Source organism: Vibrio sp. HA2012, assembly GCF_002812955.1.
In the GTDB taxonomy this organism is placed as follows: domain Bacteria; phylum Pseudomonadota; class Gammaproteobacteria; order Enterobacterales; family Vibrionaceae; genus Vibrio.
On the sequence record NZ_PFXK01000001.1, the window covers coordinates 57672 to 115342 of the forward strand.

At 47.4% G+C, this 57671-nt stretch carries 51 protein-coding genes (2 of these 51 cut by a window edge); 36 read left to right on the forward strand and 15 right to left on the reverse strand.

Annotated features, from left to right (window positions below; genetic code table 11):
- From CSW98_RS17475 to CSW98_RS00265, 5 genes are all read right to left on the reverse strand, one after another.
- Positions 1 to 141 carry the 5' portion of a hypothetical protein gene (locus CSW98_RS17475; protein ID WP_157810300.1) on the reverse strand. It extends 3 nt beyond the left edge of the window, so only the first 141 of its 144 coding nucleotides appear in the window; its start codon is at positions 139 to 141; its stop codon lies off the left edge, out of view.
- A 137-nt stretch (positions 142 to 278) separates the two neighbouring features.
- Positions 279 to 809, reverse strand: coding sequence for an MltR family transcriptional regulator (locus CSW98_RS00250; protein ID WP_100799126.1), 531 nt, complete (start codon positions 807 to 809; stop codon positions 279 to 281).
- Positions 810 to 874: 65 nt separating this feature from the next.
- The gene (locus CSW98_RS00255; protein ID WP_100798446.1) at positions 875 to 2023 is read right to left on the reverse strand and encodes a mannitol-1-phosphate 5-dehydrogenase; all 1149 of its coding nucleotides are present in this window, start codon (positions 2021 to 2023) and stop codon (positions 875 to 877) included.
- Between the two features lie 97 nt (positions 2024 to 2120).
- On the reverse strand, positions 2121 to 4004 hold the full coding sequence (locus tag CSW98_RS00260; protein WP_100798447.1) for a PTS mannitol transporter subunit IICBA: 1884 nt from the start codon (positions 4002 to 4004) through the stop codon (positions 2121 to 2123).
- 509 nt (positions 4005 to 4513) lie between these two features.
- Entirely contained in the window at positions 4514 to 4933 is a 420-nt protein-coding gene (locus CSW98_RS00265; protein ID WP_100798448.1) for a universal stress protein, read from the reverse strand.
- A gap of 311 nt (positions 4934 to 5244) precedes the next feature.
- Between CSW98_RS00265 and CSW98_RS00270 the strand changes: the two genes are divergently transcribed.
- From CSW98_RS00270 to CSW98_RS00280, 3 genes are all read left to right on the forward strand, one after another.
- Positions 5245 to 5538, forward strand: a complete 294-nt coding sequence (locus CSW98_RS00270; RefSeq protein WP_157810301.1) for a hypothetical protein — start codon at positions 5245 to 5247, stop codon at positions 5536 to 5538.
- A gap of 42 nt (positions 5539 to 5580) precedes the next feature.
- On the forward strand, positions 5581 to 7278 hold the full coding sequence (locus CSW98_RS00275; protein WP_100799127.1) for an RluA family pseudouridine synthase: 1698 nt from the start codon (positions 5581 to 5583) through the stop codon (positions 7276 to 7278).
- A 482-nt stretch (positions 7279 to 7760) separates the two neighbouring features.
- A complete protein-coding gene (locus tag CSW98_RS00280; protein WP_100798450.1) occupies positions 7761 to 9347 on the forward strand; it encodes a diguanylate cyclase domain-containing protein in 1587 nt (528 codons plus the stop codon).
- Positions 9348 to 9376: 29 nt separating this feature from the next.
- Here CSW98_RS00280 and CSW98_RS00285 read toward each other — a convergent pair whose 3' ends face one another.
- Entirely contained in the window at positions 9377 to 10705 is a 1329-nt protein-coding gene (locus CSW98_RS00285) for an anaerobic C4-dicarboxylate transporter (protein WP_100798451.1), read from the reverse strand.
- Between the two features lie 211 nt (positions 10706 to 10916).
- Positions 10917 to 12833 carry a methyl-accepting chemotaxis protein gene (locus tag CSW98_RS00290; RefSeq protein WP_100798452.1) on the reverse strand — a complete coding sequence of 639 codons (1917 nt, stop codon included), beginning with the start codon at positions 12831 to 12833 and terminating at the stop codon, positions 10917 to 10919.
- A 320-nt stretch (positions 12834 to 13153) separates the two neighbouring features.
- On the opposite strand from CSW98_RS00290, the gene nifH reads away from it, so the two are divergent.
- The 16 genes from nifH (at position 13154) to CSW98_RS00370 (ending at position 27698) form a co-directional block, all read left to right on the forward strand.
- On the forward strand, positions 13154 to 14029 hold the full coding sequence (gene nifH / locus CSW98_RS00295; protein ID WP_100798453.1) for a nitrogenase iron protein: 876 nt from the start codon (positions 13154 to 13156) through the stop codon (positions 14027 to 14029).
- Between the two features lie 66 nt (positions 14030 to 14095).
- A complete protein-coding gene (gene nifD, locus CSW98_RS00300; protein ID WP_232733453.1) occupies positions 14096 to 15562 on the forward strand; it encodes a nitrogenase molybdenum-iron protein alpha chain in 1467 nt (488 codons plus the stop codon).
- A gap of 93 nt (positions 15563 to 15655) precedes the next feature.
- The gene (gene nifK, locus CSW98_RS00305) at positions 15656 to 17227 is read left to right on the forward strand and encodes a nitrogenase molybdenum-iron protein subunit beta (protein ID WP_100798455.1); all 1572 of its coding nucleotides are present in this window, start codon (positions 15656 to 15658) and stop codon (positions 17225 to 17227) included.
- 89 nt (positions 17228 to 17316) lie between these two features.
- Positions 17317 to 17535: a putative nitrogen fixation protein NifT gene (nifT, locus tag CSW98_RS00310; RefSeq protein WP_100798456.1), complete on the forward strand. Its 219-nt coding sequence runs from the start codon at positions 17317 to 17319 to the stop codon at positions 17533 to 17535.
- Positions 17536 to 17549: 14 nt separating this feature from the next.
- Positions 17550 to 18218, forward strand: coding sequence for a NifB/NifX family molybdenum-iron cluster-binding protein (locus tag CSW98_RS00315; RefSeq protein ID WP_100798457.1), 669 nt, complete (start codon positions 17550 to 17552; stop codon positions 18216 to 18218).
- A 10-nt stretch (positions 18219 to 18228) separates the two neighbouring features.
- On the forward strand, positions 18229 to 18519 hold the full coding sequence (locus CSW98_RS00320; protein WP_100798458.1) for a DUF6129 family protein: 291 nt from the start codon (positions 18229 to 18231) through the stop codon (positions 18517 to 18519).
- A 195-nt stretch (positions 18520 to 18714) separates the two neighbouring features.
- Positions 18715 to 20142, forward strand: coding sequence for a nitrogenase iron-molybdenum cofactor biosynthesis protein NifE (nifE, locus tag CSW98_RS00325; protein WP_100798459.1), 1428 nt, complete (start codon positions 18715 to 18717; stop codon positions 20140 to 20142).
- A gap of 9 nt (positions 20143 to 20151) precedes the next feature.
- A complete protein-coding gene (gene nifN / locus CSW98_RS00330; protein WP_100798460.1) occupies positions 20152 to 21519 on the forward strand; it encodes a nitrogenase iron-molybdenum cofactor biosynthesis protein NifN in 1368 nt (455 codons plus the stop codon).
- On the forward strand, positions 21516 to 22004 hold the full coding sequence (locus CSW98_RS00335; protein WP_100798461.1) for a NifB/NifX family molybdenum-iron cluster-binding protein: 489 nt from the start codon (positions 21516 to 21518) through the stop codon (positions 22002 to 22004). The genes nifN and CSW98_RS00335 overlap by 4 nt, the downstream gene beginning before the upstream one ends.
- Before the next feature lie 15 nt (positions 22005 to 22019).
- A complete protein-coding gene (gene fdxB, locus CSW98_RS00340) occupies positions 22020 to 22316 on the forward strand; it encodes a ferredoxin III, nif-specific (RefSeq protein ID WP_198517240.1) in 297 nt (98 codons plus the stop codon).
- Between the two features lie 339 nt (positions 22317 to 22655).
- Positions 22656 to 23567, forward strand: coding sequence for a Fe-S cluster assembly protein NifU (nifU, locus tag CSW98_RS00345; RefSeq protein ID WP_100798463.1), 912 nt, complete (start codon positions 22656 to 22658; stop codon positions 23565 to 23567).
- Complete coding sequence (nifS, locus tag CSW98_RS00350; RefSeq protein ID WP_198517241.1) at positions 23557 to 24783, forward strand: cysteine desulfurase NifS; 1227 nt, start codon at positions 23557 to 23559, stop codon at positions 24781 to 24783. The genes nifU and nifS overlap by 11 nt, the downstream gene beginning before the upstream one ends.
- A gap of 21 nt (positions 24784 to 24804) precedes the next feature.
- Positions 24805 to 25947 carry a homocitrate synthase gene (gene nifV / locus CSW98_RS00355; RefSeq protein WP_100798464.1) on the forward strand — a complete coding sequence of 381 codons (1143 nt, stop codon included), beginning with the start codon at positions 24805 to 24807 and terminating at the stop codon, positions 25945 to 25947.
- A gap of 40 nt (positions 25948 to 25987) precedes the next feature.
- Positions 25988 to 26263 (forward strand): nitrogenase-stabilizing/protective protein NifW, encoded by a 276-nt coding sequence (locus tag CSW98_RS00360; RefSeq protein ID WP_100798465.1) that lies wholly within the window; start codon positions 25988 to 25990, stop codon positions 26261 to 26263.
- 75 nt (positions 26264 to 26338) lie between these two features.
- The gene (locus CSW98_RS00365; RefSeq protein WP_100798466.1) at positions 26339 to 26794 is read left to right on the forward strand and encodes a nitrogen fixation protein NifZ; all 456 of its coding nucleotides are present in this window, start codon (positions 26339 to 26341) and stop codon (positions 26792 to 26794) included.
- Between the two features lie 43 nt (positions 26795 to 26837).
- Positions 26838 to 27698 (forward strand): peptidylprolyl isomerase, encoded by an 861-nt coding sequence (locus tag CSW98_RS00370; protein ID WP_100798467.1) that lies wholly within the window; start codon positions 26838 to 26840, stop codon positions 27696 to 27698.
- A gap of 89 nt (positions 27699 to 27787) precedes the next feature.
- Here the strand turns inward: CSW98_RS00370 and CSW98_RS00375 are convergent, their stop codons facing one another.
- The 5 genes from CSW98_RS00375 to nifL all read right to left on the reverse strand — a co-directional run bounded on the left by CSW98_RS00375 (position 27788) and on the right by nifL (position 33277).
- A complete protein-coding gene (locus CSW98_RS00375; protein WP_100798468.1) occupies positions 27788 to 28345 on the reverse strand; it encodes a nitrogen fixation protein NifQ in 558 nt (185 codons plus the stop codon).
- A 9-nt stretch (positions 28346 to 28354) separates the two neighbouring features.
- Positions 28355 to 28612 carry a 4Fe-4S dicluster domain-containing protein gene (locus tag CSW98_RS00380; RefSeq protein ID WP_100798469.1) on the reverse strand — a complete coding sequence of 86 codons (258 nt, stop codon included), beginning with the start codon at positions 28610 to 28612 and terminating at the stop codon, positions 28355 to 28357.
- Positions 28612 to 29940, reverse strand: coding sequence for a nitrogenase cofactor biosynthesis protein NifB (nifB, locus tag CSW98_RS00385; RefSeq protein WP_100798470.1), 1329 nt, complete (start codon positions 29938 to 29940; stop codon positions 28612 to 28614). Before nifB ends, CSW98_RS00380 begins: the two co-directional genes overlap by 1 nt.
- 221 nt (positions 29941 to 30161) lie before the next feature.
- Positions 30162 to 31733, reverse strand: a complete 1572-nt coding sequence (nifA, locus tag CSW98_RS00390; protein ID WP_100798471.1) for a nif-specific transcriptional activator NifA — start codon at positions 31731 to 31733, stop codon at positions 30162 to 30164.
- 14 nt (positions 31734 to 31747) lie between these two features.
- Entirely contained in the window at positions 31748 to 33277 is a 1530-nt protein-coding gene (gene nifL, locus CSW98_RS00395) for a nitrogen fixation negative regulator NifL (RefSeq protein ID WP_100798472.1), read from the reverse strand.
- Positions 33278 to 33591: 314 nt separating this feature from the next.
- Between nifL and rsxA the strand changes: the two genes are divergently transcribed.
- The 12 genes from rsxA (at position 33592) to CSW98_RS00455 (ending at position 43914) form a co-directional block, all read left to right on the forward strand.
- On the forward strand, positions 33592 to 34167 hold the full coding sequence (gene rsxA, locus CSW98_RS00400) for an electron transport complex subunit RsxA (RefSeq protein ID WP_100798473.1): 576 nt from the start codon (positions 33592 to 33594) through the stop codon (positions 34165 to 34167).
- Between the two features lie 21 nt (positions 34168 to 34188).
- On the forward strand, positions 34189 to 34728 hold the full coding sequence (locus CSW98_RS00405) for an RnfABCDGE type electron transport complex subunit B (RefSeq protein WP_198517242.1): 540 nt from the start codon (positions 34189 to 34191) through the stop codon (positions 34726 to 34728).
- Entirely contained in the window at positions 34728 to 36224 is a 1497-nt protein-coding gene (gene rsxC / locus CSW98_RS00410) for an electron transport complex subunit RsxC (RefSeq protein ID WP_100798474.1), read from the forward strand. The genes CSW98_RS00405 and rsxC overlap by 1 nt, the downstream gene beginning before the upstream one ends.
- Complete coding sequence (locus tag CSW98_RS00415) at positions 36217 to 37212, forward strand: RnfABCDGE type electron transport complex subunit D (RefSeq protein ID WP_100798475.1); 996 nt, start codon at positions 36217 to 36219, stop codon at positions 37210 to 37212. The genes rsxC and CSW98_RS00415 overlap by 8 nt, the downstream gene beginning before the upstream one ends.
- A 2-nt stretch (positions 37213 to 37214) precedes the next feature.
- Complete coding sequence (locus CSW98_RS00420) at positions 37215 to 37838, forward strand: RnfABCDGE type electron transport complex subunit G (protein ID WP_198517243.1); 624 nt, start codon at positions 37215 to 37217, stop codon at positions 37836 to 37838.
- Entirely contained in the window at positions 37822 to 38505 is a 684-nt protein-coding gene (locus CSW98_RS00425; protein ID WP_100798476.1) for an electron transport complex subunit E, read from the forward strand. Before CSW98_RS00420 ends, CSW98_RS00425 begins: the two co-directional genes overlap by 17 nt.
- Before the next feature lie 2 nt (positions 38506 to 38507).
- The gene (locus CSW98_RS00430; RefSeq protein ID WP_100798477.1) at positions 38508 to 38771 is read left to right on the forward strand and encodes an RnfH family protein; all 264 of its coding nucleotides are present in this window, start codon (positions 38508 to 38510) and stop codon (positions 38769 to 38771) included.
- Between the two features lie 156 nt (positions 38772 to 38927).
- The gene (locus CSW98_RS00435) at positions 38928 to 39464 is read left to right on the forward strand and encodes a flavodoxin (RefSeq protein ID WP_100798478.1); all 537 of its coding nucleotides are present in this window, start codon (positions 38928 to 38930) and stop codon (positions 39462 to 39464) included.
- Between the two features lie 273 nt (positions 39465 to 39737).
- Positions 39738 to 39965 carry a FeoA family protein gene (locus CSW98_RS00440; RefSeq protein WP_100798479.1) on the forward strand — a complete coding sequence of 76 codons (228 nt, stop codon included), beginning with the start codon at positions 39738 to 39740 and terminating at the stop codon, positions 39963 to 39965.
- Complete coding sequence (gene feoB / locus CSW98_RS00445) at positions 39965 to 42244, forward strand: Fe(2+) transporter permease subunit FeoB (protein WP_100798480.1); 2280 nt, start codon at positions 39965 to 39967, stop codon at positions 42242 to 42244. The genes CSW98_RS00440 and feoB overlap by 1 nt, the downstream gene beginning before the upstream one ends.
- Positions 42241 to 42471, forward strand: a complete 231-nt coding sequence (locus CSW98_RS00450) for a FeoC-like transcriptional regulator (protein WP_100798481.1) — start codon at positions 42241 to 42243, stop codon at positions 42469 to 42471. The genes feoB and CSW98_RS00450 overlap by 4 nt, the downstream gene beginning before the upstream one ends.
- A gap of 237 nt (positions 42472 to 42708) precedes the next feature.
- On the forward strand, positions 42709 to 43914 hold the full coding sequence (locus CSW98_RS00455) for an EAL and HDOD domain-containing protein (protein WP_100798482.1): 1206 nt from the start codon (positions 42709 to 42711) through the stop codon (positions 43912 to 43914).
- A gap of 51 nt (positions 43915 to 43965) precedes the next feature.
- Here CSW98_RS00455 and CSW98_RS00460 read toward each other — a convergent pair whose 3' ends face one another.
- Entirely contained in the window at positions 43966 to 45240 is a 1275-nt protein-coding gene (locus CSW98_RS00460) for an NRAMP family divalent metal transporter (RefSeq protein WP_100798483.1), read from the reverse strand.
- A 502-nt stretch (positions 45241 to 45742) separates the two neighbouring features.
- Between CSW98_RS00460 and CSW98_RS00465 the strand changes: the two genes are divergently transcribed.
- Positions 45743 to 47377 carry an NAD(P)-binding protein gene (locus CSW98_RS00465; protein ID WP_100798484.1) on the forward strand — a complete coding sequence of 545 codons (1635 nt, stop codon included), beginning with the start codon at positions 45743 to 45745 and terminating at the stop codon, positions 47375 to 47377.
- A 9-nt stretch (positions 47378 to 47386) separates the two neighbouring features.
- A complete protein-coding gene (nifJ, locus tag CSW98_RS00470; protein WP_198517244.1) occupies positions 47387 to 50968 on the forward strand; it encodes a pyruvate:ferredoxin (flavodoxin) oxidoreductase in 3582 nt (1193 codons plus the stop codon).
- 147 nt (positions 50969 to 51115) lie between these two features.
- Here nifJ and CSW98_RS00475 read toward each other — a convergent pair whose 3' ends face one another.
- A complete protein-coding gene (locus CSW98_RS00475; RefSeq protein WP_100798486.1) occupies positions 51116 to 51880 on the reverse strand; it encodes a DNA repair protein in 765 nt (254 codons plus the stop codon).
- A gap of 393 nt (positions 51881 to 52273) precedes the next feature.
- On the opposite strand from CSW98_RS00475, the gene cysB reads away from it, so the two are divergent.
- The gene (gene cysB, locus CSW98_RS00480; protein WP_100798487.1) at positions 52274 to 53248 is read left to right on the forward strand and encodes an HTH-type transcriptional regulator CysB; all 975 of its coding nucleotides are present in this window, start codon (positions 52274 to 52276) and stop codon (positions 53246 to 53248) included.
- 12 nt (positions 53249 to 53260) lie between these two features.
- Here cysB and ald read toward each other — a convergent pair whose 3' ends face one another.
- Positions 53261 to 54382: an alanine dehydrogenase gene (gene ald, locus CSW98_RS00485; RefSeq protein ID WP_100798488.1), complete on the reverse strand. Its 1122-nt coding sequence runs from the start codon at positions 54380 to 54382 to the stop codon at positions 53261 to 53263.
- Positions 54383 to 54536: 154 nt separating this feature from the next.
- On the opposite strand from ald, the gene lrp reads away from it, so the two are divergent.
- Positions 54537 to 55031, forward strand: a complete 495-nt coding sequence (lrp, locus tag CSW98_RS00490) for a leucine-responsive transcriptional regulator Lrp (RefSeq protein ID WP_100798489.1) — start codon at positions 54537 to 54539, stop codon at positions 55029 to 55031.
- A 189-nt stretch (positions 55032 to 55220) separates the two neighbouring features.
- Positions 55221 to 57671, forward strand: the 5' portion of a protein-coding gene (locus tag CSW98_RS00495) for a DNA translocase FtsK (protein ID WP_100798490.1). It continues 345 nt past the right edge of the window; the window shows 2451 of its 2796 coding nt (coding positions 1-2451); it begins with the start codon at positions 55221 to 55223; its stop codon lies off the right edge, out of view.

Here is a 57671-nt window from a genome sequence, read left to right on the forward strand (position 1 = left end):
CAGCAGAAATGTCATCGCTGTTAGCACAGATACGGTGACTACACCCAGAGCACGGATTGCGAAAGGTGCCTGATTGTACTCGGTTAACTCGCTGTGTTCCCAAGTTTGCAAAGCTTTTCTTAAATCACTGTTAACAGTCATATTGTGCTCTCCTTATGTGTATTTCATTAATATACAGTGTATATACAAAGCATATCAATTGCAACATAAGTGTCATAATTCAGCTTAAAAAAGAAACGTTCAGGGAGAGAACCTCTCTGTAGGAACAGCAGAGAGGTTTATTGAATACAGCAGTTATCCAGATGTTCGCAGATATCCACGATGACCAGTGACAAGCCTGATTTGATGATCTGCTGCTGCCGCTGCATTTGTAACTGTCGGAGTTCGTCACTGATGTCATCATCCAGAGTGAAACTATCAAAGGATGATGGCAGTCCCAGACGACTGAAGAAACTCATCTCTTTTAATGAATAGATGACATAGTCATCGGTAAAGGTGTGTTCATTAATATCGTTGTTCAGATTTTTCTGGAGTCGGATAATGTCCTCTATATTGTGGTAGATCCCTTCAGGAACGATACCGATACCGAACAGCAGCTTCAATTGGTCGGATAGTTCGCCCAGTGGGCCAGATTTATTTAAAAGGGAGTCAACAACAGTGGTGACAGTCAATTCATCTTTGCGGAAGATACGTTGAATCAGCGCATCGATCGACTGGGTAATTCGTCTTACGACAATATTAAAAAAGCTTCTGACGGTCAGTGCCGAGTTCAGCTCTTCGATAATGTCGGATTCACTGTTAATCTGCATCATATGTACACTACAAAGATATAAAAACGGTGGAAGGGCCGGCAGGCTCACTTCCACCGAAAGGGTTAGCCGATTTGGTTATACAGCGTTTCGATCTGGATAGCTTCTTTACTGTTCTCATCCAGACTGCTGTATTTTTCCAGCGTTTTTCTGATCCCGATTTCAGCGATAGTTTCCTGCAGTTCTACAGCCTGAGGATCACTCTCATTGGTGTATTTCAGTGCAGCAGCAATGCCTTTTAACAAGGTGTTATTGGCTGTACCGTATTCGATAGTCCCCAGAAGTGGTTTTATCAGACGGTCATCTTTACCCAGTTTTCTGAGTGGCTGGCGACCAACGCGATCTACTTCATCGACCAGATAAGGGTTAGCAAAGCGACCTAAGATCTTTTCAATATAAGCGGCATGTTTCTCACGCTCAAATCCATAGCGACTGATCAAAACCTCACCACTTTCTTCCATCGCTGTTTTGACATCGCTGCGAATGGCCGGATCTTCAATCGCTTCACGAACGGTTCTGTGCCCTTTCAGGTTACCCAGATACGCTGTTACGCAGTGGCCGGTGTTTAAGGTAAACAGCTTGCGTTCTACAAACGCCATCAGGTTATCGGTGCATTCCATACCCGGAATGTCCGGTATTTCACCTTTGAACTGAGTCTGATCAACGATCCATTCGCTGAAGGTCTCTACCGTTACCGCCAGAGGATCGGTTTCCCCCTCTTCTGCGGGCGGTACGATACGGTCTACCGCCGAGTCGACAAAGCCAACCAGCGCTTCGGTTTTTTCCTTGGTTTCATCAGACAGCAGTTCGAAGACTGCTGCTTTTAACTGACTGGTTCCGCGAACCATGTTTTCGCAGGCAATAATATTCAGGGGAGTAGTGATGCCGTTAGCGATTCTTTTTTCCAGACCCTGAGCAATGGTTTTTGCAATAATATTTAATACAGTCGGTCCTACGGCGGTGGTGATCATATCGACTTCAGCGATACAGTTAACCACATTCGGATCGGTCGAGTTAATAGCAGTTACGCCGGTTACGGTTTCAGTAACGCAGTCGGCACCGACCACTTTTACCGGGTACTGATTACGTTCAATGAGACCATTCACTACCACTTCATTTACATCAGTGAAAGTGACTTCAACATGTGCATCGGCTAATAATTTTCCGATAAATCCACGGCCAATATTACCGGCACCAAAATGTAATGCTTTCATAATATATCTTCCAGGAAAAGGTTGAGTTCTGAAAAGAAGGCCGGTCGGGGGAGGATCGGCCTTAAATTCACTTCAGGAGCATAACGCTGAAGCCTTATCAGCTATTGAGGATTCGAAGAACATCCGCCGGGTTGGTTGTTGTCTTCAAACATTCGATGGCTTCTTCATCATCAAGTGAATTTGTTATTGCGGTGATAACCTGAATATGTTCGTCACCCTGTGCAGCAATACCGATAACCATTTTGGCAACATCATCTGCATCTTCTCCCCACTGGACACCTTCAGGGAACTGGCAGAAGACGATACCGGTTTTCTTTACATACTGCTTGGTTTCAATGGTTCCGTGAGGAACCGCGATAGACTCACCCAGATACGTTGAGACGAGCTGTTCACGTGCCAGCATGCCTTCAATGTATTCCGGAGCAACATATCCCAGTTTTACAAGTTGTTCACCAGCAAACCTGATAACCTCTTCCTTACCTTTAGGTTCCAGACCCAAGAAGATGTTCTCATCCGAAAGCTTTAGCGACCCGTTGCTGCTAGAGCCAGTGTCTGCTGGTGTTTCAGGCTTTTTTGCATCACCTTTTGCAGCAACCAGTTCTGCCACCAGATTGTCATACAAAGCATTGTCCAGGAAATTAGACAGAGAAATATGCTTCGCATTCGCGGCATGAGTACGAGCACGGTCGGTCAGATCCTTGTGCGTAACAACAATATCCACATCGCCTGGCAGGCTGTTGATGGCCAGATTAGTGACTTCGATATCCAGATTCGCGGCCTCTACTTTCTTACGCAGCAGGCTTGCACCCATTGCACTGGAACCCATACCTGCATCACACGCAACGATGATTTTACGTACGTTTGCCATGTTAATTTCAGCCGCAGGAGCCATACCTTTGGAAGACGCTTTCATGTCTTGCATCTGGTTTGTTGCCTGCTCCAGTGAATCGTCACCTTCTGTCTGCTTTTGAGTTTTCAGCAGGAAGGAAGCGATCACACAAGATACCGCCGCAGAACAGATAACCGACAGAATCACACCTACAAATGCAGATTTAGGTGTCATCAGCAGTACCGCAAAGATAGAACCCGGTGAAGCTGGAGAAACCAGACCTGATTCAAACATAACGTTGACAAAGACACCCGTCATACCGCCACCAATCATCGCCAGGATCAGACGAGGGTTCATCAGTACGTATGGGAAGTAGATTTCGTGAATACCACCCAGGAAGTGGATGATAGAAGCACCGGCAGCAGATTGTTTCGCACTGCCTTTGCCGAACATCATATAAGCCAGCAGCAGACCCAGACCCGGACCCGGGTTCGCTTCAATCAGGAAGAAGATTGAACGACCCATTTCTTCGGACTGTTGGATACCCAGTGGCGAGAAGATACCGTGGTTGATCGCGTTGTTCAGGAACAGGATCTTTGCAGGCTCAACAAAAAGAGAAGTCAGAGGAAGGATACCTGTATCAACCAGAACGTTTACGCCGGAAGCCAGAGCACTGGACAGTACTTTTACTGCAGGACCGATGATCATATAAGCGACAATCGCACAGATCATACCGATGATACCGGCAGAGAAGTTGTTGACCAGCATTTCAAAACCGCTTTTCACTTTACCGTGAACAGCCTGATCGAATTTCTTAATTGCAAGACCACCAAGAGGACCGGCAATCATTGCACCCATAAACATTGGGATGTCCGTACCAACGATAACCCCCATGGTTGTTACAGCACCGACAACGGCACCGCGGTCACCGCCGACCATTTTACCACCGGTATAACCGATCAGCAGTGGCAGCAGATACATGATCATAGGACCAACCATGGAAGCCAGCGTTTCGTTTGGCACCCAGCCGGTTGGAATAAATAGCGCAGTAATGAAACCCCAGGCGATAAACGCGCCGATGTTAGGCATTACCATGTTAGAGAGGAACCGGCCAAAGTTCTGGACTTTGACCTTCGCTTCTGGTGATAACATATTCAGTACCCCGTTCGATGTTCTATTGTGTTTGTATAGACGGTTTCTGGTAAAAACCGTTTGTTATTTGCTTAAGACATCTTCAACTTAGCACACGATCTTATGTATTGCTTTTGGGCTGCTTTTTTGTGATCTAAATCGGCTGTTTTTAGGGGAATACAAAAAATTAGAGTGATCCCTATCACGTTTATTCGGTGTAATTTAATTACAAAATGCAATAAAAATAAAAGTCAATATAAATAAAACGACAGGCATCTCATTTTATTTATTTGCTATTGATTATTTATAGTGACACAAATCACAAAGGAAATAATAAAAAATTTTCATTAAAGTTCTGGTGTGATTTTGATCGCGAATTAGTATTTATTTTTTGGTGTGAATTAAATAAAAATATTTTTGTATAAGAATGTGTAATTTTTCGACAAGTTCTTACGGTAAGAACAGCGTGGTAATGCGGAGGCAGAAGAGTGAAGGCAATAATAATACAGCAGCCTTCACTCGGTGATAGATTAAATACGGATCAGTAAAAGATCCACATCAGCCATACTGACCAGTTTACGGGCAGAAGACCACCAGCGGTTCCAGAACCCGTGATGATGTCCGCTCACCAGTAAATCTGCGCTGATTTCTTTTACAGCCTCATTCAGTTGCTCTTCTACATCCCCGGTAACGACCAGTTTATTTTCAATAGGGTAGCGAATCAGCCCGGTGATCTCATTTAATTGTTGCATTAAGTCATCGTGATCCCGCTGTATCTGATTGACCTCGGCTGGGTCATAGTCGAGAAGGTCGGCGTCCTGATGGGTGATATCCACATAGATAAACGATATCTTAGCGTCTAAATTTTTTGCCATGGATACCGCTTTGCTGATCATGGTATCGCTCGGAGCAGATAAATCGACAGCAACCAGTAAATGCTTATAGCTCATAATGTCCTCCCTGTTATCCTCCGTTTCCTAACATCTGTATGACGACTATTTGTGCATAACAGGTATATAGACTCCTCTGTTTATAGTATAGCGTTTGTCATTTACGAACGGATGTATGGGTTATTGCAGGTATGAGACTGTAGCTACTATTTTTACTTTTTTCTGAACCGGATGCGCTAATGGTGCCTGAAAATCTGTATCCTGAGGTCAGTCTGGTATATGCATTTTGAAGTGATTTGGGTATATAATCTTGATTATAAAAGATTAATTTCTTTCAATGGATGAAATGATATGTGTAGTAACGGAAAAAAATGATGCGCTTAGAAGATATTATTCAGATTATAGAGTTTACAGATACAGATACTCTGGCTGAGGCGATAGAAATATATAACCGTAACGGTATGGTTCAGAGTGCTTTATTGCCTTATATGCAGGTGATTATCGACCAGGCTGCGGAGCCTGTATGTCATAAACTGAAACAGACAGGTTTCCGGGGACAACCGGAAATACTGGATATTAGTGATGGTCTGTCTGTGGTATACGATTTGACCCGTTATAGTGCTGACGAAGTCAGACAGAGAATAGGGATGAAGTTGGAGGAGTAAACCTGTAGAATCGCACTCCCCCAGAAGTACAGACTAATGATTATGCATACAAAGGATACCTGTTTTCACCATTTTCCCCGTTCGGCAGCACATGACCGCTTGCCAGAGAAATTTACGTTTCCTTTTTGTTATGAACCGCATCCTTTAAGTGAGCTGGCGGCAGAAGCGTTGCAGCGGCATCTTCAGACACAGACAGACTGGCAGCATAATTTCGGGTTGAGCGGTGAAATGCAAGGCGCTATCGGAAAGATGTTTGGAGTGCTGGTTGTCCGTAATTCGGCGGGTGAGCTGGGATATCTGGCCGCATTTTCCGGAAAACTGGCTGATAGCAACCATCTGCCGGGATTCGTTCCTCCGGTTTTCGATATGCTGAAAACCGGCGGTTTTTTTCTTACGGAACAGGCCCGTGTCAATGAAATTAATCATCAGTTAGAGACACTGGAGAGGCATCCTGACATTACCTTATTCCATCAGCGGTTGAATGAGATACAGACAGAGGAACAGCAACAGCTTGCCAACTTTCGAGAACAGATGATAGAAGGGCGGAAACGACGTAAGTCTCAGCGCCACTGGCTAGAGCAGTCTTTACTGAGTCAGGATATCGGGCAGGAAGTGTATCAACAGCAGATGCTGTGCCTGAGTCAGGAAAGTGTGGCTGAGAAACTCCGGCTCAGAGAGTATAAACAGCGCTGGGAAAAGGAGCTCGCGGAAATCCGTTACTGTCTGGAACAGCTGACGGCACCGATTGATGCGCTGAAAGAACAGAGAAAAACCTTGTCTAAGGCTTTGCAGAAAAAACTGTTTGCTCAATATCGTTTTCTTAATCAGGCCGGACAGGAAAAAGATCTGGGTGAACTGTTTCAGAATACAGTAAATCGAATTCCTCCTGCCGGTTCTGGAGAGTGTGCTGCACCTAAGCTGTTGCAGTATGCATTTATGCATAAGATGCAGCCGCTTGCGATGGCCGAATTCTGGTGGGGACAGTCACCAAAATCAGAAATCCGCAGGCATAAACATTACTATCCGTCCTGTAGCGGAAAGTGCCAGCCAATTCTGGCACATATGCTGGATGGTATGGATATTGATGATAACCCGTTACTGGTTAACCCGGCGAAGAATAAATCTCTTCAGGTGGTTTATCAGGATGATGCGATTGCTGTTGTGAATAAACCGGCAGAGATGCTATCTGTACCCGGTAAGAGTATTCAGGATTCGGTTTATCAGCGTGTCAGGCAACTGTTTCCTCAGGCTACGGGGTCACTGATTGTACACCGGCTGGATATGTCGACATCTGGGTTGATGGTGATAGCGCTTTCCGGCAGAGCACATAAACATCTGCAGAAACAGTTTATCAGTCGTAGTGTCCGGAAGCGTTATGTTGCTCTGGTCGACGGTATTGTGGAAAAGGAATCCGGTAGTATCAGTCTGCCGATGCGCGGTGATCCGCATGACAGGCCAAGGCAGCTTGTCTGTTTCCGGCATGGTAAACCAGCAGACACCTATTGGGAAGTGTGTGAACGGTATACAGAACAGACAAAGGTGTATCTGTACCCTAAGACCGGCCGTACACATCAGTTGCGGGTGCATTGTGCACATCCGGATGGACTGAATATGCCTATTGCTGGTGATGATTTATACGGTCAGAGAGCAGAGAGACTGTATTTGCATGCTGATTCTCTGCGTCTCATTCATCCGCTCTCTGGTAAAGTGATGCACTTTATCGCAGAAAGTGAGTTTTAATTCTCCTTAGCCTCCATTTCTGAGAATACATATAAAACATAGAGTAATTAGCTATATATATTAACGATATGGCTAATTATTCAGGATGTTATTTTTATCGGATATGCCGATGATTTTTTTGTTTCCGGTTTTCAACGTAAGACTCTCTTATTTAGTGCTTATTTATATTCAGATGCTGTATGTCATTTTTATTATATATTAATGAAGTCTGTATATATCGAACCGTCCTTATATGCAGTGTTCAGAGTGTTATCAACAAGCTCAATGTAAAAGAAATAGCACAGAAAATGGCCCCCATTTTTAATTCACCTGTACATTCTAAAGTCTAATTTATTGAAATTCTTATTTATGCGAATTCATCTGGTGATAATTTGTACAAGTTCATCGGGTAAACTAAAATTATAGTGTTTGTTGCCGGCTTAATTCTGCACGCTAAAGAAATTAGCCATTGGACTAGTGAAATCTTTCTGTGTGTTTTATGTATGTATAAGTTAATAAATAATCTTAAACTGTTTTTTCTAATTATTATTTCATTTATTTTAATTGTTAAAACTGTTAATGCTGAGTTCTGTAGCGTACAGGAAGCATCCCTGCATCCCCGACTAGAGGGCGGAGCCCAGCGTTCAATGGTTTATCTGACCCAGAAAGAAAAACAGTGGCTGGAACAGCATCCGGTGATCCGTCTAGCTTCAAATTCATACTGGCCTCCACTGGAGTATATGGGGAAAGACGGCAGTTATCAGGGGATAGCCGCTGATTTTATCGCATTGATTGAAAAGAAACTGGCGATTCGTTTTGTTCGTTCTCCGGACCAGCTTTGGAACGATTCGATACAGGATATCCGGGAGCGCCGGCTGGATGTGCTCAGTATGGCGATGGAGACTTCGGCAAGACAGGAGTTTGCCCGGTTTACCCGACCGTATATTTCTAATGCTATGGTCATTGTGACCAGAGACTCTGTCAGTTATGTATCCGGTATTCAGGGACTTATCGGTAAAACCGTGGCTGTTGTCGAAGGGTTTGCTTCTTTTGATACATTGTCAGCAGAGCACCCGGGGATCCTGATCAAACCTTATCCGAATGTCGAAAAAGCATTATCAGCGGTGACTAATGGTGATACTTTCGCTTTTGTCGGAAATATTATTACTGTCGGTTATATTATTCAGGAAAAAAGTCTGAGCCATTTGCGTGTATCCGGAGATACGCCATACCGTTTTGAGCTGGGTATCGGTGTCAGAAGTGACTGGCCAGAACTGGTTTCTATTCTGGATAAGGCACTGGATTCTATTACTGTCCGAGAGCGGGCTGAGATATTTTCTCGCTGGGTTTATGTAGATATCGGACACGGCATCTACTGGAAAATCGTGTTATGGGCATTCGGTATACTGGGAAGCTTTACCCTTATCATCCTGTACTGGAATTATCAGCTTAACCGTAAGGTGAAACAGCGAACAGCATTGCTGGAACATCAGGCGTTGCATGATGTTTTAACCGGTTTGCCAAACCGTATGGCTATGCACTCCCGGCTGGAGCAGCAAATTTACACGGCTGAACGGGAGAAAGGCTCTCTCTTTGCTGTGTTGTTTATTGATTTGGATGATTTTAAAAAGGTGAACGACACACTGGGACATGCGGTGGGTGATGAATTGTTGCTGGCTGTTGCTGACCGGTTACGCAAAACGTTAAGACGTTCGGATTTTATTTCCCGTTTTGGTGGCGATGAATTTGTCGTGATCACACAGATTGTCAGACAAAAAAGTTCACTTGAAACCGTCTGCCGGCATATGCTGGAAGTCATGCAGAAAGCGTATTGCCTGCGCGGGCAGACAGTAACGATACACATGAGTATCGGGGCGGCTTGTTATGCTGAAAATGGTGCCACAGCAGAGGCATTATTACGCCATGCTGATACGGCCATGTATGCTGCAAAAAAACAGGGGCGCAACCGTTTTATTTTTTATTCAAAAGAGGTGGAACCTTCTGCCGAGCGGCGTATGGAGAAATCTGCTGAGGGCACATCGGTGGAATATGAACACTCGTTATTAAAAACTGTCCCGGAAAAGAGCTGATTTCTCCGGGACAGTCTGGTTGATTTTTATTAGCTTAGTAACATTTTAGCCAGCAGGTAGCCGACACAGCAGGATGAAACCACACTGATAAGACCGACTATCATAAAAGAGTGGTTAAAATACCATTTGCCTATTTTAGTTGTACCCGATGTGTCAAAGTTGACAGTGGCAATATCTGACGGGTAGTTAGGAATAAAGAAGTAACCATAAACGGCCGGAATAATCCCGATCAGCAGAGCCGGTTCCAGACCAAGGCCGATACCGACCGGCAACATCATCCGGGCAGTCGCCGCCTGAGAGTTGACCACAACCGATACAATAAACAGTGCCAATGCAAAAGACCACGGGTAGTCGGTAACCATACCGATAATACCGGCTTTAAATTCAGGCAAGGCATATTTGAAATAAGTATCTGACATCCAGGCAATACCAAAGATGGCGATTGCGGCAACCATACCAGATTTGAATACCACACCGTCCGGAACTTTTTTCGGATCGGTTTTGGTGACCAGCAGAATAATACCGCCGAAAGCCAGCATCATCATCTGGATGATAATGGACATGGAAATGGGTTTTTCGTTATCAATGATCGTTCTGACATCCGGAAACATTGCAATAATCACTATTGAAACCAGTGCAGCCAGAAAAATAAGGACAGAATTTTTTGCCGATGCCGGCAATTCTTCATCCAGACTGGTTGCCGTGGTGGTCAGAATTTTTTCTCTCCATACCGGATCCTGAAGACGGGCCTGATATTCAGGATCATCTTCCAGTTCTTTACCCCGGCGCAGACTGTAAAGTGACATCAGGAACACACCGCACAGTGTTGAAGGAATGGTTACCATCAGGATCGTGACCAGAGTAATGTCGTGCTGAATATTGGATAGTTGAGCCAGATAATAGACAACCGCTGCAGAGATAGGCGATGCAGTGATCCCGACCTGAGAGGCTACAGATGCTGCTGCCATCGGACGTTCCGGGCGGATCCCGTTTTTCAGTGCAACATCACCGATGATTGGCATGATGGAGTAAACCGCATGTCCGGTACCCAGCATAAATGTCATGGTATAGGTAACCAAAGGGGCAATAAGGGTAACGTTTTTCGGGTTTTTCCGCAGAATTCTTTCTGCTACCTGCAGCATATATTTCAGACCACCGGCAGCTTCCAGTACCGAAGCACAGGTCACCACGGCAAGAATAATCAGCATAACGGTAATGGGAGGGGATGTCGGCGGCATTCTAAAGATAAAAACTTCAGCCACCAGGCCAATACCGGAAACAACGCCTAAACCAATCCCGCCATAGCGGGATCCCGTGTATAACATCAGCAAGAGAAATAAAAATTCAAGATATAACATAGCAATAGCCTTTCAGTTGAGCCTGAAACTATTCTCAGGCTGTAGAAAAACAAATACTAATAGTAGGGTCATATTTTTTATGTTATGAGTTTGTTATGTGTTGAAATCTTGCTACAAGTCACATATTTAAATCGTTTCCTGAGCAAAAAAGATCCCGGGGGAAGGGATCTTTTTCTTATACAAAGTATTCAAATCAGGCTTATAACTTAACTTATAACTTAAAGCGACCGACGATATTGATCAACTGGCTATTGACTGAAGCAATATTTTCCATATCAGACAGAGTCCGCTGGCCATTACTGTCCAGTTCACCAACGATATCGTTCAGTGCGGTCATATTGCGGCTAAGCTCTTGTGTTACGCTGCTTTGTTCCTCTGCGGCTGTTGCGATCTGGGTGCTGAGGGCATTAATTTCAGTCACATAGGTGGTCATTGCTTCCAGACTGTTAGCAACTTCATCCGACCCTTCGGCAGTTTCCTGACAACGTTGTCTGGTATTGTCCATTGAATCTACGACGACTTGAGTACCTTTCAGAAGGTTCGCCAGCGCCACTTCAACTTCTTCCGTACTCTCTTTGGTCCGGCTGGCAAGATTACGGACTTCATCGGCAACAACGGCAAAGCCCCGGCCTTGTTCACCGGCCCTAGCAGCTTCTATCGCAGCGTTCAGAGCCAACAGGTTGGTCTGTTCGGCGATATCACCAATCACACTCAGGACACTATTGATTTCCTGCGTTTCATTACTCATACGGTTAACGTTAGCTGCGGCGGTGTCAACATCCTCAATCAGTGCAGAAACGGTAGCCAGTGATTGTTGAACGGTTTTTTTCGATGTGGTACTGGTTTCATCGGCCTGTTGGGTCAGGCTGGCTGTATTAGCTGCGTCGGTAGCCATTGAATCTGCCGTCGCGTTCATCTCTTCGATGGCAGTAACAATCTGTTCGGTTTCTGTCACGTGATTTTGCAAAATAGCGGAGTTATGCTCAGACTGCTGCCGCACCTGACTGACATTGGTCTGCAGGACACCGGATATATCCTGAATTTCACGCAGCATGGTTTGTAAATTAGTGATAAATTTATTCACGCCGTCAGCAATTTCGCCCAGTTCGTCATTCGATTCAACGTTCAGCCGCTGAGTTAAATCTGCATCGCCGCTGGAAAGATCGAGGATGGTTTTTTTCAGAGACAGTATCGGGCGGTATAGTGCCTGAAGGGCAAAAAATGCTATCAGCAGACAGATTACTGTTGCAGAAACCGCAATAGTAATGGCTGTATTTCTGGCAGATATCAAGCTGGAGTAAGCGACAGAGGTATCCAGTCCCATAACAAAGTACCAGTTTTTATCTGCAACTTTGATCCGGTGAGAGAAAAGGATTTTGTCAGTGTTGTTCAGTTGATAGCTAATGACGGCAGCATCATTTTTTACGGCTTCAAGAGCAGCTTCCTTGAACCAGGAAATATCAGAAGCTTTATCACTGACCTTAACTGCATCGGATGTTGATGCCAGAACGGTAGTATCCTGATTCAGAATTAAAGCAACAGACCCCGGGATATCGACCGATTCTTTTGCTAAATCACTCATCCAATCCAGCTTCATGTCTGCACCGATCATCCCATCTTGGGTTTTCTGCACAATACTCAACCAATAAATGTCTGGGTTTGCACCATCGGGGTAGGGGTCGGTGACGGAAGGTTCCATCGCTTTTCGACCATCCTGATAGTAGCTCATTTTTCTTATATCATCGTGAAACTTATGGTTTGGCCATGCATCACTGGTCAGATTCCAGTAGGCGTCACCTGTCGATTCAAATCCTATAAAAGAGCTTCCTGTATTCAGGGTTGTTGCGAAAAGATGGGTCAGGGCCACATATTCTTCTAAGGTATTTCCGGGGAAGGCCTCATTTTTATAGAGTTTTCCCAGCCCTCTCATGCCTTCAATTTTCTCTCCTAAAAAAGTCTCAACTAATGTAGCCCGACCTTTTACGTATTCACTTCCGAGTTGATTTGTTAGATCAATGATGGCTTCTTTTTCTTTTGTATAGGAGATATAGCTGGAAATGGAAACTGAAAATCCAACCAGTAACATCACTGAGATGATCAGCAGTCGTTTAAGTCCGAGTTGCTTCATAATGGCACCATATTACCTGTTGTCTGTGAAAATATTCTGTCTGCTTATAAAGAATATATCGGTTGCTACTATCCAAAGTTTAGATGGCATTTTTGTAAACAAAGTAAAAATTTCAGAAAGTTATCAATAGGAAACAGGTAAGACAGCATCCGACAGCTTTGTTTTAAACCTTACAAAAAGAGTGGAATTTGTCAGCTACGTTATAGCTTGTAATTATTAATTCCTTAATTTTCAATCTGTTATGAGTTTATTGGTGTTGGCTTGGTTTTCGCAGAGAGATGTATGAATTGTTTTTTACACATCCTATGGAGGGAACCATTATGGCAATTCGTCAATGCGCAATTTACGGAAAAGGCGGTATCGGTAAATCAACAACAACGCAGAATTTGGTCGCTGCTCTGGCAGAAGCTGGTAAGAAAGTGATGATTATCGGTTGTGACCCTAAAGCAGACTCAACCCGTCTGATCTTACACACCAAAATGCAGAACACCATCATGGAAATGGCAGCGGAAGCCGGTACGGTAGAAGACATCGAACTGGAAGATGTACTGCTGACAGGTTACGGTGACGTGAAATGTGTTGAATCAGGCGGTCCTGAGCCAGGTGTCGGTTGTGCCGGCCGTGGGGTAATCACCGCTATCAACTTCCTTGAAGAAGAAGGCGCATACGAAGAAGATCTGGACTTTGTGTTTTATGACGTATTGGGTGACGTGGTATGCGGTGGTTTTGCCATGCCAATTCGCGAAAATAAAGCACAGGAAATCTACATCGTATGTTCTGGTGAGATGATGGCAATGTACGCAGCAAACAATATCTCTAAAGGTATTTGTAAGTATGCCACTTCAGGCAGTGTACGCCTTGCAGGTCTTATTTGTAACTCACGTAACACTGACCGCGAAGACGAGTTAATCATGGCTCTTGCGGCGAAGATCGGCACTCAGATGATCCACTTCGTTCCTCGTGACAACATTGTACAACGTGCAGAAATTCGTCGTATGACCGTTATCGAGTATGACCCGACTTGTAACCAGGCGGATGAATACCGTGCTCTGGCGAAAAAAGTTATCGAGAACAAAATGTTCGTTATTCCTGAGCCATGCACTATGGACGAGCTTGAAGATCTGCTGATGGAATTCGGCATCATGGAAGTAGAAGATGAGTCCATCGTCGGCAAAACAGCCGCTGAAGTAGCATAAGCAATGAATCTGGCTGAAAAATGATAAGCCTATAAGCTTTAAACTAATTTGGAGGCAGAGATGTCGATGAATAAGCAAGAAACTCAGGCACTGATTGATGAAGTGTTGGAAGTTTATCCGGAAGTCGCACGGGCAGAGCGTGCGCTGCATCTGGGTGTCAATGATGTCAGTGCGGAAGGAAAAAGCTGTGTAACCTCCAACCGGAAATCATTGCCCGGTGTAATGACGGTTCGCGGTTGTGCCTACGCAGGTTCTAAAGGGGTGGTATGGGGACCGGTAAAAGATATGATCCATATTTCTCATGGTCCTATCGGTTGTGGTCAGTATTCTCGTGCCGGACGGCGTAATTATTACACCGGAACAACGGGGGTTGATACATTCGGGACATTGAACGTTACCACGGATTTTCAGGAACGAGACATCGTATTCGGTGGCGATAAGAAACTGTCGGCAGCGATCGATGAGCTGGAAATGTTGTTTCCGTTATCTAAAGGTCTCTCCGTCCAGTCTGAGTGTCCGGTTGGTTTGATTGGTGATGATATCGAAGCCGTCGCTAAGATCAAAGGGGCTGAGATTGGTAAAACTATTGTGCCGGTTCGTTGTGAAGGTTTCCGTGGTGTGTCTCAGTCTCTGGGTCACCATATCGCGAACGATACACTGCGTGACCATGTACTGTCTAAATCAGATGAACGTGCGTTTGAAGCGGGTCCGTATGATGTTGCCATCATTGGTGACTATAACATCGGGGGGGATGCCTGGTCTTCCCGTATCATTCTTGAGGATATGGGTCTGAACGTAGTTGCTCAGTGGTCTGGTGACGGTACGCTTCCGGAAATGGAAAATACGCCGAAAGTGAAACTGAATCTGGTTCACTGTTACCGTTCTATGAACTATATCGTGCGTCATATGGAAGAGAAGCATGGTGTGCCATGGGTAGAGTACAACCTGTTCGGCCCGACTAAGATCGAAGAATCGATGCGTAAGATTGCCGGCTATTTTGATGAGAAAATTCAGGCTCAGACAGAAGAAGTCATCAAGCGTTATCGTACTGAATGGGAACAGATTATTGCTAAATATCGTCCTCGTCTGGAAGGGAAGAAGGTGATGTTGTATGTCGGTGGTCTGCGTCCTCGCCATATTATCGGGGCTTATGAAGATCTGGGCATGGAAATTGTCGGCGCAGGTTATGAATTTGCACATAACGATGACTATGTAAAAACCACTCCGGAAGTAAAAGAAGCTACCTTGCTGTTTGATGATGTTACAGGTTATGAACTGGAAGAGTTTGTTAAGAAACTGAATCCGGATCTGGTCGGCTCCGGCATCAAAGAGAAGTATATCTTCCAGAAGATGGGTTATCCGTTCCGTCAGATGCACAGCTGGGATTACTCGGGGCCTTATCATGGTGTTGATGGTTTTGCTATCTTCGCCCGAGATATGGATCTGACGATCAATAATCCGTGCTGGAGCAGCATGAAAGCCCCGTGGATAAAGGATGAATCGTCTGACGAGGCACTGGCTAAGACCGCCTAATGTTACGATGGACTATTTTGCTTTAAAGAGTAAGACCATCAGTTGTTAACCGAACCGTCGTTCACGGATGAGTGGCACGGTAGGAGAATATGTATGAGCCAGAAAGTTGAAGATATCAAAACTGGTTACGACTTGTTTAAGCAGCCTGAATATCAGGAGATGTTTAAAAACAAGCGAAATGCCCATGAAGATGCTGTTGATGCGGCAAAGGTAAAAGAGACCTTTGAGTGGACCACAACAGAAGAATATAAAGAATTAAATTTCAGTCGTAAGCACGTCACTATAGATCCTGCAAAAGCATGTCAGCCTTTAGGGGCAGTACTTTGTGCTCTGGGTTTTGAAAAAACACTGCCTTATGTGCACGGTTCTCAGGGTTGTGTTGCGTACTTCAGAAGCTATTTTAACCGTCACTTCAAAGAGCCGGTTGCCTGTGTATCAGATTCCATGACGGAAGATGCAGCAGTATTCGGGGGACAGGATAATATGTTCCACGGTCTGCAGAATGCGTATGCACTGTATAAGCCAGAGGTGATTGCTGTATCAACAACCTGTATGGCTGAAGTGATCGGTGATGACCTTCAGGCCTTTACCGGAAATGCAAAAGCGGGTGGATATCTTCCCGCAGAGGTTCCGACACCTTATGCCAACACACCAAGCTTTGTCGGCAGCCATCTGACGGGTTGGGATAACATGTTTGAAGGCTTTATGGGGTACTTCACCCGTAAAGAGATGGAAGGAAAAGTCGTTGGCAGTAACGGTAAAATCAATATTGTTCCCGGGTTTGAAACCTATCTGGGCAATTACCGGGTGATTCGCCGTATGCTGGACGAGATGGACGTGGATTATGCCTTCCTGTGTGACCCTTCTGAGGTTCTGGATACACCGGCTGATGGTGAATATCGTATGTACGCAGGTGGTACGCCCATTGCTGATATCAAAGATGCGCCTAATGCAAAAGCGACATTGCTATTGCAGCCAGAGCATCTGGTTAAGACTAAGAAGTTTGTATCCGGCACGTGGCAGCAAGATGTTCCAGACATGAGTATTCCTATGGGACTGGAATGGACAGATAATTTCCTGATGACGGTCTCAGAAGTGACGGGTAAAGATATCCCTGAATCACTGACTAAAGAACGTGGCCGTTTAGTGGATATGATGACTGACTCCCATTCATGGCTGCACGGTGTGAGTATCTCGCTCTATGGCGACCCTGACTATCTGCTGGGCATGACCAAGTTTCTGACTGAGTTGGGTTGTGAAATCAAACATGTTCTCTGTCACAACGGTAACAAACGCTGGCGTAAGAAGATGGAGGCTCAGCTTGCTGAAACGCCATACGGACAGAGTGCCGAAGTATTTGTGGGCAAAGACTTGTGGCATTTCCGTTCTTTGGTGTTGACGGATAAGCCAGACCTGATGATTGGTAACTCATACGCGAAATTTATCGAACGGGATACTAAGGCGAAAGGAGCTGAGTCTGAAGTGCCGTTGGTACGTATCGGTTTCCCGATTTTCGACCGTCATCATCTGCATCGTAGTACGACACTTGGCTATGAAGGGGCTATGTATATCTTAACAACCCTGGTTAATGAAGTACTGGCTAAACAGGATCGAGAATCCAGTATTCTGGGTAAAACGGACTTTGGTTTCGATCTGGTTCGGTAAGGTAACCGCCGGCAGCATGTCTGCCGGCTTTTTATCGGTTCTATTTTCTCTTACGTGGTTCAAACATAGCGTGTGTTAAGGATAACCCTATGGCAAATGTAATGATTCAGTATAACGAGGAAGGTAAATTGTCGTTGTACCTTCCTAAAAAGGATCTGGAAGAAGCGATTACTCACTTAGAGTTTGATCAGGAGAGTCAGTGGGGGGGCGAAGTCCATCTGTCTGGCGGTGCGATTTATTACATCGATCCTGTCGCAAAACCCAAATTACCGGTTACGGTCAGAGCGCGTCGTCTGAAAGCGGCTTAAGGAGGATATTTAATATGGAATCAGTCATCTCAAACGAAGCGGCACTACGCATTGCAATGGCCGCAAAATCTTTGCCTGATATTGATGTTAAATCTCTGCTGGGTTTACTTCTCCAGCACCTTGGTGAGCCGTTGTCAGAGCAAAAACTGATGGATATGTCGCCTAAGTCATTTCGTATAATGGTCGCTTCTCTGGATGATACCGTGCCACGTAAAGATGTGACTGAAGCATTGGCGGTATTAACGAATAAAGAGTTGGATAATGTGGATGCGCCGGAAGTTGTGGATCTGTTACCACTGCCGGAACCCAAGCTCAGAGTCGCAGTGACCTCGAACCAGGGCGAGCTGCTGAACGGGCACTATGGTTCTTGTCTGCGAGTGCTGATTTATGAAGTGAATGCGGATACTTATCAACTGACGGATGTCCGGGCTGTCGACAGTACTCTGAAGGGCGAAGCCCGTACGGACTATATTCTTTCTCTGATGCGGGAATGTCATATTTTATTTACGCTTTCGATCGGTGGTCCTGCAGCAGCAAAGGTTACCCGTGCGAATGTTCATCCGGTAAAGAAAAAAGCCCCGATGCCGGCAGAAGAGGTATTGGCAGATCTAAGCCGTGTGATTGGCTCAAACCCACCGCCCTGGATGCAGAAATTACTGGGGACTGGCGACATAACCGTATAGGAGAATCGTTATGACCACTATGGATGTAGTTATTGTCGGCGAAGCGGATATTCAGCAGATTGGAACTGTACTTGAAGGGCTGGAATACGTCGATGATGATATGATCTCTCGAATGCGACTCGCCTATCCACATATTCGGTTCACTCTCTGTTCTGAAGACGATACCGGAGAACGGGAACCCTATGCCAGTTATTGTGGATTCGATATCCATCTTGTCAGTTCAGGTGCAGGAGCATGCAGTTTGTTAACTCACAATATTGAACAATGCACCGGGCTTGTTATTGCACTTCACGAAGAGTGAAGTGCTTTTTTCCTATTTTCAGACAATTTTTCCCTACATATTTCTCACTTTTGTCTGCTTTACGACAAACCGAAATTTTATGCGCCATTAAATATAAAAAATTCTTATAAAACAACAAAGTAACTCTTGGCTCTTTTATTGCAAAAGTAGAGAAAAAAGCAATTTAGGAACATGTTATCTGTCGCAGGAGGCGTAATGAAACAATCCGAAATCAGACTTCTACAAAACGAGCCGGCGTGTGAGCACAATAAAGGTGAAAAGAGTGGATGTAGCCGGCCGACCCCAGGCGCTACTGCTGGCGGCTGTCCTTTTGACGGTGCACAAATCAGCCTGTTGCCTATTGCCGATGTCGGACATATTGTACATGGCCCTATCGGCTGTGCCGGAAATAGCTGGAACAACCGGGGTACAAGGGCTACGGGTAAGAATCTGTTCAGATTAGGATTTACCACGGATCTTAATGAACAGGATGTCATCATGGGACGAGCAGAGAAAAGATTGCTGCATGCCATTAAGCAACTGATTACCGAACATCAGCCTCCGGCGGTATTCGTGTATATGACCTGTGTGCCGGCTCTGGAAGGGAATGACGTGGATGCGATATGTGCACTGGCTCAGGAGCGGTACGGTGTACCTGTGGTGCATGTGGATGCGGCTGGGTTTTACGGTAATAAAAATCTTGGCAACCGGATTGCCGGTGAAGTCATGGTTAATAAAGTGGTTGGTACAGCAGAGCCGCCGCCTAAACCGCTGATGAAGCATGATCCTACCAGGAAGGTTCACGATATTGTGCTGATTGGCGAATACAATATTGCCGGTGAGTTCTGGCATGTTTCCCCTCTGTTTGAAGAGCTGGGATTACGGGTACTGTGCTGTATGGCCGGAGACACCCAGTTCCATCAGATCCAGACCATGCATCGTGCTGATGCCGCTATGGTTGTGTGTTCGCGGGCACAGATTAACGTAGCCAGAAAATTGCAGGAGCGCTGGGGCGTTCCCTGGTTCGAGGGCAGTTTTTACGGTATTGAAGACACATCGTCCGCATTGCGTCAGTTTGCTGCTCTGATTAATGATGACAAGCTGACAGATCACACAGAGCAGGTTATTGCCCGGGAAGAAAAAAGGGTCAGAGAAGCACTAAAACCCTATGCTGAGGCGTTATCCGGTAAAAAAGCCCTGCTGTATACCGGGGGAGTGAAATCCTGGTCGGTGATCAGTGCACTTGCAGAAATTGGTATTGAGACGGTTGCAACAGGGACAACAAAATCAACGCAGGCAGATAAAAACCGGATCATAGATATTATGGGTGAAGAGGCTCTGATGCTGGATGAAGGTGGTGCAAGAAATCTGCTGGATATCTATTACCGGCATGATGCAGACGTTATGGTTGCCGGTGGCCGGAATATGTACACCGCATTGAAAGCCCCCGTTCCTTTTCTGCACATTAATCAGGAGCGTCATCTTCCCTATGCCGGGTATGAGGGCATGATAACTCTGGCGAGGGAGTTATACCGGACCATCCAGAGTCCGGTCTGGGCTGCTGCCCAAAGCTCAGCCCCATGGGAACAGGAATCCGATAAAACAGCACAAGCAGAGGTCTCTGCATCGCGAATTAAAGCGTAAGGAGTGAGTATGGCACGCGTAATTAAGAACAATTCACCTCTGTCAACACAGCCACTGAAAACCAGCCCGGCGACCGGAGCCACGGTCGCAACTCTGGGCTTTCAGGGCAGTATCCCCTTATTGCACGGTGCTCAGGGATGTGCTGCTTTCAATAAGATCTATCTGATTTCACATTTCAGAGAGGCGATCCCCATTCAGAATACCGCCATCGATCAGGTGGCGGCCGTCATGGGGGGAGATGAAAACCTGCTGGCAGCGATGCAACTGTTATGTGAGAAACATGCCCCAACGCTTATTAGTGTGATGACTACTGGGTTGACGGAATTACAGGGGACGGATCTTTCCCGGGTCATTATGGATTTTAAACGGGCAAACCCGCAATTTGATTCGACCCGGATTGTTGCAATGAATACCCCGGATTTTACCGGTTCCATGCAGTCCGGATTTGCACACGCAGTGGATAGGATTGTTCGTCAGCTGGTGTTACCGCCTTCGAAAATCAAACGTCAGCGGAAGCTGGTAAACGTACTCTGTTCTGTGGGGATGACAGCGGTGGATATCGAGACACTGAAAGGATATCTGGACGCATTTAATCTGGACGCAGTTATCGTTCCGGATATTTCTCTGTCACTGGACGGACATACCGGGGACAGTGATTACTCACCTGTCAGTCTGGGAGGCACGTCTGTCTATGAAGTTGAAATGATGTCCGAAGCAGCGATGACCATCATTATCGGCGAGTCGATGCTTCCGACGGCTAAGTGGCTGGAAAAACGTTTTGCCATTCCTTATATCCGTACCGATATGGGGATGGGAATAGACAGTGTGGATAAGCTGATCATGGCGTTGACGGAACTGAGTGGCATGCCTGTACCCGGCTGGATAACCCGTGCCAGAAAACGCCTGCAGGATGCAATGGTTGATACGCACTTTTACCTGACTCATGCAACGGTATCTCTTGGTCTGGAACCGGATTTGGCTACCGGCTATGCCCGGCTTTTAGGCAGTATGGGCTGTAGAATTTCACGGGTGGTGACCACCCTGGATACTCCGGGTCTGCAACAGATTGATGCCGATGAAATTCTGATCGGTGATCTGTCGATGTTGCTGCCATCGAACCAGCCTGTTTCTGCCGTTATCAGTAATACCCATGCGGCTCACATCTGTGAACCTGAAATACCGGTCATTCGGGCTGGCTATCCGTGTCATGATCAGTTCGGCATAATGGATGTTCGCCAATTTGGTTATGAAGGCAGCCGGGAGCGTATTTTTGCTCTGGCGAACAGTATTATGCTCAACCATAAAGAGGAAGTTGAGCCGCACATCAGCGGTTACCGTTTCTCCCCGTCAGAAGTGACCCGGAAGGAGACGTTATGATTCAAAGCGAGCGAAAACTGCATATAGAACCTTCTCCGGATGAAGGTCAGTTTAAGCTGAAAATTGCCTTTACCACCCTTGACAGGCAGCATGTTGATCAGCATTTCGGTACCGCAAAATGTGTACTGATTTATGGCGTAAACGAGCATCACTGGTCATTGCTGGAAGCGATAGAATACCCGGTTATCAGTGATAAAACGCACGACAAATTACCCGCAAGAATTGCGGATCTCAGTGGTTGTGCGGCGGTTTACTGCAATGCTTGCGGGGTATCAGCCATTCGCCAGTTGCTGGGAGATAACATCAACCCGGTAAAGGTTTCGGAAGGCGTCAATATTCACCTTATGTTGGCAGAAATTCAGGAAGAGCTTAGAGGGGCTCCGACCGGCTGGCTGAATCGGGCATTAAAAATGGCAGAAAAAAAGAAACATGATCAAAGTTCTGATCAGAACCGGTTAAATAAATTAATGGATGAAGAGTGGTAATAAAAGGAAATAATGATGAGCAATATCACTGGATTAACACGAGGCGGAACCGTATGGGAACCTCAATTTATCAAACAACTGGATCAGGAGAACTGCATCGGTTGCGGACGCTGTTATAAGGTCTGTTCCCGGGATGTATTCAACCTTGTTGAAAATGAAAATATTGATGAAGATGATGATCTTTATGATGAGGATGACATGATGATGGTCATGGCTATCGACAATGCCGATGACTGTATTGGCTGTGGTGCCTGCGCAAAAGTATGTGCTAAAAATTGTCACAGTTTTGAGCCAGGCTCTGCACCGGTATAAGAGACCATATGGCCTCTGAGACTGAAAATAAACCGTCGTATTTTATTATGGCGGTTTTTTATGCCAGCAACAAGGAAGAGCTTAATGAACATGACGGAAAACGCACAACGTAATTGTGGGGTTTCCGACAATGTTTTATCTGTAACATGACAAAGAAACGCACAAATTGTCCCATTCTATAATTTGATCTAATTCACACATTTCATTCTTCTTAGATATCATAAGGTTACGTATGTCACATTTTCTGGTGTGAGGTTTGCAGGATCGAATAAAAAAGAAATTTGGGCATCTGGTACCGGTGTGGTGTACAGAACCCTATGGAAGCAAGGAGTGCTTGATATGTGGGATTATTCAGAGAAAGTGAAGGAACACTTTTTTCAGCCAAGAAATGCCAAAATGCTGACAGATGCAAATGCCAAAGGGGATGTTGGTTCCCTGAGTTGTGGTGATGCACTGAGTCTGAGTCTGAAGATCAATCCTGAAACTGAGGTAATTGAAGATGCAGGTTTTCAGACCTTTGGTTGCGGCAGTGCGATTGCTTCATCATCGGCACTGACAGAAATGATTATCGGCAAGACGCTGGATGATGCACTGAAAGTGACAAATAAAGATATTGCCGATTATCTGGAGGGCTTACCTCCGGAAAAAATGCACTGCTCAGTCATGGGGATGGAAGCTTTACATGCGGCAGCAGCGGATTATCGTGGTGAAGTGATTGATGATGACCATGAAGAAGGTGAACTGATCTGTAAGTGCTTTGCGATTGATGACCTGATGATCAAACGGGTGGTTAAAACCAATCAACTGACCACACTGGAAGAGGTGATTAACTACACCAAAGCTGGTGGTGCCTGTGCCTCCTGCCATGAGAAAATTGAATGGGTACTGGAAGCTTGTCTGGCTGAGGAACAAACGGCTTCTGCTATTACAGAATCTGTAGAAGATGCTGTCGTTGAGACACTGGAACCTGTTATCAGTCAGAAAGCGATGCTACAGCGAATACGGGTCGTGGAAGCGGTGTTAGATGAGATACGTCCTGCAGTGATTGCTGATGGCGGTAATATTCAACTGGTCGATATTGAAGATGACCTGATTTTTGTGTCCATGTCCGGAAACTGTAGCGGCTGCGGGTTGTCCGGGTTAACTCTGGCGACGATTGAGAACAAAGTGTCACAAGCATTAGGTGTGGCTGTCACCGTATTTCCGGTTCAGGAACGCAACCAGAAGAAGGAGGCAACTTATGATGCCTGATAAAGTCCCTGCCAGAGTCGTCTATCTGGATAATAATGCTACGACACGTATTGATCCCAGAGTGCTGGATACCATGATTCCGTATCTGGATGAATTTTACGGCAATCCCTCCTCAATCCACGAACTGGGCGCAAGAGTAGGTAAAGCGATGGAGCTGGCACGTGAGCGGCTACAGGCGTTTATCGGTGCAGCATACAGTTCGGAAATCATTTTCACTTCTTCGGCAACTGAAGCGACGACAACCGCCATTTTGTCCGCACTGGAAGCTCTGCCGGAGAGAAAGGAGATCATTACAACTGTGGTTGAGCATCCGGCCACACTGCAACTGTGTCAGAATCTCGAACGTAAAGGCTACCGGGTGCACTGGATTGGTGTTGACACCAAAGGCCGGCTGGATACCGACGCCTACCTGAAGGCTCTGAGTGAGAATGTTGCAGTGGTTTCGGTGATGTGGGCCAACAATGAAACCGGTACTATTTTCCCGGTGGAGTATCTGGCAAAAGAGGCCAAAGCCGTTGGGGCTCAGTTCCATGTCGATGCGGTGCAGGTTATGGGGAAACGGCCTGTTGATGTGAAAACGACGGACATAGATATGCTGTCGTTGTCCGGACATAAGTTCCATGCGCCCAAAGGGGTGGGCGTTCTGTATCTGAAGCGGGGAACTCGTTTCCGGCCTCTGCTCCGGGGTGGGCATCAGGAAAGAGGACGTCGGGCCGGAACGGAAAATGCAGCATCCATTATCGGTCTTGGAGTCGCAGCAGAGCTGGCACAGAAGTCGATAGACAGTGATATGTTTCAGATAGCGCTGATGCGTGACCGGCTGGAGCAGGGCATTCTGGCTCGTATTCCCAGTACGTTTGTAACCGGTAATCCACGGGAACGGGTTCCTAATACGACCAATATTGCGATTGAGTATGTAGAAGGTGAAGCCCTGCTGCTGCTGATGAATCAGGCCGGAATTGCTGCGTCATCCGGTTCAGCCTGCACATCCGGGTCTCTGGAACCCTCCCATGTGATGAAAGCGATGAATATTCCGTTTACGGCAGCGCATGGTACTTTGCGTTTCTCACTGTCCCGTTTTACAACCGATGACGACATAGACCATGTGCTGGAACAGCTCCCCGCTATTGTTGAACGACTGCGAATGCTGTCTCCGTATTGGGATAATGAGAAAAATCAGGGAGCAGAAGACAGCTTTGCTCCGGCCTATGCATAACCGCATTCAAAGAGGTGGATGATGACACAGGGAACGGTCAGCGTCACAAAGGTTACGGTAAACGATACAACACTGCGCGATGGTGAACAGAGCCCGGGGGTTGCATTTACTACGGAAGAAAAGATTACGATTGCCTTACAACTTGAAGCTGCCGGAGTTCCGGAGCTGGAGATCGGGATCCCCGCAATGGGGAGGGAAGAGCAGCAAACCATTTGTGCTATTACACAAGCGTTAAGCTCGGCGAAAACCATGGCATGGTGTCGCATGGCACAAGATGACATCCTGAGTGCGCAGGGACTGGGACTGGACTGGCTGGATCTTTCGGTTCCGGTGTCTGCTCAGCAGATCCGCAGCAAACTGAATATGACGATGCCACAGTTATTGCGTCACTGCGAGTGGCATATTCGTCAGACGGTTGAGCATGGTGCCGATGTCTGTATCGGTATGGAAGATGCCTCCCGGGCAGATATTAATCTGATGCTTAAGGTTGCGGAACTGGCGCAGAAATCGGGTGCAAAACGTCTTCGCTTCGCCGATACACTCGGCATTTTAGACCCGGTTACCACCACCCGGTTTATTTCTGCACTGAAAGGCAATACGGATTTGCAGCTGGAAATGCATGCTCACAATGACCTTGGTCTGGCAACCGCCAATACACTTGCAGCGATTGATGCCGGTGTAACATCCGTAAATACCACGGTAAATGGACTGGGAGAGCGGGCAGGTAATGCGGCGCTGGAAGAAGTGGTTGTCGCGCTGTCGGTACTGAATAAAGGGACGACAGGTATCTGCCTGACGGCATTACCCGGGTTGTGTGACTGTGTTCAGAGTGCATCCGGCAGGACAAAATGGCCGCAGAAAGCCATTGTTGGTGATACGGTATTCACACATGAATCCGGGGTACACGTAGATGGTCTGCTGAAAGATATTAATAACTATCAGGGATTTTCTCCTGCACTGGTCGGGCGGGAGCATCGGTTTGTTCTGGGTAAGCATTCTGGTAACAAAGCGATTTTGTCTGTTTACAAAGGGCTGGGGATTGAGCTTACGCTACAAGAGTGTGAGTTTTTACGAGTCGCTTTGCGGGGATGGGCGGAAAGCCATAAATGCCTGCCTACCACCGATGATCTGTTGGCTTTGCTCAGAACCGGTGTGGCAGCGTAGTGGATGAACAGACAAGCCGCTTGTCGGCAAGGAAACCTGCATGACAGAGTCAGATATTGAAGTTCGGATCTCGGAGCTGGAACATGCCGAAGATTTTCTGCGTTTTTTTCAGATTGATTTTGACCCGGAGCTGGTCAGGGTCAAACGTATCCAGTTATTGCGCTTATTTCATCATATTCTGAATTCTTTTTCCCAGCCTCTGCAGCATCAGGAATACCGGAAGGCACTGAAGATTGCTTATCGCCAGCTTGAAAATGGTAATGAGCTGGCATTTAAGGCCTCGGATTGTCAGGGCTGTAGTGAATGTGATGATTGAAGGTACCGGAATGGAGAAGCATGCATTAAGAAGCGACGAACAGGGGATAGATGCCGATGATAATGGGAGAAAGTAATGGACTGCTATAACGCCCGTTTTCCTGCCGGAAGTGAAATCCGGGTTATCCGGAATGTACGTAATGACGGCAGTTTTCCCGGCCTGAATAAAGGGGAACTTCTGATTGAGCAGGGAGAGACTGGAACGGTTCGTAGTTCGGGATATTTTCTGCAGGATCAGATTATTTATGAGGTTTATTTTCCGGAGAAGAACCGGGTTGTCGGGATCCGCGAAACGGAAGTGATTGATGCAAAACTGGACTGGATACCGTGCAAGTTCCGTTCTCTGGACAAAGCCCGGCTGACCCTTGCGTTAAAAATGCAAGGTCAGATTATTGCTGCTAAAGGCGATATGGTGGAAGTTCAGCGGGTGTACCGGGATCTGGACAGTGGAGTACTTGAGTATGAAGTTGCCGTTGCAGGTCATCTGGTGAGGGTTGTTGCCAGGGCTCTGCAAATAGCTGAGGCGGGATAACCCGTCTACGGAACAGAGGAATAAAGCGATTCATGGAGGGAATATGGACGAACAGAAAAGACGTTATCTGACAATCAAACTGGCGACAGAAAAGTTTAAACTTAATCCTGAATATCTCTCCAGCGTGCAGAAAGCCCAACTTTCACAGGATGTCGTCAGACTGCATCAGTTGCAGTGCAGTATTTTATCTTCTTCGGAGGCGCAGCAAGTGAGCGTTTCCAGATCAGAAATCGCGGAAGCATACAACAGCCGGATTCAGCAGTTTGAGTCTGAGTCGGCATTTTACCATTCATTAAAGCAGCAGGGTTTAACCGTAGAAGGTCTGAAATTTGCGTTAAAAGATGAGTTGCACTGTGAACGGGTAATGGAACTGATTTCCCGCGATATTCCCCGGTTAGACCGGCAGCAGGCTCTGGATTATTACCAGAAAAACAGGCTCGAATTCTCCAGAGCCAAAACCTGGAAACTGAGCCAGATACTGATCACTATTAATGATGATTTTGCTGAAAATACCCGGCTCAGCGCACTGGCTCGCATCAAAGATATACAGAAACAAGCCATCTCCGGGACAAACACTTTTTCTGAGTTGGCTGTCCGATATTCTGAGTGTCCGAGCGCAATAGAACACGGCTATCTGGGCTGGTGTGAGGAGGGGCGTCTTTATTCTGAGATCACGAATACACTGTATTCCCTGCCCAAAGAACAGGTGAGTGATCCGATTGAAACTGAAGTCGGATATCACCTTATTGTCTGGCATGAAGAGAAGCCGCCTTATGTGGCTACATTTGAGGAAGTCTGGCCATTTTTACAGGAAAAGCATAGCAGCCGGGCAAAGCAATATCTGCAACGGCAGTGGATCCGTCAGCTGAATAGTTTGGATGCTGCTCTGAATCCTGCATCCTGAGGTGGTGCTGAAACAAAAAGCCTCGTCCTCATATTGGCGAGGTTTTTTTGTTTCTTTTTTTCCTCTGCTCAGGCAGAAAGAGGGAGAAGTTAATCGGTGACAGAATAACATTCACTGTAACTGCTGCATTCTGCACAGCTGGGAGCACGGCATACGTAGTCTCCTCCGGCTTCACAGAGCTGTTTGTAGAAAAAACGTTTCCAGCGCATGTTATGCACATTTTTCTGGTGTAGAGCAGGAAAATAGTGGCGGATCATCTCCCCCAGTACCGGGCGTTCCGGAAGCCCCAGATCTGACCACAGATGAGAAGACCCCATGCAAGCACAGCTTATAACCCGAACCGCAAAGCAGGAATAAAAGCTGTCTGTATTGACATGTTTTGCCAGTAGCTGACTAATCTGTTCAGTTTCATCAGCTCTGAGCCGGAGCAGATCATAAAAAACAGCCTGTTTTTCTGTTGATAAAGGCAGGATCTGCATGGAACATCGATGCCTGTGCAGTGAACCCCCGATGTTATCCAACTGATCCATCAGGGTGGCACAGTCACCCTGACTCAGTCCCAGAAAAGGAGGCAGTGTGGTTTGATCGGCACAGTAGGCGGTGACTATGTGCTGCCAGAATCTTAATAATTCATCACGTCTTCCCATAGCATACCCTCAATTCTGGATCTGTATGCCGGTGAGACTTCCTCTGGGATTAACGGCAATACCGGCCTGATTGATGATTGCCTCTTCAATAGGGCAGATGCTGGCACATTGCGGGTCATCGAATGAGCCTTCACAACCGGTACAGCGCTTACTGTGGATTTGAAACAGTGGCTCCTCAGGATCTTCGGTTTTGTAGATGGCATGGCTGGGACAGACGGTCTGGCAGGCATGACAACCGGTACATTTATCGGTAATCGCGTATAACATTATGCTGTCTCCTTGTGTGATTCCTGATGGCTCACTATGTTCTGGCAGCGTTTAGCTATCTCAGCAAGAGCCTCGGCGGTACTCTGATAAGCAAAATCAACGTTTGGCCGCACACCGGCATTTTCCAGTTTTTTCCATGGAGAGATGCCGATTCGGGAACATAAGAGCTCATCGCAGTCAGAGATGCTATCGATCAGAAGCTGTTTAAACTCTTCATCATCAATACATTCATTGCTGCCGGAGCAGTATTTAGACGCCACCCGGGTTTCTTTATGGATAAAGGTCTGTTCTGCGGCAGAGTAATGGTAGATGCTGAACTGATCGGCATGACCAAAATGTGTCCGGATCAATTCTGAACTCTTGTCGGCTGTGTTGGCAACGGCGACTTTATAAGTCGTACTGTCACGAAGATCCGCGGTATTTTCCTGGCATCCTTCACCCAGAGTACCCACTGCATCAGCACGGCACTGCCGGCAATGAGTCATTTGCGCCATATTACTTCCGGACTGAAGTCGTGCCGTATTCAGTTCTTCCTCGGTGGGGCCGCGTTGTCCGGTCAGTCCGAAATAAGTACCGTGTTCCGGTTCAGAGATGAGCGGCATGATGTTGTGCAACATGGCTCCTTTACGGTTTACTGCATCAGAGACGGCCTGAATATGCTGGTCATTGATACCCGGAATTAATACCGTATTAACCTTAACCAGAAGCCCTGCCTGTGCAGCGGCATCCAGTCCTGCCATTTGCCGCTGGATCAGCGTTTCTGCTGCTTCAATACCCCGCAGGCGTTTATGATTGAAGAATACCCAGGGATAGATTTTGGCTCCGATATTCGGATCGATACAGTTAATGGTGATAGTCAGGTGGTTCACTCCGACTTCAACCAGTTCATCAATATAATCAACCAGATTCAGACCATTGGTGGATATACACAATTGTACCTCCGGGTCTTCGGCTTTAATCATACGTAATGCGGCGAAAGTGGCTTTCGGGTTGGCCAGTGCATCTCCCGGACCGGCAATACCGATAACAGACAGATTGGGTACCCGTTTTTTAACGGCCCGGAAGTGCTTCAGTGCACCACTCGGGTCAACCAGATTGGATACAACACCCGGGCGTGATTCGTTACTGCAGTCATATTTGCGGTTACAGTAGTTACACTGGATATTGCAGGCCGGTGCAACGGGAAGATGCATGCGGGCATACTGGTGTGCATTCTTTGAGTAGCAGGGGTGCCGGGCAATTTTATCCTGTACTTCTTTACGGAAAAAATGGCTGATTTTGGTTGCATCTCCCCCCTCTGTGACCGGGGATCTTGTTTGAGTATCCATTGACGACCTCGTCCTTAAGGTTTTCATCTGTAACAGAAGTGACTGCAAAGTCTATTCCTGCTTGTATTTAATTAAAATCAATGAGTTATCTTGTGTTCTCTGGTTTTGTCGTAGTGACAATTGTCGTAAAGCAAACATTATTTCCTATTTTGTCAGTGGAGTGAAAACATGCCCCTCCTGCTGAAGCTGACACTCAGGGGAGGGGCAGAAGGCAGGCAGAATTAAATTTGTTTCATTTCGATATTCATCACCTGAATGCGGTAGGCAATTTGGCGAGGTGTCATATTCAGCAGCCGGGCGGCTTTAGCTTTGACCCAGCCGGACTGTTCAAGTGCATCAATGACGGCCTGACGTTCGTCATTGCCCCGTGTTTCTTTAGAAAGCGGTTCGCTGATGGTCTTCTGAGTGCTTATCATCGGGGCTCTGACCTGCTGGGGGGCCGGTTCAAATTGCGGGAAAGATATCAGATCAGGCGTGATCAACCCGGATTCACTGAGTACAGCAGCCCGCTCTAGTGTATTCTCCAGCTCCCGGACGTTTCCTGGCCATGGATATGCCATCATAGTACGAATAGCGGCATCATCGATAGTCAGTTTACGCTGCTGTTTTTTACTCAGATTTGCCAGCATAAAGTCAGCTAAGTCGGGGATATCTTGCACACGCTCACGCAGCGCTGGCAGGTACATAGGCATGACATTCAGACGGTAATACAGGTCTTCACGGAAACCTCCTTCGCTTACTTCCTCTTCCAGATTCCGGTTCGTCGCTGCAATAATCCGCACATCAACAGAAATCGTATCTGTGCCGCCAACTCGCTCAAACTCTTTTTCCTGCAATACCCGCAGTAGCTTGGCCTGAAAAGCCGGGCTGGTTTCGCCTATTTCATCCAGAAAAATCGTTCCGTTATGTGCCATTTCAAACCGGCCTTTTCGCTGTTTGACAGCACCGGTGAATGCGCCTTTTTCATGGCCGAACAGCTCCGATTCCAGCAGATTATCGGGTAAGGCAGCACAGTTCAGTTTGATAAACGGATTATTTGCCCGTGGTGAGTTGTAATGAATAGCATTGGCGATCAGTTCCTTACCCGTACCGGATTCGCCCCGGACCAGTACCGTTGAATCCCAGCGGGAAACCAGTCGTATCTGATCGAAGATCTGGCGCATGGGTTTGGTATGGCCGACAAGATTATCAAAGCTGTAATTATTGCGTACTTTTCTCCTCAACCCGTCTCTTTCACTGACCAGCTGTTTCTGTTGTGTTTCTACCTGATGGGCAAGTTGGAGATTTTTGGCGATCAGGTTAGCGATCATCTCCAGAAATTTGTTCAGCAGGGTGATTTCCTGATCGGAATTATTCATGGGCTGGGCAGAAAGGGCACCGATAATACGGGAAGATGAGTCTTTTAACGGCACACAGATAAAGGGTTTGTCATAATCGTACAGCGCCAGCTTATCAGCAAAACGCATATCATTGCCCAGATTACGTACTACGATAGAGTGCCCCTGGTTCAGCACATCGCCGATGATCCCTTCTCCGGCCTTGTAGGAAACCTGTTTTTCTTCTGTAGCTGTATTAGGGACAGGAGAGTGCATGGATTTAACCAGCATAATGTTTCTCTCTGTATCCCGGATAGTCAGCACCCCACACAGCAGGTTGCATTCATCATGCAGAATTTTCAGCACCTGATTGGTGGAACGGGTGTAATCGAGGCTGACATTAAGCTGACTGCTGATCTTATACATGGCAGCTAATAACTGCCGTTCAAGATCTACGGTTGAGTATTCAACGGACATAGCGGTTCTGCCTCTTAGTAACTGTACTTGGGAAACGTGAGAGTAATACGGGCACCACCAAGCCGGGCGCTGTTGTCTATGTTGATTGTGGCTGAATGTTCATTAATCACTTGTTGTACGATAGCCAGTCCTATTCCCCGGCATCCGGATGAGTATCTGGGCTTCGTGCTGTAAAACGGCTGAAAAATCTTGAGCCGTACGCCCGGCTCAACACCGTTCCCGCTGTCATCAATGATAAGAGAGATGTCATCATCACTTTCTGTTGTGGTGATCTGAATGGCGCGGGAACGGGAACGTGAGGATTGAATGGCATCGACAGCATTATCGAGCAGCTGTTTTACTGCCAGCAAAAGCCGGTTAGGTTTACCCTTGATGGAGGGCAGCGTTGCTGCCAGTGTAATCTCAAGTTTTGCTGATGCCGTTAATAACTGCTCCGTACTGATCGTTGTCGCATCGCGAACCACCTGATTCAGGTTGACCGGTTGAAACGCTTCATCACCCCGCTCAGGTATAGCCTGTTTTATCTCATCCAGAGCATAGATGGCATTACTCATGGCTTCATCCATGGCGACCAGTCCCGGGCAGGCATTATTGCGTCGTTTCAGGATATTCACGGCAGATTCAATCATATTGAATGGCCCCTGCAACTGATGCAGGGTCGCCATCATGGCTTCCTGCATAGCATGAACATATTTGTTATCGTTTGCCATCAGCTTAATGGTGTTGATGCGGCGTTCTTCCAGATATTGTTTCTCTTTTGTCCGTTCTATGATCCCAATGACGGTATAGTATTCATCGGTGGGATGAAAATAAGCCTCTGCGGCTGTGTCGGTCACGGGGATCTTTGCCAGTGCGTAATCAAACCAGCGATCGATTCCGGAGCCGGAACCGTTAAGGTGGATACCCTTATATTTGCGTTGCTTATTTTGCATAAAATGACCAATAGAACGGTACTGATAGTTGGTGATTAAATAATCAGAAAGCAGGGTTACCGGTGATTGATGAATATCTGTTGTCAGGTTCTCAAATAACCGATTTTTGAACAGGATATTCTCCTGATGATCTATTAATGCAATGGCGATTGGTGCTGAATTTAATACGGCTTCGAACATGGCAGATTGGTTTTTCTGCTGAGTTTGTAGCTGAATCTTTTCCGTAATATCTTTATGTATAGCGTAATAAAAGGTATCACCATTTGTGTTCTGGAATCTGGAGATTGATATCTCTGCAATATATAAATCGCCATTTTTCTTTTTATTGATTAATTGTCCCTGCCAGTGTTTTCCTGTAGAAATGGTAGCCCAAAGATTTTCATAAACACTTTTAGGTGTTGTTTTATAAGATAAAATAGAGCAGTTTTTTCCGTTTAACTCATGTTCTGTATATCCGGTAATATCAGAAAAATACTGATTTATCAGAATAATATTGCCCAAATGATCGGTAATAGTGACCGCGACAGGCGCATTCAGAAGAATCTGCTTGTAGGTATTATCACCAAAATCATAGTCGGCGGTATTTATTTCAAAGCTATCCAGTTGCTTCATACCCGTCTTCCTTGTCTTTTGTCCAGAAACCATTATTTGCTTCCTGTTCAGTACCCTTATGCATTAATTATTCCATGCACAGGGTAAGGGAAATTTGACTGGCGGATGTTTAACTGATGTTTGATATAGAACAATTCGCGGTAAAAAAATAGCTATTGTCGGCTTTGTGACAATTACTTTTTCCTGCATTCCAGTGACCATTGCTGGTGCTTTCCTTGTAAATAAAGGCCTTATATGTCCATTTGTGGTGCACAGGATGACTGGCACAGGCTATGCAGCAGACCGGGAAAATGAATCGATCAAGGATGATTGCAATGTCGGAAGGTTTGCTCATATTACTGAGTGCTTCGTTAGTCAATAATGTGGTACTGGCGAAATTTCTGGGCTTATGTCCCTTCATGGGGGTGTCAGGAAAAATAGGCAGTGCGTTGGGTATGGGTATCGCCACCACCTTCGTTTTGACCATGGCAGCTATTACTACCTGGCTGCTGGAGTTCTTTATTCTCGCGCCGTTAGGTCTGGAATTTATGCGAATCATCGCTTTTATTCTGGTGATTGCGGCAGTCGTACAGCTTACGGAGCTGTATGTTAAAAAACACGATCCTACCCTTTATCAGTCTTTAGGTGTTTTTCTTCCTCTGATCACGACCAATTGCGCTGTCTTAGGTGTGGCTCTGCTGGCCGTTCAGGAGGGGCTGTCTTTTTTTAATACGGTGATGTTCAGTCTGGGATCGGCTCTTGGATTTACACTGGTTATCGTGCTGTTTGCAGGCCTGCGGAGTCAGCTAACCCTGAACCGGGTCCCGGCAGCATTGAAAGGTACTCCCATTGCTTTTATTACAGCGGGTTTGTTATCCATGGCCTTTATGGGCTTTGCCGGCATTGTGTAAGTAGAGCAGACAGGAGGAAACATGATTTCAGTGATTTTTTTTATTGTACTTGGCGCCTTGCTTGGCGGAGCACTTGGCTATGCGGCTAAGGTGTTTCAGGTAGAGAGTAACCCTCTGGTGGATCAGATAGAGGCACTGATGCCGGGCGGACAGTGTGGCCAGTGTGGTGAAGCCGGTTGCCGTCAGGCTGCAGAAGCAATGGCAAGAGGGGAATTAAGCCCGGCGGCTTGTCCGCCCGGTGGCGCAGCATTAACCACCGCAGTTGCAGAGCTGCTGGGCGTTTCTCTGGAGATGCGTGAAGAAGATGTGCAATGGGTAGCCCGGATTGATGAGGACAATTGCAGCGGCTGTACCCGTTGTTATAAAGCTTGCCCGTTTGATGCCATTGTTGGAGCCTCAAAACAGATCCATACCGTGTTGAGTGATGTTTGCACCGGGTGCAAGCTCTGCTCTCAGGTCTGCCCTCAGGGCTGTCTGACGGTAGAACCTATGGAGCCGGACGTCAGGATCTGGTACTGGCCTAAACCCACACAAGAATTAGCCAGTCAGGGAGACCGATAATGCAGACTGTATTCAGCCGTCCGTTTCGGGGCGGTATTCACCCGAAAACATATAAGTCGCTGACCAGTAACAGCGATATCGTGAAAAATTTCTGGCCGCGTAATGTCTATCTTTCGCTGCAACTGAGAAACGGGGCATTGCTTAAACCGGTTGTCAGCGTTGGTGATCACGTCACCCGTGGACAGTTGGTCGCGATCGGGCGTTCCGGTATGGTTGCTCCGATTCATGCCCCGGTGAATGGTATGGTCACTGGGATCACCGAACACCTGACGTCTCACCCGTCCAAAGCTCGCTGTGAAACACTGATCATCCGGGCAAATCAGGACAAGAGCTGGGGTACCCGGTTTAATCACGGCAATGTTTACGGATTTGAGCCGGACGAGATCATCAACAAAATTCAGGACGCGGGTATCGTAGGATTAGGTGGTGCAGGCTTCCCGACAGCAGCAAAACTGAGATTTGCCCGTCAGGCGAATGCGACCACACTGGTGATAAACGGCGGGGAATGTGAACCTTATCTGACCTGCGATGATCTGGCGATGCAGGAATACTCGGCGGAAGTCATAGCCGGTATCCGCCTGATGCTGAAAGCGGTAGGAGCACATGAAGCCATTATTGGTGTAGAAGACAACAAAGCAGCTGCACTGAGTCAGTTAACCTCATCGGCTTCTGATGATGACAATATCCGGGTAATGAGTGTGCCGAGTATCTATCCGATGGGATCGGAACGGCATTTGATCAAAGCAGTAACCGGGCAGACGGTTCCTCTGGGCAAGTTGTCGACGCACATAGGCATTCTTGTGCATAACATTGCCACAGCAAGAGCCGTTTATCATGCTGTTCGTTTTAACCAGCCGCTGGTGAGCCGGTTGATCACCGTGTCCGGTAAGGGGATCGCCTCTCCTGCCAATATTGAAGTACCGGTCGGTACTCCGGTGAGTGAAATTCTTGAGTTCTGCGGCGGTTTCAGTACCGAAACAGAACGCCTGATTTTTGGTGGCCCGATGATGGGGCAGGTGATCACCTCTCCGCATATCCCGGTAGATAAATGCGTCGGGGGGATCCTTGCTCTGACGGCTGACGAGGTGAAAGAGCGGGAGCATCAGGAATGTATTCGCTGTGGTCAGTGTGTGCGTGCGTGTCCTATGGGACTGATGCCATTTCAGATGGCGGCCTATAGTCGGATATCCGATTTTAAAAAGACCGAAGAGCTGGGGGTGAACTACTGCCTGGCCTGCGGAGCCTGCAGCTATGTCTGCCCGTCGGCGATTCCTTTGGTGCAATACTTTCAGCATGCCAAGGGGGCTATTAATGCAGGTAAGCTGAAAGAGAAGCGTTCTGCTCAGGCCAAGATTCTGACTGAAGCCAGAAAAGCTCGTCTGCTAAAAGAAGCGGAAGCCAAAAAGGCGGCTAAGGCTGCCAAATCGGCGGGTCGCAAACGGGCTCCGCGGACATCATCCCGTAGTGAGAAAGCGAAGGAGGCCATCAATGATTAATTATGAATCGGCAACGGGACCCTTTTCCCATAGTGAAAATACCAGCGTCAGGATCATGTACACCGTACTTCTGACCTTAGTTCCTGCTGTGATATTTGGTGTTTACCAGTTTGGCCTGAACAGCCTGTATGCATTGCTGCTGACGCCAGTAGTGGCTGTGCTGAGTGAATATTTTTGTCTGAAGGTGATGGGACGCAATGCCCGGGCTTGTCTGGATGGTTCTGCTATGCTGACGGGGGTGCTGCTTGCGATGAGCCTGCCGCCGACGGTGCCTTTGTGGCTGTGCGCTTTTGGCGGAGTATTCGCTATTGTGGTCGGGAAGCAGATATATGGAGGACTGGGGCAGAATCTGTTTAACCCGGCTATGCTGGCGCGGGTGATGCTGCTTATCTGCTTTCCTGTCGAGATGACTAACTGGTCGGTGCCGGCACCGATTGATTTCAGTCATAATCAGGTGCTGGTGCCCGATGCATGGTTCCGGTTTGACGGAGTAACTTCGGCCACATCGCTAAGTGGGATTGTGGATGAATCGACGCAGCTTTTCTCCCTATTCATCGGTGCGCATTCCGGAAGTCTGGGAGAAACCAGTGCCTTACTTATTTTGTTGGGCGGGCTGTACCTGATTTACAAGGGCATTATTCACTGGGCCATTCCTGTTGCATTTCTTATGGGGCTGGGACTTCCTGCAGCCATCAGTTCATGGGTCAGCCCGGAGCAGTTTTTACCGGCTACAACACATCTGTTCAGTGGTGCGGCTATGCTGGGGGCATTTTATATCGCCACGGATCTGGTGACCTCACCGACCAGTGTTAAAGGTCAGTTATTGTATGGTGCATCCTGCGGGGTACTGATCTGGCTGATCCGCAGTTTTGGCAGTTATCCGGAAGGGGTCGCGTTTGCAGTGCTGATCATGAACGCTGCCAGTCCTCTGATTGACCATTACCTGCGTCCGGATATCTTTGGCAGCCGTTCTGTAGTGGAGAAATGACCATGTCGATACTGACAAAAACAGAAGCATGGAAAGAGACGATTTCCTACCAGTCAATATTACTGGCCGTAACCTGTGGATTGGCAGCGGCTCTGCTGGTCATCGTTCAGTTTTATACCAAGCCGGTAATCGCTGAACGGGTGGCTGAAGATCAGAATGCATTGCTGATTCAGGTTCTGGACGGAGCCGCTTATACCAATGATGTGTTTGCCTGCGGGCAGGATGTAGAGCTGGGCGGACAAACCTATCGTATTTTTGATGTACGGGGTGAAAACGGAGCTTTGACACACTATGTGATCCGTGGAAGTGAAGAGGGTTACAGCGGGGCGATCCAGTATCTGATCGGAGTCGATACGCGAGGTGTGATCCGGGGAGTACGTATCCTCAGTCATTCAGAAACACCGGGGCTTGGCGATAAGATTGAGCTGGAAAAAAGTAACTGGGTGCTGAGTTTTAACGACCGTTCGCTGGAAAATACGCCTTTGTGGGCAGTAAAAAAAGATGGCGGAGATTTTGATCAGTTCAGCGGCGCGACCATCACGCCGAGGAGTGTTGTCAGAGGGGTGCATAAGGCAATGCTAGCACTGAAAAAGGAAAAGGAGAGTCGTGATGAGTCAGGAGAATAAGTATAAAAGCATAGTCAGAGAAGGGCTGTGGGATAAGAATATTGTGCTTAGTCAGTCGCTGGCACTCTGTCCGTTGTTGGCTGTAACCAGCAGTGCCACCAACGGGCTGGGGCTGGGGCTGGCGACGACGGCGGTTATGGTTGCTTCTAACATGCTGACGTCGATGGGAAAAAAGCTGATCAGTAAAGCAGTCAGGATACCGGTGAACATTATAATTATTGCGACACTGGTTACCCTGACGGATGCCATACTGAATGCCTGGCTGCATCCTCTGCACAAGGTACTTGGCCTGTTCATTCCTCTGATTGTGACCAACTGTGCCATCCTCGGACGGGTTGAGTCTTTTGCCGGACGTTCTCCGGTGTTGTCGTCAGTGGTGGATGGTCTGGCTATGGGGCTGGGTTTTACCTGGGTATTGACGGTTCTGGGGGGGATCCGGGAAATCATAGGTAGCGGGACGCTTTTCACCAATGCCAGCCTTCTGCTGGGAGACAGCTTTTCTTTTCTGGAAACGACGGTTATTTCTGACTACCGCGGACTGTTGCTGGTGATCCTTCCACCGGGAGGCTTTCTTATTCTTGGGGCATTTCTGGGGATAAAACAGAAAGCGGAACTCTTGCTACGGCAGAAAAAAGATACGACGGATGAACATTTGGTCAGGGGGTAACGATGAAAGTAAGTGTTGCGTATGCGCTGAAAAATGAACAGGTATGGTTACCTGTGGACATAGAAGACAACGCCACTCTGATGACGGCTATCCACACATCGGGGATCCTGTCGATGTTTCCGGACATCCGGCTGGATACGCAGAAAGTCGGTGTGTTCGGTAAGCTCTCTTCGCTGGAAGCGACCCTGAATGAAGGTGACCGGGTAGAGATCTACCGGCCGCTGATCTGGCAGCCTGATGATGAAGACGACGATGAGGATGACTAATGGTTGTCGGCTTTGCGACAAATTGTGTGTGAGTAGTGAGTCGTCTGTATTTTAAAGTTAATAAAATCAGATAATTATAAAAGGTATGCCTTTTGCAAAACTCTAAATGACTATGTTCGATTCTAAATGGCTATGTTCGATTTCAAGGAGTGAAAGATGTCAAAAATTGGAATTTTCTTTGGTACGGATACAGGCAGTACCCGAAAAATCGCAAAAATGATCCAAAAGCAACTGGGTGATGATCTGGCAGATAAGCCACTGAATATCAACCGTGTCGATGTCTCTGCATTTGATGACTATGACTATCTGCTGCTGGGCACGCCGACTTTGGGGGAGGGGCAGTTACCCGGTCTGGAGTCTGAATGTCAGGCAGAAAGCTGGGCAGAGTTTGTGCCTAACTTTGATGATATTGATTTGTCAGGTAAGAAAGTCGGACTGTTTGGTCTGGGTGATCAGGTGAACTATCCGGATGAATTTGTGGACGGCTTGGGTGAGTTGTATGACTGTGTGGCCGAGTGCGGTGCCGAATTGGTTGGGCGCTGGCCGACAGACGGTTATGAATTTAATGAATCAGCTGCTGTGGACGAAGGCTGTTTTGTCGGTCTGGTCATCGATAAAGATAACCAGGCCAGTCTGAGTGAAGAGCGGGTCACCGGCTGGGTTGAACAGATAAAAGCAGAGATGGGGCTGTAATGATCTGAAAATAAAGTAATTAGACTATCGGGAAGCGGCAAACATTGGCTACCGCTTCCTGATATTCAGAAATATCCTTTCTTACAGGGTTTAACATTAGTTTGACAACCCATGATCTAGCGCAAAAAAAAACGGATTTTTGAAACGTCATTGAGTATTTACTCTTTTGGTTTATCGCTATAATCTGAACGTTAATGCTAATTACAAATTGTTTCCATTCTCAGGGGTAATGAAAATCATTGCTTTTTTAGTTAGCAATAAGGGTAAGGTAAGATGAGATTGAGTGAGCTAGATAACGGAAATATTGCTGTTGTTTCCGGTTTCTCCGGTTTATCGGGTGATATTAGAAAAAAACTGATGGTAATGGGAGTATTACCGTCTACTGAGATTCAGGTAGTAAGACGTGCTCCAATGGGAGACCCTATGCAAATAGCGGTACGTGGCGTGTCTTTGGCGGTGCGTAATAGTATTGCTGCTCAGATTGAAGTGGAGGTGCAATAATGCCATCTCAGTATCACATCTTAACCGTAGGTAACCCAAACAGCGGTAAAACAACGCTGTTTAATGCTCTGACCGGAGCCAGACAACAGGTTGGTAACTGGGCCGGTGTTACTGTTGAGAAAAAAACCGGACAATATACCCATGCCGGAGAACGCTTCCACCTGACTGACCTGCCGGGTATCTATTCTCTGGACAGTGGCAACGATAGCAACAGTATCGATGAATCGATTGCATCAAGAGCCGTTCTTACCCATTCTGCCGATTTGATCATCAACGTTGTGGATGCCAGTTGCCTTGAGCGCAGCCTGTATATGACGCTTCAGCTCCGCGAGCTGGGCCGTCCTATGATTGTGGTACTGAACAAAATGGATGTACTGCAACGTAACCGGCAGGCTCTGGATGTTTCCTCTCTGGAAAAAGCACTGGGTTGTCCGGTGATCAGCCTGTCGGCAACCAGTGCTCTGGATGTCAGCCGGCTAAAAGAAAAACTGCATAAATCACTGGTTCAGGGTGTCGCACTGAATGACATCACCTTACACTATGGCGATGAGCTGGAACCGGCGATCGGGCAGTTGGCTCCGATCTGGACTAATGCAGAAGTATCTGCCCGTGCTCTGGCGATTCGGGCTCTGGAACGTGATACGCTGGTATTGAACGCTCTGACAGAAGACGACAGAAACATCGTCAATAATACCGTTGCAGCTCTTGATCTTGATATCGACCTGCAGGTAGCTGATACCAAATATACCTATATTCATACCCTGCTGAAAAAAGTTCGTAAAACAGAAGGCAAACTGAGCCGCAGTTTTTCTGAACAAGTCGATAAGCTGGTACTGAGTAAATGGATGGGTGTGCCTTTCTTTTTTATCGTTATGTACCTGATGTTTATGTTCTCCATCAATATCGGCAGTTCCTTTATTGATTTCTTTGATATTGGTGTCGGTGCCTTGCTGGTGGATGGTGGCCATTATCTTCTGGACGACGTGTTCCCGGTATGGTTGGTGACCCTGCTGGCCGATGGCATTGGTGGTGGTATTCAGACCGTTGCGACGTTTGTGCCGGTTATTGCTGCTCTCTATCTGTTTCTGGCGGTACTGGAAAGCTCGGGTTATATGGCTCGGGCGGCTTTTGTACTGGACAAAGTGATGCAGAAGATTGGTTTGCCGGGTAAGGCGTTTGTTCCTCTGGTTCTGGGCTTTGGCTGCAACGTGCCGTCGATTATGGCGACCCGGACACTGGATCAGGAAAGAGAACGTAAGCTGGCAGCCGCAATGGTGCCGTTTATGTCCTGTGGTGCACGTTTACCTGTTTATGCGCTGTTTGCTGCGGCCTTTTTCCCGGGGAACGGGCAGAATATTGTATTTGCGCTATACATTCTGGGAATTCTGGCAGCGGTAGGAACAGGATTATTACTGAAAAAGACGCTGTACCCGGGAAACAGTGAAGCCTTTCTGATGGAAATGCCGGATTATGAAATTCCGACTATGCAGAACGTACTGATTAAAACCTGGCAGAAGTTGAAACGTTTTGTGCTCGGAGCGGGTAAAACGATAGTCATTGTGGTAACCATTCTGAGTTTCTTTAATTCTCTGGGAATGGACGGCACTTTCGGCAATGAAGACAGTAAAAATTCAGTTCTGTCACGGGCTGCTCAGGTCGTGACTCCTGTGTTTGAGCCTATCGGAGTGGAAAAGGATAACTGGCCGGCAACCGTTGGCATTATCACTGGGATCTTTGCAAAAGAAGCCGTAGTCGGAACACTGAACAGTTTATACTCCAGTGCTTCTGCTGGTGATGATGCTGGCTATGACCTGTTTGCCAGCTTAGAAGAAGCGGTTATGACTATTCCAGAAAACTTGCTGGGGCTGAGTTTTAGCGATCCGCTGGGCATCGAAGTCGGAGACCTCTCTGATGAGAGTACTGTTGCTGAAGAGCAGGGCGTGGATATCAGTATTTTTGGTAATCTGAAGGCTCATTTTGTATCGGCCCATGCTGCGTTTGCATACCTGATTTTTATTCTGCTCTACACGCCATGCGTAGCCGCAATGGGAGCCTATGTAAAAGACTTTGGTGATAAGTTTGCTGCTTTTATCGCCGGATATACCATGTTACTGGCTTATACCGGGGCAGCTTTCTACCATAATCTGATGCATTTCAGTATTCATCCGGTGACGAGTGCGGTCTGGATGGTTGTTGTACTGGGTATCTGGAGCGGAACGTATCTGTATCTGAAAAAACAGGGGCAGAAGAAGCTGCAGGGGGAGATGGTCTCACTGTGATCATTTCTGAGCTGAAAGAGTACATACAGCAACATCAAGGTGTCTCAAGGGATGAACTTGCCCGGCACTTTGCCCTGAGTGAGGATGGTGTCGAAGCTATGCTCGGAATTTGGATCCGCAAAGGAAAATTGTCGCAAACCATCGAGCTGGATAAGCGCAGGAATATCCGGAAAATAAGATACCACTGGAATGAACCAGATCAGATCCCTCTGACAATCATCCAGTGAAACGAAAGGCCTGTTACTGACAGGCTTTTTTTGTCACACTTTGCGCCTTCTGGCTGGTATCTTTGGTGTCTGCCGTACGGTTTTTGTATACAGTCGGTTTTTATAGACAAGCGGTTTTTGTATACGGTAACCGGATAAGGTCGGTCTTGTTAAAGAGCTGAAACACGATTATTATTCCGGTCTAATTAATATTAGAAAGTTATTAAAACTCCTTCAAATGTGACATTGGTTCCTGTTATGCAATATTCCTATGTGGCCAGACAGCCTATTTTAGACAGAGAAAAGAAAACGATTGCCTACGAGTTACTCTTCCGGGACGGACCGAATAATGCGTTCCCGCTGGTTGATCCGGAGCATGCCACCAGCAGGCTGTTGATTGAACAGTTTCTGACTTATCAGGGGCAGACCATTGATGGCAAACTGGGGTTCGTTAACTTTACCTGTGACAGTATTCTGAAACAAACACCGGTTTTGTTCCCGAAAGAACAGATGGTGATAGAGATCCTGGAGACGAGTATTCCTTCAGATGAATTGCTGAAAGAAATTAAGTCACTGAAATCGAAGGGGTATAAGGTTGCTCTGGATGATTTCATTCCGTCCCCGGAATGGAACCGGTTTTTGCCCTATGTGGATATTATTAAGCTGGATATTCATCAGGTATCTATTCCTAAGGCGGCTTTACTGATCAAGCGTCTGGAAGAAACAGAGATTAAGTTTCTGGCAGAAAAGGTCGAAACTTATGATGAATTTGAAAAAGCATGCAATGTTGGTTTTGATTATTTTCAGGGGTATTTCTTCGGCAGACCGGAGATCATCGAGAAGAAAACCATTAAACCGTCTTTTAATACGGTTATCGAACTGCTGAAGTATATCGCCAGTGAAGAGATTGATTTTGTCCAGGTTGAGAAGTTGATCTCTTCGGATGTGACACTGTCATTTAAGTTGTTGCGTTATGTTAATGCTACCTCTTCTATTAAAACGGAGATCAGTTCCTTCCGGCAGGCGCTGGCTTATCTTGGTGAAGATAAAGTCAGAAAGTTTGTTTCTCTGGTGGCGTTAGCCATCGTAAATGAGGGTAAGCCTGAAGCCTTGTATAACCTTTCGATTCAGAGAGGCCGGTTTTGTGAGCTGATTATGCAGACCGTTAGCCATGATGAAAACAGGGATAAAGGGTTCCTGTGCGGGATGTTCTCTCTGCTCGACTCTTTACTGGATCAGGATCTGGAAAGTATTGCCGCTTCTCTGCCGGTGAGTAAGGAAATACAGAATGCCCTTATTTTGAAAGAAGGGGTTCTGGGGGAGGTATTAGCTCTGGTGATTGCTATCGAACAGGCAGACTGGCCGAAAGTGGTCGGTCTTGAGAGACAACTGAAGCTGAGTGAAGCAGCGGTCTCTGAAGCCTATCAGCATTCAATTTGCTGGACGGATGAAGTATTCAGCTAATCGACCTGGAGTGTGTCATCCCTGCAGCCAGGGATGACACGCTAAAAAGAATTACATCAGCCACTTCCACCAGACAAACACGCCCAGAAAACCGAACAGATAAGTCAGACCGATCCAGCACAGAGCCTTCATTCGCGGGGTTAGAGCCAATTCACCTTCTAGTTTTGCCTGCACCACCAGACGGTAGTTAAGCAGGGCGAACACGGGGGTGGTCATAAATGCCAGGATCATAGCGAAGTTCAGCATAGTCATCAGCGCGGATGTAAAGAACATTAAAACGACCATGGCCGCAGCACTGACCAGCAACATCCAGCCATTGTGGTATTTTTTCTGCTCCAGTTCTTTATCCTGTATCAGCAACTGTGCTTCCGCCAGAGCCCGGGCATAACCGTCAACGACAGTAATGGTACTGCCGAAGATACAGAAAAAGGCGACCACGGCGATCAGGTAACGTGACCATTCACCGATAGTGGTTGCATACATACTGACCAACTGATGGGAAAAGCCGATACCGGATGTTTTCAGTTCCTGACCGTTACCATGCAGTACTAAAGCCCCCAGAGCCAGAAATACCACAGCCAGCAGAGCAGTACCTATATAGCCGACATTAAAATCGAATAGTGCAGATTTTGCAGTAACAGCCTGCTCTTTTCTTTGTGTTTTCAGCCACATGGATGTGAGACAAGAAATCTCTATCGGTGCCGGCATCCAGCCCATCATAATCACAATAAAACCGATAGCGGCGATACTCCAGGCAGACGGTGCCTGATAATCAGCCGGTGCGACAGCCCCGTTTCCTGAAGCGATCAGTACTGCCAGAACAGTAGCAACCACCAGAACGAGCATAATGGTTTTTGAGAGTCCGTCCAGAGCTTTGTACTGTCCGCCAAGCAGAATAGCCAGACAAACCAGCAGGATAATTGCTGCATTGGCCGTGAGTGACAGATCAAACGGTGAGAAATAACCTAGAAGACTGGCACTGAACAGTGCCAGAGCCGCTGTGTTAACAACTGCCGCAACCATGCTCAGGGCAGTAAATACCCAGAGGTACGCCCGACCCATCTTGCTGTAACCCTCGATCAGACTTTCCCCGGTTCCCATCGTGTACTGAACGCCTGCGCGGAAAAAAGGATACTTAAACAGGTTGACGAGCAGGATCACTACGGCGAGTTGCCAGCCATATATGGCACCGGCTTTGGTGGATGAAACAAGGTGTGAACCACCAACGGCGGCGGTAGCCATCATAATACCGGGGCCAAAACTTCTGGCCAGTTCTCCCAGTCTTCCGGTACTGCCTGCACCTTCGACTGCTGCTGTGTTATGCATATCAGATTTCCTTTTTATAGATTTTGTTTTGTTTTTATTCTGCTTGCCGGATAGCTCCGGGATATTGGCAGGAATAGATGAGCCAGAAAAATCAAGTGCTGGAAGATACTTTCCCGTTTGAAGCAATATTCTGGTACAGAGGGTTATTTTTTACCGTATCAGTGGTATGTGCAAGATTGCACATTTACTCATTTAATGATTAATGCTGTATTTCTAGTGTGTGTTAGATGATTATTCCGATAATTGATGTGCACGTATGCAGATAATAGTATCTATACGGGTGAAAAAACGATAAAAAAAATTGACCATGTCGTAAATAATATTTTACGAACTTTTATTCCCGGGGATTGATCCGGTTATGACGTCATTCATAAATTTACCTGTGGCTGCAACACGATTTGATAAAAGTATCTATAGTTAGCGTATTCTCATTAATAAAATCATGAAGCGCCTGCCGGTGTTGTACATGGACGCTTCCTTTTGCAATGAAAGGTAGAGCAATATGAGTATGTCTCCGAGAGATATGACCCCGCCCCCCGATCTTACGGTCAAGAAAGGCTTAGGTCCGGTACGAACCCGTTTCCCTGTTTATTCCAACACGATTCCTCCCTGTAACTATGCCTGTCCAACCGGCAGTAATATTCAGCAGTGGCTTTCTCTGGCACAGGAAAAACGTTATGAAGAGGCTTTTCAGGAACTGGTACTGAATAACCCTCTTCCGGCTGTACACGGACGGGTGTGCTATCACCCGTGTGAAAATGCCTGTAACCGAACGAATGTGGATCAGGCGGTGAGCATTCATGCGGTAGAACGTTTCCTGGGTGATAAAGCTCTGGAAGAAGGCTGGCCGGTGCGTTTTGAAGTCAGACAGACCGGAAAAAGAGTGCTGATCGTTGGTGCTGGTCCCAGCGGACTGGCAGCGGCTTACCACCTCAAACGTAAGGGACATGATGTTGAAATCCGGGAATCGGCTCCTATGGCAGGAGGAATGATGTTGTTCGGGATCCCGGCCTATCGCTTACCGCGAGATGTACTGAGAAAAGAAATCCGGCGTATTGAAGACATGGGCATCCGGATTGTGCTTAACCATACCGTTGAAGATCTGTTGGCAGAGAAAGTCTCCGGTCAGTTTGATGCGGTGTTTATTGCGGTCGGAGCACATGTCGGCCGGGGAGTAGAAATCCCGAGTGAAGAGCACGACAGTACATTTGAAGCGGTGTCTTACCTGCGCAGCAATGAAATGGGAGAAGCACCGGATCTCGGAGAACGGGTTATTGTTTACGGTGGCGGAAATACGGCAATGGATGCCGCCCGCACCGCCAGAAGAAAAGGGGCACAGGTAACGGTCGTTTACCGGCGTGACAGAGCCCATATGCCGGCTCATGATTTTGAATGTAAAGAAGCCGAAGAAGAGGGCGTGGAATTTCTCTGGCTCAGAACCATTAATCAGATCGACGGAAGCCGTTTTATACTGGAAAAGATGGAACTGAATGATGATGGTTACCCTATGCCGGCCGGGGAAATGGAATCGATACAGGCGGATTCTCTGATCCTGGCGCTGGGGCAGAATATCGATTCAAAACTGACCCGGAACCTGCCCGGAACCGAACATAAATCCGGTGGTATTGTCATGGTCAACGATCAGATGATGACGGGGTATCCGGGGGTATTCGCCGGTGGTGACATGGTGCCGAGTGAGCGTACTGTGACAGTTGCCGTCGGACACGGTAAAAAAGCGGCGGCGCATATCGATGCTTATCTGCATAACCAAACCTACAACAAAGTGCAGAAAAAGCCTCTGGTGACGTATGAGCAACTGCACCTCTGGTATAAGACCGATGCAGAGCAACGGGAACAGCCGGCCGTCGCACCAGAGATCCGTTCTGTCAACTTTGATGAAGTCGTCGGAGGCCTGAGTGAAGAAGAAGCCTTTTATGAAGCTCAGCGCTGCTACTCGTGCGGGAACTGTTTTGAATGTGATGGCTGTTACGGTGCCTGTCCTAACGAAGCTATTATCAAACTGGGTAAAGGCAAAGGATTCCGGATTGATTATGACAAATGTGTCGGTTGCGGTGCCTGCTATGCCCAGTGCCCGTGTCATGCGATTGAAATGCTGGAAGCAGAAGTCAGGTTATAGGAGCGGATGATGAAACAGAATGAGCAAGCCGTCATGTACACCTGTGACGGAAACGAAGCGGCTGCATATATTGCTTACCGGGTGAGTGAAGTCTGCGGTATCTATCCCATAACGCCATCTTCAACGATGGCCGAGTTTGCTGACCAGTGGGCGGCTGAAGACAAACCGAATATCTGGGGAAATATCCCGTTAATTGCGGAAATGCAGAGTGAAGGCGGTGCGGCAGGAACCGTACATGGCGCATTGCAGAGCGGGGCTCTGACCACAACCTTTACCGCATCGCAGGGGTTGATGCTGATGCTGCCGAATATGTATAAGATTGCCGGAGAACTGACTCCGGCGGTTTTCCACGTTGCAGCCCGTTCTCTGGCTGCGCAGGGGTTGTCTATCTTTGGTGATCATCAGGATGTAATGGCCGCAAGAGGAACCGGGTTTGCATTATTGGCCTCATCCTCTGTACAGGAAGCGCATGATATGGCGTTGATTGCTCACGCAGCGACCCTGCGTTCCCGTATCCCGTTTCTGCACTTTTTTGATGGTTTCCGGACATCGCATGAAGTGAATAAAATCAGTCTGATACCGGACAACGTCATACGTGAAATGATATCGGATCGTCTGGTCAGAGAGCACAGAGAGAGGGGATTGAGTCCGGATACGCCATTTATCCGTGGTACGGCACAGAATCCGGATGTCTATTTTCAGGGGCGGGAAACCGTTACTCCGTTTTATACGGCGACTCCGGATATCGTTCAGTCATGCATGGATCAGTTCGCCGGACTGGGTGGCAGACAATATCGGCTGATGGAGTACTCAGGTGCTGCTGATGCGGAATATGTCGTTATCATTATGGGCTCCGGAGCGGAAACGGTTAAAGAGACGGTGACTTATCTGACCGGGCAGGGACAAAAAGTCGGAGTCATTCAGGTTCATCTGTACCGGCCTCTGCCGGCAAAGGATTTACTGGAAGCGTTACCTGATACTGTAAAAGCGATTGCTGTGCTCGACCGGACAAAAGAGACGGGAGCAAATGGTGATCCTCTGTATCAGGACATATTAACGGCGTTGGTGGAACACGCTGAGCATTTTGCGCACCTTCCTAAAATCGTAGCCGGACGATATGGTTTGTCGAGCAAAGAATTTACACCGGCTATGGTTAAGGCCGTGTTTGATAATCTGCAGGGGCAGCCGGTGAAGCAGCATTTTACGCTCGGAATTATTGATGATGTCAGCCATTCGAACCTCAGTATTGATGAAGACTTTGATATCGAACCCACTGGGGTTGTCAGAGCCTTGTTCTACGGACTGGGAGCAGACGGAACCGTGGGAGCCAATAAAAACACCATAAAGATCATTGGCGAGGATCCTGATTTTTTTGCTCAGGGGTACTTTGTGTATGATTCGAAAAAATCCGGCTCACAGACGGAATCTCATCTTCGCTTTGGTCATCACCCTATCAACAGCCCGTATCTGATTCAGTCGGCCAACTTTATTGCCTGCCATCAGGAGACATTTACAGAGACAACCCATATGCTGGCTAAGGCCGCAGAAGGGGCGACTTTCCTGCTGAACAGTCCTGCCGCCAGAGACGTAGTCTGGGACACTCTGCCTGAGCGCCTGCAAAGTAAACTGATTGAAAAGCGGATGCACTTTTTTGTCATTGACGCTTACAAAGTTGCCCGGGAAACCGGTATGGGTAACCGGATAAATACCATTATGCAGACCTGCTTTTTTGCTCTGTCCGGGGTGATGGATAAAGATAAGGCCATCGGTAAGATCAAAAAAGCGATAGAAAAAACCTATGCCCGTAAAGGGGCAGAACTGATACGCAAAAATTTTGCTGCTGTGGATCAGGCTCTGGCGAATCTGTATCCGGTGGCTATCCCCGATTCGGTAGTCAATGGCCGGGAAGTGCGGTGTCCTGTACCGGAGCATGCGCCTGAGTTTGTGAAAAAAGTCACGGCGGAGATGATCAAAGGTAATGGCGACCGGATCCCTGTTTCTATGCTGCCGGTTGACGGAACTTATCCGTCGGGCACCAGTAAATGGGAGAAAAGAAATATTGCGCAGCGTATTCCTATCTGGGAAGCGGAAGACTGTATCCAGTGTGGTAACTGCAGCATGATTTGTCCGCACGCAGCCATCCGAGCTAAGTTCTACGATAAATCTCTGCTAAACCGTGCGCCTGAGGGATATCGATCTGCCGGAATATCGGCACGCGGCTTTCCTGATACCCGTTATACGTTGCAGGTATATGCAGAGGACTGTACGGGGTGTGGCTTATGTGTAGAAGCCTGTCCGGTGCAGACTCGAGGAGAAGAAGGATCGTCACGCAAGGCGATCAATATGGCGTTGAAAGCGCCTTACCTGCAGACAGAGAAAGACAATTTGCAGTTTTTTGAGACGATTCCGTATAACGACCGTTCCCGTGTCGATTTCTCCCATGTTCGGGGGGTACAGTTCCTTGAACCTCTGTTTGAATTTTCTGGTGCCTGTTCCGGCTGTGGTGAAACACCATACCTGAAACTCGTGTCTCAGCTGTTTGGTGACCGGTTAATGGTGGCGAATGCGACCGGTTGTTCGTCCATCTATGGGGGAAACCTTCCGACAACGCCATGGGCAAAAAACAGTGCAGGACGCGGGCCTGCCTGGTCAAACTCGCTGTTTGAAGATAATGCAGAATTCGGATTTGGTTTTCGTCTGGCGGCAGTAAAACAGAATGAGCTGGCAAAACAGTTGCTGATAGAGCAGCGAGAAGAACTGGAACCTTTACTGGTTGATCAGTTACTGCATGCACAGCAGATAACCGAATCGGATATTCAGGCGCAGATAACACGGGTGGAAAGGCTTAAGCAGCGGCTGAAAGCTATGGGTACAAATGCCGCACTGAACCTTATCTCCGTTGCTGATCAACTGATCCGGCGTTCGATCTGGATTGTCGGCGGTGATGGGTGGGCATACGACATTGATGCCGGAGGGCTGGACCATGTACTGGCCAGCGGAGCTGACGTTAATGTGCTGGTAATGGATACGGAAGTGTACTCCAATACCGGCGGTCAGATGTCGAAATCAACCCCGCTGGGTGCCGTCGCCAAGTTTGCTGCTGCCGGCAAGAATGCGAGCAAGAAGGATATTGCGTTGCAGGCTATTGCCTATAACAATGTCTATGTCGCCCGGATTGCGATTGGCGCAGATCCGCAGCAGGCTCTGTTTGCCATGCGGGAGGCTGAGGCATACCGGGGACCCTCACTGATCATTGCCTACAGCCACTGTATCGCTCACGGTATCAATATGAATGATGGCCTGCAGCAACAACTACTGGCTGTAAAATCCGGTCACTGGCCATTGTTCCGGTACAATCCGGCGCTGAGAGACGTCGGGAAAAATCCGTTCTCACTGGATACCCTGCGCCCTGTCATTCCTCTGCAAGAATACCGGATGAATGAAGCCAGATACCGCATTCTGTATGATACGGATCCGGTTGTAGCCAGACATGTACTGGCTCAGGCGCAGAAGGTCGCACAGCAGAAATGGCAGTTTTATGAAGAGCTGGCCACCAGACCGGATGGTGCCATTGCGCCACATATTGAGTAATACCAGACGGAAAAATCGGTAAAAAGAAAGGCGTAAAAACAAAAGGCCGGACAATATGCCCGGCCTCTTTTATTTATTGTGGCAGAGTAAAACATTATTGCAGTAAAGTAAAAAAACGAACGGAAACAAAAGCAAATTTCCGCGTAGTTACCACTTTTTCTTTGCGCCGAACAGGGCTTCCATATCGCTGGAACGTTCTTTTTCTTCCATTGCCAGCAATTCTTCGGCATTCTGATCTTTCTTGTTTTGATCCAGTTCACCCAGCATTGATGTCAGTTTATCTTTAGCCTGAATCGAGTAAGCATCATTTTTGGATGACAAAACATCAATCCCTTTTTTCAGCAACTGGCGAGCCGTACCAACCTGATTACGTACAACAGCTTCATTTGCACGTTTAATCACATTTTCAATATTGATACGGATCTGAATAGTTTCCAGACGGGCATTTTCTGTCACATAGGCCTGAGTATTAAAACGGCCTTTGTTATGTTCGCTGCGGATAGTATCCCGCAGGCGTTTTACCAGCTTCAGCATAATAATTGCCTGTTTATCGCTGCTGGGCACTTTGAATGTGGTACTTTCACCGCCGGTATAGGACTCTTTCAGCTGTTGGATCTGCATCTTCATATTCTCGACTCGCTGCGCCAGCTGCCGGTTTTTCGGATCCAGTTCCAGCATGCTTTCCAGTGCATCCAGTATGCGCTGATTCAGACAGACAAGCAGATCCAGACTGAAAGGCAGATGGTGAGCATTACCGATCAGATCTTCCGTAGCATCAATAATTGCCAGAAAGCGGGAGGCTTCCTGTTTTTTCATTGTCTCAATTCTGGTTTTGTATTGAAGCATAATGTTGTAGCCAATGATCAAAACAAAAAGCACAGCGACAAGTGCGATGATTAAACCAATACTCATATATAGTGACGTCTATAATTTTTTATTAAATGGCAGAAATAAGGATACACTATTATTTATCGTGTCTACACCCATGTTTATAACGTTTTCATTATTTCCCGTTGAATTTTCGTAAGTAATCTCAGATACGTGTTTCTGATCATGCCATGACCGGGTTTTTGAAGCCATAAGAATTGACCGGCTAGATTAATAATGAGACTCAGATTAGAAAATCGACAGAGAATGGAATCCATTTTCAAGAGGACTTGACTATATAAGTGAACATAATCACTGAACATACCTGTACAAGATTGACTATCATTTTATAAGATTAAGCGTTATAACTATTATTTATATGGAAGTTATTTATACCGAACCGACAAGTGTTAATGGGTATCAGAGCACGGGGGCATAATGAAATTACAGCAGCTCAAATATATCGTTGAGGTGGTGAACCATAACCTTAATGTATCGGCTACGGCAGAAAACCTGTATACATCACAACCGGGGATCAGTAAGCAGGTTCGTTTACTGGAAGATGAACTCGGGGTACAGATTTTCGAACGCAGCGGTAAGCACCTGACCCAAATTACGCCAGCCGGTGAAGATATTGTACGGATTTCCAGAGAAATACTGTCCAGGGTTGAGAGCATTAAGTCTGTTGCCGGTGAACATACCAACCCGGAAGCTGGTATTCTGAATATTTCTACGACCCATACTCAGGCTCGCTATGCTCTGCCAGATGTCATCAAAGGCTTTACCAAACGTTATCCGAAAGTCTCTCTGCACATGCATCAGGGGACGCCATCTCAGATGTCGGAAGCGGTTGCCAAAGGTACGGCTAATTTCGTGATTGCAACAGAGGCTTTGCACCTGTATCAGGATGTGGTGATGCTGCCCTGTTACCACTGGAATCGTTCTATTGTCGTGACACAGGATCATCCGCTGGCGAAAAAAGAGAACATTAGCATTGACGATCTGGCGGCGTATTCTCTGGTGACCTATGTGTTTGGTTTTACCGGACGCTCTCAACTGGATCAGGCCTTTAATAAAGCCGGACTAACGCCGAGAATCGTGTTTACGGCGACCGATGCCGACATCATTAAAACTTATGTTCGCATGGGCATTGGTGTTGGTGTGATTGCCAGCATGGCGGTAGATAGAGAACAGGATAAAGATCTGGTAGTGATCGACGCCAGTCATATTTTCGGTTCGAGTACCACCAGCATCGGATTCAGAAGAGGAACCTTTCTTCGCTCCTATATGTTTGATTTTATGGAACGTTTTGCACCACATCTGACCAGGCCGGTTATTGAACGAGCCATCGCACTGAAAAATAACGATGAAGTCGAAGAGATGTTTAAGGACATTGAGCTACCGATCCGGTGACGAGTGTACTGACTACACCGCGCGGAGTGCCTGCTCTGCGTCGGTATAGGTTAGGTCAAACGTTTCTGCTACGGCCTGACAGGTTACCATGCCATATATAACGTTCAGACCTTTCAGAAATCCTCTATCCTCCAGCAAAGCCCGCCGGTATCCTTTATCCGCCAGTGCAAGAATATAAGGCAGGGTAGCATTGTTCAGGGAATAGGTTGACGTTCTGGCAACCGCTCCGGGCATATTGGCGACACAGTAATGCACAATGTCATCAATGATGTAGGTCGGCTGAGCATGCGTAGTCGGTCGGGAGGTTTCAAAACAGCCTCCCTGATCAATGGCCACATCGACAAGAACGCTGCCGGGTTTCATTTGGCTGAGATGTCCGCGGGTGACCAGTCTGGGTGCGGCAGCCCCGGGGATAAGCACTGCACCGATAACTAGATCGGACTGAGGCAGATAGAGATCCAGCGCTTCACGGGTTGAGTATATTAGCCGGGCTTGTCCCTGAAATTCCTGATCCAATTTGCGTAATGTGTTGGTATCCCGGTCAAGTATTGTTACATCAGCCCGCAGCCCGATAGCCATTCTGGCCGCATTTGAGCCGACGACACCCCCCCCCAGAATCAGCACTCTGGCCGGTGCGACACCAGGAACACCACTCAATAGTATGCCTTTTCCACCGTGGGACTTTTCCAGTGACTGTGCACCGGATTGCACAGACATTCGCCCGGCAACTTCAGACATTGGCGCTAATAGTGGCAGTCCACCTATATTATCTGTTACAGTCTCATAGGCTATGCAGATGGCTTTACTCTTGATAAGCTCTTTTGTCTGTGGAAAATCTGGCGCAAGGTGCAAATAGGTGAATAAAATTTGTCCTTCGCGTAGCATAGCACGCTCTGCCGATTGAGGTTCTTTGACCTTTACAATCATGTCTGCTTTGGCGAATATGTCAGCAGCGGTAGGGAGAAGGGATGCACCTGCAGCGATGTAATCATCGTCTGAGAAACCGGAACCTGTTCCGGCACCGGTTTCAACATATACTTGGTGGCCGTGAGAGATAACTTCTCTGACGCTGGCTGGGATCATACCCACGCGGTATTCGTGGTTTTTGATTTCTTTTGGCACGCCGATGATCATCCTGACTCCTTATTGATATTGATTGTATGAGCTGTGTAGGGTGACTTGTCGAACTACTGTTTAGTATAGACGATATAAAAGTAACATTTTGATTTTTGAAAAATAACAGGTTGTAAAATATACAATTGCAAGGAAGTAATAAGGTGGAATAAAAATGACAGACGATTATACAAAACCGTCCAAGGAACTTGATCGTATTGATCGCAATATTCTTAATGAGCTGCAGAAAGACGGAAGAATTTCAAATGTGGAACTGTCCAAACGTGTCGGGCTGTCTCCAACACCTTGTCTGGAACGTGTTCGTCGGCTCGAACGTCAGGGATATATTACAGGCTATACCGCACTGCTTAATCCGCAGTATCTGGACGCATCACTCCTTGTGTTTGTAGAAATTACGCTGAACCGCGGGGCTCCGGATGTATTTGAACAATTTAATATTGCCGTACAGAAGCTGGATGATATTCAGGAGTGTCATCTGGTTTCGGGTGATTTCGACTACCTGCTGAAAACCCGCGTGTCCGATATGAGTGCATATCGCAGATTACTGGGTGATACTCTGTTGCGTCTTCCGGGAGTAAACGATACTCGTACTTATGTGGTGATGGAAGAAGTGAAGCAGACCAACCAGTTGGTGATTCAGACTCGTTAATCACTCAGAATAATCCGGTAATACAAGCAGGGATTAAGGATATCCGGATGATATTTATGTCAAATGCCTGTTAAGCTGTGATTCCGGCGCACCACATCGCCGGAAGAATAGGGTAAACTGGGATCAGGAATTCGGGCGGCTTTGGCCGCTCGGATTATTTCTATCAGATAAGAATACGTTAGTTGGTATATGTTCAGAGAGAACCAGGACAAGGTTGAGATAATCATTAACACCGGAGATCCCGAAAGCAGTCACCGTTTGAATGGTACTCAGAGACTGCGGGAGTGCTGTTTTATTGTCGGTTTTTTGGCTGCTATTCTGCTGGCTGTTGCACTGTACAGTTTTGATCCGGCCGACCCTTCATGGTCACAAACGGCCTGGGGAGGAACGGTTCAGAACGCCGGTGGGCGTATTGGTGCATGGACGGCAGATTCGCTGTTTTTTATTTTTGGCTCTCTGGCTTATCCGCTGCCGTTGATTGTGGCCGGAGCCGCCTGGATCTTTTTCCGTAAGCGAGGTGAGGATGAGCCACTTGATTTTATGCTCTGGGGAACCCGTTTTCTGGGGCTGGTTATTCTGCTACTGACCGGGTGTGGTCTGGCGGATCTCAACTTTGACGATATCTGGTACTTCTCTTCCGGTGGGGTGGTGGGGGATGTACTCACCAGTCTGGCGTTACCCTATCTTAATCTGCTTGGCAGCATCATTGTTTTTCTGTTTCTCTGGGGAGCGGGTTTTACTCTGCTGACCGGCATTTCCTGGCTGACGATTGTTGAGTGGATTGGCAACGGTGCTCTCAGACTTTCTGCCTGGATACTGAACAAGATCAGAGGCTCTGAGAAAGAGACACTGGAACCGGCACGTGAATCAATAACCGAAGAGCCTGTTATTGATGAGTCGGCAACGTCACCGGTGGTGAGCGAATGGCCGGAAGATGACACAGAAAAATCCACACCAGCACAGGCACAGACTGAAGCGGAACACTTACAGGCGCTGGAACATAACACTCACAGATACAATATTCACATGCCGGAAGCGATTGGCGATTTTCAGCAGTGGGAAGAAACGCAGTACTCCGGACAGGAAGAGCCTTCTGAACGAACCAGACAGCTGCACGCCACGATAGAAGAGCTGGAACGCTCGGCTCTGGAAGACGGGGATATGCCGTATGCACCGGTCACTGAGCCGGAAACCGGTTCGTCGGTTGGAAGCCTGCTTTCTGCGACAGACGCTGACATTGACCCTCAGCCGGTACTCTCTTCTTCTGTATTGGATCAGATAGCGGATGATGACCCGGCTCTGCAAAATGAACCGGTGATTTCCGATATCAGTGTTGTTGAACCGGATGAGCCGGTATCGGACATTCAGGCAGCAACAACCGGCGATCCGGATGTTGAGGCTTTCCGGAGTATGGTCAGTGACGCCCAGAAAAATATGGCAGGAGCACAAAATCCGTTTCTGATGAAGCGGGAAGAAGATCTGCCGGTACCCACGGCACCCTTGCCCACACTGGAATTACTCTATCATCCTGAGAAGCGTGAAAACCATATCGATCGTGCTGCTCTGGAAGAAATTGCCCGTCTGGTGGAAGCCAAACTGGCTGACTATAAAATCAAAGCCCGTGTTGTGGATATCTTCCCCGGGCCGGTTATTACTCGCTTTGAACTGGATCTGGCTCCGGGCGTTAAAGTCAGCCGGATTTCCAGCCTGTCTATGGACCTTGCCCGTTCGTTGTCAGCCATGGCGGTGCGGGTTGTGGAGGTGATTCCGGGTAAACCTTATGTCGGACTGGAATTACCGAACATGAGTCGTCAGACCGTGTATTTCTCTGATGTTGTTGGCAGTCCTCTGTTCCAGCAGGCCAAGTCACCGACGACGGTGGTAATGGGACAGGATATCGCCGGCGAAGCGGTGATTGCGGATATTGCCAAAATGCCGCATGTGCTGGTGGCCGGTACAACCGGATCGGGTAAATCGGTCGGTGTCAACGTTATGATCCTGAGTATGCTGTACAAAGCAAAACCGGAGGATCTGCGCTTTATCATGATCGACCCGAAAATGCTTGAGTTGTCAGTTTACGAAGGGATTCCGCATCTTCTGTCAGAAGTTGTGACCGACATGAAAGATGCTTCTAACGCACTGCGCTGGTGTGTGGGAGAGATGGAGCGTCGCTATAAGCTGATGTCAGTACTTGGGGTACGTAACCTCAAAGGTTTTAACGAGAAGCTGAAAATGGCCGCCGCCGCCGGACATCCGATTCATGATCCGCTATGGCAGCCGGGCGACAGTATGGATCAGGAACCGCCTCTGCTGGAGAAACTTCCGTACATCGTTGTGGTGGTTGATGAATTTGCTGATCTGATGATGGTGGTCGGGAAGAAAGTCGAGGAGCTGATTGCCCGTCTGGCGCAGAAAGCCCGAGCCGCTGGTATTCACCTTATTCTGGCAACACAGCGTCCGTCGGTGGATGTGATCACCGGTTTGATTAAAGCAAACATTCCGACTCGGGTAGCATTTACCGTTTCGACCAAAACCGATTCAAGAACCATTCTGGATCAGGGGGGGGCAGAATCGCTGCTGGGTATGGGGGATATGCTGTATCTGCCACCGGGTTCCAGCCATACTGTCCGGGTGCACGGT

What these genes read in the sequence shown, in the direction of transcription:
- feoB (WP_100798480.1), top strand. Translation starts at nt 39,965, where the DNA reads ATGCCATCTCAGTATCACATCTTAACCGTAGGTAACCCAAACAGCGGT.
- CSW98_RS00455 (WP_100798482.1), top strand. Translation starts at nt 42,709, where the DNA reads ATGCAATATTCCTATGTGGCCAGACAGCCTATTTTAGACAGAGAAAAG.
- CSW98_RS00370 (WP_100798467.1), top strand. Translation starts at nt 26,838, where the DNA reads ATGGACGAACAGAAAAGACGTTATCTGACAATCAAACTGGCGACAGAA.
- nifU (WP_100798463.1), top strand. Translation starts at nt 22,656, where the DNA reads ATGTGGGATTATTCAGAGAAAGTGAAGGAACACTTTTTTCAGCCAAGA.
- nifJ (WP_198517244.1), top strand. Translation starts at nt 47,387, where the DNA reads ATGAAACAGAATGAGCAAGCCGTCATGTACACCTGTGACGGAAACGAA.
- CSW98_RS00255 (WP_100798446.1), bottom strand. Translation starts at nt 2,023, where the DNA reads ATGAAAGCATTACATTTTGGTGCCGGTAATATTGGCCGTGGATTTATC.
- nifH (WP_100798453.1), top strand. Translation starts at nt 13,154, where the DNA reads ATGGCAATTCGTCAATGCGCAATTTACGGAAAAGGCGGTATCGGTAAA.
- nifL (WP_100798472.1), bottom strand. Translation starts at nt 33,277, where the DNA reads ATGAAGCAACTGGATAGCTTTGAAATAAATACCGCCGACTATGATTTT.
- CSW98_RS00405 (WP_198517242.1), top strand. Translation starts at nt 34,189, where the DNA reads ATGATTTCAGTGATTTTTTTTATTGTACTTGGCGCCTTGCTTGGCGGA.
- CSW98_RS00360 (WP_100798465.1), top strand. Translation starts at nt 25,988, where the DNA reads ATGACAGAGTCAGATATTGAAGTTCGGATCTCGGAGCTGGAACATGCC.
- nifE (WP_100798459.1), top strand. Translation starts at nt 18,715, where the DNA reads ATGAAACAATCCGAAATCAGACTTCTACAAAACGAGCCGGCGTGTGAG.
- CSW98_RS00275 (WP_100799127.1), top strand. Translation starts at nt 5,581, where the DNA reads ATGCATACAAAGGATACCTGTTTTCACCATTTTCCCCGTTCGGCAGCA.
- CSW98_RS00290 (WP_100798452.1), bottom strand. Translation starts at nt 12,833, where the DNA reads ATGAAGCAACTCGGACTTAAACGACTGCTGATCATCTCAGTGATGTTA.
- rsxA (WP_100798473.1), top strand. Translation starts at nt 33,592, where the DNA reads ATGTCGGAAGGTTTGCTCATATTACTGAGTGCTTCGTTAGTCAATAAT.
- cysB (WP_100798487.1), top strand. Translation starts at nt 52,274, where the DNA reads ATGAAATTACAGCAGCTCAAATATATCGTTGAGGTGGTGAACCATAAC.
- rsxC (WP_100798474.1), top strand. Translation starts at nt 34,728, where the DNA reads ATGCAGACTGTATTCAGCCGTCCGTTTCGGGGCGGTATTCACCCGAAA.
- CSW98_RS00250 (WP_100799126.1), bottom strand. Translation starts at nt 809, where the DNA reads ATGCAGATTAACAGTGAATCCGACATTATCGAAGAGCTGAACTCGGCA.
- nifS (WP_198517241.1), top strand. Translation starts at nt 23,557, where the DNA reads ATGATGCCTGATAAAGTCCCTGCCAGAGTCGTCTATCTGGATAATAAT.
- CSW98_RS00280 (WP_100798450.1), top strand. Translation starts at nt 7,761, where the DNA reads ATGTATAAGTTAATAAATAATCTTAAACTGTTTTTTCTAATTATTATT.
- CSW98_RS00430 (WP_100798477.1), top strand. Translation starts at nt 38,508, where the DNA reads ATGAAAGTAAGTGTTGCGTATGCGCTGAAAAATGAACAGGTATGGTTA.
- CSW98_RS00270 (WP_157810301.1), top strand. Translation starts at nt 5,245, where the DNA reads ATGATGCGCTTAGAAGATATTATTCAGATTATAGAGTTTACAGATACA.
- ald (WP_100798488.1), bottom strand. Translation starts at nt 54,382, where the DNA reads ATGATCATCGGCGTGCCAAAAGAAATCAAAAACCACGAATACCGCGTG.
- CSW98_RS00420 (WP_198517243.1), top strand. Translation starts at nt 37,215, where the DNA reads ATGTCGATACTGACAAAAACAGAAGCATGGAAAGAGACGATTTCCTAC.
- CSW98_RS00435 (WP_100798478.1), top strand. Translation starts at nt 38,928, where the DNA reads ATGTCAAAAATTGGAATTTTCTTTGGTACGGATACAGGCAGTACCCGA.
- CSW98_RS00425 (WP_100798476.1), top strand. Translation starts at nt 37,822, where the DNA reads ATGAGTCAGGAGAATAAGTATAAAAGCATAGTCAGAGAAGGGCTGTGG.
- CSW98_RS00475 (WP_100798486.1), bottom strand. Translation starts at nt 51,880, where the DNA reads ATGAGTATTGGTTTAATCATCGCACTTGTCGCTGTGCTTTTTGTTTTG.
- CSW98_RS00415 (WP_100798475.1), top strand. Translation starts at nt 36,217, where the DNA reads ATGATTAATTATGAATCGGCAACGGGACCCTTTTCCCATAGTGAAAAT.
- CSW98_RS00375 (WP_100798468.1), bottom strand. Translation starts at nt 28,345, where the DNA reads ATGGGAAGACGTGATGAATTATTAAGATTCTGGCAGCACATAGTCACC.
- CSW98_RS00365 (WP_100798466.1), top strand. Translation starts at nt 26,339, where the DNA reads ATGGACTGCTATAACGCCCGTTTTCCTGCCGGAAGTGAAATCCGGGTT.
- nifB (WP_100798470.1), bottom strand. Translation starts at nt 29,940, where the DNA reads ATGGATACTCAAACAAGATCCCCGGTCACAGAGGGGGGAGATGCAACC.
- CSW98_RS00265 (WP_100798448.1), bottom strand. Translation starts at nt 4,933, where the DNA reads ATGAGCTATAAGCATTTACTGGTTGCTGTCGATTTATCTGCTCCGAGC.
- CSW98_RS00465 (WP_100798484.1), top strand. Translation starts at nt 45,743, where the DNA reads ATGAGTATGTCTCCGAGAGATATGACCCCGCCCCCCGATCTTACGGTC.
- CSW98_RS00260 (WP_100798447.1), bottom strand. Translation starts at nt 4,004, where the DNA reads ATGTTATCACCAGAAGCGAAGGTCAAAGTCCAGAACTTTGGCCGGTTC.
- CSW98_RS00460 (WP_100798483.1), bottom strand. Translation starts at nt 45,240, where the DNA reads ATGCATAACACAGCAGCAGTCGAAGGTGCAGGCAGTACCGGAAGACTG.
- nifK (WP_100798455.1), top strand. Translation starts at nt 15,656, where the DNA reads ATGAGCCAGAAAGTTGAAGATATCAAAACTGGTTACGACTTGTTTAAG.
- CSW98_RS00335 (WP_100798461.1), top strand. Translation starts at nt 21,516, where the DNA reads ATGATTCAAAGCGAGCGAAAACTGCATATAGAACCTTCTCCGGATGAA.
- lrp (WP_100798489.1), top strand. Translation starts at nt 54,537, where the DNA reads ATGACAGACGATTATACAAAACCGTCCAAGGAACTTGATCGTATTGAT.
- nifA (WP_100798471.1), bottom strand. Translation starts at nt 31,733, where the DNA reads ATGTCCGTTGAATACTCAACCGTAGATCTTGAACGGCAGTTATTAGCT.
- CSW98_RS00440 (WP_100798479.1), top strand. Translation starts at nt 39,738, where the DNA reads ATGAGATTGAGTGAGCTAGATAACGGAAATATTGCTGTTGTTTCCGGT.
- CSW98_RS00320 (WP_100798458.1), top strand. Translation starts at nt 18,229, where the DNA reads ATGACCACTATGGATGTAGTTATTGTCGGCGAAGCGGATATTCAGCAG.
- nifV (WP_100798464.1), top strand. Translation starts at nt 24,805, where the DNA reads ATGACACAGGGAACGGTCAGCGTCACAAAGGTTACGGTAAACGATACA.
- nifN (WP_100798460.1), top strand. Translation starts at nt 20,152, where the DNA reads ATGGCACGCGTAATTAAGAACAATTCACCTCTGTCAACACAGCCACTG.
- CSW98_RS00285 (WP_100798451.1), bottom strand. Translation starts at nt 10,705, where the DNA reads ATGTTATATCTTGAATTTTTATTTCTCTTGCTGATGTTATACACGGGA.
- nifD (WP_232733453.1), top strand. Translation starts at nt 14,096, where the DNA reads ATGAATAAGCAAGAAACTCAGGCACTGATTGATGAAGTGTTGGAAGTT.
- fdxB (WP_198517240.1), top strand. Translation starts at nt 22,020, where the DNA reads ATGAGCAATATCACTGGATTAACACGAGGCGGAACCGTATGGGAACCT.
- CSW98_RS00315 (WP_100798457.1), top strand. Translation starts at nt 17,550, where the DNA reads ATGGAATCAGTCATCTCAAACGAAGCGGCACTACGCATTGCAATGGCC.
- nifT (WP_100798456.1), top strand. Translation starts at nt 17,317, where the DNA reads ATGGCAAATGTAATGATTCAGTATAACGAGGAAGGTAAATTGTCGTTG.
- CSW98_RS00380 (WP_100798469.1), bottom strand. Translation starts at nt 28,612, where the DNA reads ATGTTATACGCGATTACCGATAAATGTACCGGTTGTCATGCCTGCCAG.